Origin of the sequence: Streptomyces sp. NPDC051913 (genome assembly GCF_044593635.1) — a bacterium.
Lineage (GTDB): Bacteria > Actinomycetota > Actinomycetes > Streptomycetales > Streptomycetaceae > Streptomyces.
The window spans coordinates 345,219-402,889 of record NZ_JBIUCI010000002.1 but is presented as its reverse complement, the minus strand read 5'-3'; the positions used below and the strand labels follow the sequence as shown (position 1 = coordinate 402,889).

The following is a 57,671-nucleotide window of genomic DNA, read 5'->3' as shown; positions in this document are numbered from 1 at the left end:
CCGCGCCGATCTGGCCGCGCTGCGGACGCCGGACCGCGCGGTGTGGGACGCGGTGGCCGAGGCTCCCGTACGACGCCGACTCGCGCTGCGGGCCGCGCAGTTCGACCGCGCGGAGGGCGACCTCGCCCTGCTGCGGCATCTTCTGCGGCACGAGGCGCGGTCGTCGATGAGGGACGAACTGCGCCTCGCCGCCGTGCTGGTGGGGCATTACGGCCGTGCCGAGGACCTGCCGCTGCTGGACGAGGTGCGGCGGACGGACTTCGACACGGCGTGCGGACTGAGCGAGCTTCCCGGCCCCGCCGCCGACCCGGCCGAACTTCGCCGGTGGGCCCGGGAGACGGACGCCCTGCTGTTCGGCGCGGACCCCGCCGACGAGCCGCTGTACACCTGGACCGACCTGGCCGTGGACCAGGGCCTGACGAACCTCGCCCGGTGCGCGCTGATCCGCCGGTTCGACGCCATCGAGCTGGACCAGGGCCTCCTGCGGCAGGACGGCGACCCCACTCGGCTGGACACCGCCGAACTGTCGTCCCTGGTCGACGACTTCGAGCGGATCGGCGAGCCGGGACAGGCGCTGCGCGTCCAGCGCCTGCACACGGCGCTCCAGGAGGCGGCGTGCGACCGGGTCTCGGCCCGGCTCACCCAGGCCCGTCTGGAGCGGGAGGCGGGGCTCCTCCCCTCGGCCGACCGCACGCTGGCCGCGCTCCGGGGCACCCTGGCCGAACCGGGCGACGACTCGCTGGGCTTCTGGCGCGGCACGAGCCTTGGCCGGTACATCGCCGAGGAGCACTTCGAGCTCGCCCTCGCCCTGGCCGACGCCGGCTCCGGCGAGGAGGCCCGCGCGGTGGTGGGCGCCGCCGAGGCGATACGCGGCGAGCTCGCGGAGTTCCCCGCGAGGGGCGTCCGGGAGCTCGCAGAGCGGGCCGCCGGACGGGTGCGCGGGCTCAGCTGACCAGGGGCAGCGGCGGCCGCGGTGCCGGGGAGCGGTCCGGCAGGAAGCCGTGGGCGCGCCGCGCCAGGAAGTCGGCCTGGTAGCGGTCGACCGTCCGATGCCAGTGCAGGATGCCCGCCATCCAGTGCTGGAGGTCGAGGACGTACTTCCGCATGACCTCGCGTGCCTCGGCACGGAGGCCGAAGTCCTCGTACACGACGGGCAGTTCGTGGGCGGCGACATGCTGGAACTGGCGCATGCGCTGGGTGGTGAGGTCGTGGACGACCCCGAGGGCGGCCGGGTAGTCGATGCCGAAGAAGTTCTGCACGACGAGGATCGAGTTGTGGATCTCGCCCTCGTACTCGATCTCCTTCTGGTACGAGAAGATGTCGTTGAGCAGGCACGCGTAGTCGACGGCGGCGTTCTCCAGCAAGCGGACGGGGCCGCTGCGGTAGACCTCGGGCGGGACGGCGGGGCCGTGGCCGTTGCGGCACAGGTTCAGGGTGAGGTCGGAGCCGAAGGTGGCGCGGCGCATCTCCAGATAGTCGACCGGGTCGGGGACGCGGTGCTGGATCCGGTTGGAGAGTTCCCAGAGCCAGCTCTCGGTCATCACGTTCACCGCGTTCTTCAGGGAGCACCGCGCGTCGTGGGTCATCTCCGCCGTGGTGCGGGTCCACAGGTCGACGAGGCCGCGCTCCATGCCGTTGGCCGGGGCGGGGATCTCCTCGCCGTCGACGGGCATGCAGTCCGCGAGCCGCCGGGTGGCCGCGCGGGCGGCGGCGAGGTCGCGGCGGTGGCCGAAGACCAGGGGGTAGTAGTCGTCGGCGTACGTCCCCCAGGCCAGCCACCGGGCGCTGAGGTCGAGGTCCTCGGGGGTCGCGTCCGGGTCGAGGCCGGCGGCGCAGAGCGCGAGGTCGGCGGCGGCGAGGCGGTCCTCGTCCCAGACGCCTTCCTGGAGCATGCCCATGCCGTGCATCCAGGCGGTGAGTCGGGGGCGGGCGGCGTTCAGATGGGGGCTCAGCTCGACCTGGAAGGGCATGTGGAAGTCGGGCAGCAGGGACGGACCGACCTTCTGGTACGGCACATGCGTGTAGGCGCGCAGGCGTTCGGCGGCGGCCGAGGCGAGCAGGGCGCCGACGTCGGCGGCGGAGGTGCCGGGGCCGGTGAGTCCCTGCCAGGGCGAGGTCGGGCGGGCGCCCTCGTTCATGTAGCGGCTGGAGCGCAGATGCCATTCGTGGCCACCGGACTGCCAGTCCTGAAGTCCCTTGGCGTAGGCGGCGACCGCGGCGGCCTCGGGCGCGGTGAGACCTTTCTCCAGGGCGAGGGCGGGCACCTCGGTCAGGGCGGTGTGCTCGAACTGGTGGAGGCGGGAGGTCAGGACGTCGTTGACGGTGTCGGCGGCCTCCTGTGTCGTACAGCCGAAGAAGGTCTCCAGGACCAGCACGCCGTTGCTGTTCTCGCCCTCGTCCTCGACCTCGCGCTGGTAGGAGAACAGGTCGTTGCGCAGGTGCACGGCGTCGGAGAACGTCTCCATGAGGACCCTCAGCGGCCTCGACCCCGCGACGCGGGCGGGGACTTCGGCGCTCGCGTACTCCACGAGCCCCGCCGACCAGGGCGCGCCGCCGACCTTGCGGCGCATCTCGATGTACTCGACGGGGTTGGCGACCCGGCCCTCGTCGATGTTGGACAGCTCCCACAGGGACTCGTTGAGGAGGTGCTCGGTGGCCACCGCGAAGCGGCGCCGCCAGTCCGCCGACATGGCGGGCACGGTCCGCGTCCACAGATCGGCGAGCCCCGCCTCGACGGGGTTGCGCGGCTCGGGCATCGGGGCCTGGGGGTCCATCGGCATGAACAGCGGCAGCCGGTCCAGATGGGCCTTGCCGGCGGCGCGGTCCGGGGTGCGTTTGAACATGTCCAGGAAGTGGTCGTCGAAGAAGAAGACCCACACGTACCAGTCGGTGATCAGGGAGAGGGCGGGACCGTCGCAGTCGGGGTGGGTGTAGGCGCAGAGCAGTCCGTAGTCGTGCGCGTCGAGGTCGGACTGCTCCCAGATCCCGGACCCCTCCAGCATGCCCATCTCGCGCGCCCACGCCGTGGAGTGGGCCCGGGCCTCGTCGAGATGCGGGTTCAGCCGCGCGGGATACGGCATGTAGAAGTGCGGGAGTTCGAAGGGCTGCTGCGTCATGGCCCGGGCTCTACCCACGCCTTTCGGGGGACATCCGCCGCGCGGCACATGATCACACCATCGCGTGAATCAGGGGCGAACTCGACGATTTCCGGCGGCACTTGCTCTCGACCGAATCCGGCGGGACACGGGGGACCACGGGTCAGCCGCCCCGGACCGCCCGGCCCACCTCCGCCCGTAGCGCCACGAACTCCGGCAGTCCGCGGGTGCCGATCTGCTCCCGCTTGCCGGGGAGTTCGACCGGCAGGTCGAGGACGACGTGGGAGCCGGGGCCCGGGGACAGCACGACGACGCGGTCACCGAGGTAGACGCTCTCGTCGATGTCGTGGGTGACGAACACGATGGTCGTGCCGTCGGTGCGGTGGACCTCCAGGAGGAGGTCCTCCAGGTCCTCGCGGGTCTGGGCGTCCAGGGAGCCGAAGGGCTCGTCCATGAGCAGCAGCTCGGGGCGGCAGACCAGGGCGCGGGCGATGGCGACGCGCTGCTGCATTCCGCCGGAGAGCTGCCAGGGGTGGCGGCGGGCGGTGCCGTCGAGGCCCACGCGGTCCAGGATGCGCTCGGCCTCGGTTCGGCGCTCGGCGCGGCCGAGGCCCTGGCGGCGCAGCGGGAGGGCGACGTTGTCGCGGACCGTGAGCCAGGGGTAGAGGGAGCGGCCGTAGTCCTGGAAGACGACCGCGAGCCGGTCGGGGACGCCGGTGACGGGGGAGTCGTCGAGGGTGACCTCGCCCTCGCGGGCGGGCAGCAGTCCGGCGACGGTCCGCAGGAGGGTGGACTTGCCGCAGCCGGACGGGCCGACCACACACAGGAGTTGGCCGTCGGGGACGGTGAGGGTGAGGTCGTGGAGGACCGGGTGGTCGCCGTAGGACTGGCCTACCGCGTCGAGGTGGAGCGTCATACGGTCGCCCTTCCCTTGCCGACGAGGCGCTTCTCGACCGCCAGCAGGCCGGTGTTGAGCAGATGACCGAGGGCTCCGAGCAGGACCAGGGCGGCCCATACGGTGAGCAGGTCGGAGCGGGTCTGGGCGTCGGTGAGGGTGAAGCCGATGCCGTTGGCGGTGCCCGGCAGCAGTTCGGAGAACACCATGAGGATGAGGGAGAGGGACAGGCTCAGCCGCAGGCCCGCGAAGATGCGGGGCAGGGCGGACGGGAGGATCAGGAACAGGAGTCGCTCGGCGGGGCCCAGGCGGAGTACGGCGGCGACGTCGAGGCGCAGGGGGTCGGTGTCGCGGGCGCCCTCCGCGGTGTTGATCAGCACCGGCCAGACGGCGCTGAAGACGATCGACGCGATCTGCATGGGCGTACCGAAGTCGAAGACCACGACGAACACCGGGACCAGGGCGGGTGGTGGGACGGCCCGCGCGAACTGTAGAACGGGGTTGCAGACGGCGTACGCGCGCCGCGAGCGGCCGACGGCGACGCCGAGCGCGATCCCGGCGACGGAGGCGAGCGCGAACCCCGCGGTCATGCGGCCGAGGCTGGGCAGGATGTCGGCGACGGCGGCCTCGGTGAGGAACACATGCCGGACGGGGCCCGAGAACCACAGGTCGTACATGTGGTGTGCGATGCGTACGGGTGGCGGGAAGTAGACGCTCGCGTGCGCACGGGCGGCCATCTCCCAGACGGCCACGGCCAGAGCGAGGACGACCCAGCGGAGGAGGGCGTGCCGCAGGCCGGCGGGGATGCGCGCCTCCCGCGCCTCCCGCGCCTCCGGAAGCTTCCCCTGGCCGCTCACCACCCCGGCCCCTCCCATGCGCCGCTCACCACCCCGGCCCCTCCCATGCGCCGCTCACCTCCCCACCCCGGTCCCTCGCTCCCGCTCCCCCGCCGTCCACGGGAACAGCAGGCGCTCGCCCCGGATCAGCACCCCGTTGATGACGAGCCCCAGCACCCCCGCCCACACCACTCCCGCGAGGACGTCCCGGGTGCCGTCCGTGGCGAGGCCCGACCGGGCGATGAAGATGCCGAGGCCCTCGCCGAAGCCGGAGAGGATCTCGGTGGCGACGGCCAGGACGAGGGCGACCGCGGCGGAGATACGGATGCCGGCGGCGATGAAGGGGGCGGTGCCGGGCAGTTCGACCCGGAGCAGGACCGACAGGCGGCCGAAGCCGAAGGCGCGCAGGGTGTCCTTGGCGAGGGGATCGGTCTCGCCGAGGCCGTAGACGGTGTTGAAGAGGATCGGCCACACGGACGCGTAGGTGACGAGCGCGACCTCGGTCTCCGTGCCCGAGCCGAGCAACAGGGAGACCAGCGGGATCAGTGCCACGGACGGAAGGGGCCGCAGAAACTCCACGACCGCGCGGGCGGCGGCGTCGACGACCGGGACGCTGCCCAGCAGCAGACCCAGCGGGACGGCGAGGAGGACGGCCAGCAGCAGACCGAGCGCCCAGGCGCGCAGGGTGGCGCCGACGCCGCCCAGGAACGCGCTGTCGCCCGCCAACTCCGCTGCGCGGGCGAGGACTTCGGACGCCGGAGGGAGATAGCTGCGGCGGACGATCCCGGCCCGGCTCACCGCCTCGCACACCCCGAAGGCGAGCAGCACGCCGAGCGCCCCGAGCCCCAGCTCCTGTCGCCGCCTCACCTCACGTCTCCCGGGACCTCTCGCTCACTTCACCAGCAGGGAAGCCGGATCGATCGGCTCCTCCAGCATCCCCTGCTTCTTCATGAGGTCGGTGAGCCGGGCGATCTGGGTGGCGTCCATCGTCGGCGGGAAGACCGGCAGGTCGATCTTCTTCGCCTGCCGCGCGGTCACCTTGGTGTAGGTCGGCAGGATGTCCCGTACGGCGTCCGGGTCCTGGGCGGCGATCGCGACGGCGCCCCTGATGGCCCGTTGGAAGGCGGCGAGCGCCTCGGCGTGCCCGGTCGCGTAGCGTTCCGTGGTGATGTAGCCGCTGAGCGGGATGGACCGCACCGGCGCGGACGCCCCGTCCACCAGCACCCTCGCCCCCGACTCGTCCTGGATGGCGCTGTCGAACGGCTCGACCACGTGCACCGCGTCGACCTGCCCCTTGTCGAGGGCGGCACCCATCTGCGGGAAGGGGATCTGCCGGTAGACGGGCTTGCCGGCGCCCTGTTCCGCGACGATCTCGTTGAAGGTCAGCGACTGGACGTTGTTGAGGACGTTGACGGCGAGCTTGCGGCCGGTGAGGTCGGCCACGGACTTGATGTCCGAGTCCTTGGGGACGAGCACGTCCATCATGTGCGGCGCGGCCCGGATCGCCTCGGCGACGATGCGGATGTCGAGGGTGCCCTTCTCCTGGGCCTGGAAGTAGGTGACGTAGTTGGCGCTCGCCACCATGTCGATCTGCCCCTTGGAGAGGGCGGGGAGCGCCTGGAGGCTCTGCTGGATCTGCTGGATGCGGACGTCGAGCCCTTCCTTCTCGAACAGGCCGCGGTCCTGGGCGATATAGAGCATGGCGCAGTCGACCAGGGGCAGCGCGGCCACGGTGACCTTCGTCCGGCCGCCGTCCGCCGCTCCGGAGTCGTCGTCGCCGCAGGCCGTCAGCGTCAGCGCGAGTGACACCGCCAGCGCCGCCGCCGTACCTCTTCCCGCACACCACCGACGTAACGCCATGGCCGCATGATGAGCCTCCGCTTGGCATGATCACTACATACATGCCAGCCGAATCGACGTTCTTGGAAAAACACGAGGCGTCGGTCACCGTGGTCGCATGACCCCTACGGCGCCCATGGCCCCGCCGGTTCCCGATGTGTTCGACCCTCGCCGGTACGCGACCGCGGTGCCGTACGACGACTACCGCGTCCTGCGCGACCACCATCCGGTGGCCTGGCAGGAGGAGGCCGGGGTGCTGGGCTGGCCCGCCGGTCCCGGGTTCTGGGCGGTGACCCGGCACACGGACGTGGTGCGGGTACTCAGGGACGCGGCGACGTACTCCTCGCATCTCGGCGCGACCCAGATCCGTGATCCCGACCCGGCCGACCTGCCGTTCGTCCGGCGCATGATGCTCAATCAGGACCCGCCCGCACAGGGGAGGTTGCGGCGGCTGGTCAGCCGGGCGTTCACCCCGGGGCGCGTCGCACGGTTCACCGAGGTCGTCGAGGAACGGGCCCGTACACTGTTCGCCGACGCGCTCGCGACGGCCCGCGCCGCGGACGGCACCGTCGACCTCGTCGCCGCGGTCACCGACGACTACGCCCTGCTCAACCTGGCCGACCTGCTCGGTGTCCCGGAGCAGGACCGCGGGCTGCTGCTGCACTGGACGCGGCGGGTCATCGGCTACCAGGACCCCGACGAGGCCGGCACCCCGGCGCTGGACGGGGCGGGCAAGCCGCTCGACCCCCGCTCCCCCGCCATGCTCCAGGACATGTTCGCGTACGCCCGTCAACTGGCCGCGCACAAGCGCCGCCACCCCGCCGACGACGTCATGACCACCCTGGCCCACGATTCCGAACTCGCCGACGTGGAACTGGAGATGTTCTTCTTCCTACTCACCGTCGCGGGCAACGACACCGTGCGGAGCGCTGCACCGGGCGGGCTGCTGGCACTGGCGGAGCACCCACGGTGGTACGAGCGACTTCGCACCGGCGGTGTCGAACTCGCCACGGCCGTCGATGAGTTGCTGCGGTGGCACCCGCCCGTGCTCACCTTCCGCCGGACCGCCGTGCGGGACACCGAGCTGGCGGGGCGGCGGATCGGGGCCGGGGACAAGGTGGTCGTCTTCCATGCCTCCGCCAACCGGGACGAGCGGGTCTTCGCCGCCCCGGACCGGCTGGATCTGTCCCGTGCCCCGAACCCGCACGTGTCCTTCGGCGACGGCCCGCACGTCTGCCTGGGCGCGCACTTCGCCCGGCTTCAGCTGCGGACGCTGTACGCGGAGGCGATGCGCGCGCTGCCGGTCCTGCGGACGGCGGGTCCGGCCGGGCGACTGGTGTCGAACTTCATCAACGGGCTCAAGTCCCTTCCCACGCAGGTCACTTGAGCGGCGTCACCGCTGCCGCACCTGGATGAGCGCGTGCGTCCCGCCGGTGCGCCAGCGCTGCCCCTCCGCCGCCACCAGGGCGGCCTCCGTGGCGGGCGAGAGGCCGGTGATGACATCGGACTTCAGGGTGCGCAGGGCCGCCACCGGGCCGGGGAAGTAGGCGGTGACGTCGGCGAAGGGCGTGGTCGGCGGCCAGCTCCGGTCGCCCACCAGGCGGCGGTAGTTGAGGTCGCCCTTGAGAACGGTCAGCGTGGCGTCGGCGAATTCGCCGCGCAGGTCGTCGGGCAGGTCCTCGTAGGGCAGCGGGGCGCAGGAGAAGGGGTGGGCGCGGACGGTGAGGCGGCCGTCGGCCATCGCCGACCACAATGTCCGTCCGTGGTCGGCCGCGGCGCCCCGGGAGCGGGTCAGCCGGCGCAGGGCGTCGACCACGTCGGCGGTCGTGGCGTCGGAGACGTAGTACGGGTAGGGCTTGACGTGCAGGACGGCCCGGCGGATCCGGCCGTGGGCGAGGAGATGGGCGATCAGGAGCAGGTCGGGGACGAGTTCACGGCCGGCGTTGTCGGCGACGAGGCACAGGGTGTCCGCGCCGTCGAGGAGCGATCGGAGGGCGGCGCTGTCGTCGGCGACCAGGCCGGGGACGGCGGCGCGGGCCTCGGCGTGCTCGTCCGAGAGCCGGAAGCCGAGGTCGGCGCGGTTGCCCCACAGCGAGCCGTGCAGCAGGGCCGCGGCCTGTTCGTCGGCCGGCCGGTCCGCGAGGTCGTCGAGGGCGGCCAGTTCCTCGTCGGTCTCCGGGGCGTCGAGTTCGGCGAGCTTGAAGGGGCGGAAGGGGTCCACGCCCTGCCAGGGGCCGGGGCCGAAGTAGCCGACCGCGTCGAGGAGCCGGCGGTAGAACCAGCTCTCGGACCACAGCCAGGGGATGTCGAACCAGGACCGCCCGATGTGCTCGTCCGCTCCCCAGGCCGCCCAGCGATCGCGGTCCGGCGCGTCGGCGGGCAGTGGCTCGATGACACCCTTGGCGCAGTTCTCCGCGAGGGCGTCGAGGGCGCGGTGCTGGTCCGGTCCGTAGGGGAAGGCCTCGCGCACCTGCCGCACGATCGCGGGGTGCCGTTCGGCGAGCACGCTGTACGGGAACGAGCCGGGTTCGTCGCTGCGGAGCACGGGCGGGGTGTGGGGCATGCGCGCCACCGTACCGCCCGGGTCAGGGGATTCTGATCTCCCGCTCCAGCTGGGTGGCGAGGCTCAGATAGCGGGCGCGGCGGGGTACCGGCACCAGACCGCGGATCAGGATGTGCCACATCTCGGCCAGTCGGCGCGGCTGTCGGGTGACGGGTTCCAGGGAGTGGCCGACGACACGGGTGCCGACGAGGGAGCAGACAAGGGAGTGAGCTGCGGCTTCGACATCGATGTCCGGGTGGAGGTCGGCGTCCGTGACCGCGCCGAAGAGTTTGCGGGTGGTGATGTCCAGCCATTCCTCGAAGGGATGGGACAGCGGCGGCGGCACCGGGAGACCCTCGGTGGCGAGGCGGAGGCCGGCCCTGGGGACCGGGCCCTCGACGGTGAGCCGGGCGATCCCGAACGTGGTGCGGATCAGGGCCTCCAGATGGGAGAGGCCACGGCCGTCCATCTCGGCGGCCAGTCGGCGCAGGGTTCTGGACTGGAGTTCCATGATGGCGTGCGCGAGGTCCTGCTTCGCCGCGAAGTGGAAGTAGAGGGCGCCCTTGGTGACTTGGGCGTGCTCGACGATGTCGCTCAGGCTGGTCGACTCGTAACCGTGCCGGTCGAACAGATCCGCGGCGGCCGCGATGATCGCCGCTCGGGTCTGCTCGGCGCGTAACTGCCTAGCCATCGATGGGACTCTCCTGGGGGCGAGAAAGCAGGACCCGAAAAGAACAGGCCATGCCGTTTGTTTCTTACTCCCCGTACACGATATCTCACGGTCCGGCGGCTATTCGAGGGCACCCCAACTCCCTTCAGTCTTCAGACCTCCCACAACTTATTCACTACTCGTGTGTATGGCGCAATGGGTCTTGAAGAAAACCGGTCGCTCAGTACAGGAAAATGCAACAAAAAAAGCGGGCCGGCCGGTGCCCCATCCGCACCGGTCGGCCCGCCCGTCCCACGGGATCCGCTGTGACTCAGAAAGTCAGCTTCCAGCTGTTGAGCGTGCCCGTGTCCTGGGCCGCGGTGTCCTGGACGCGCAGCTTCCAGGTGCCGTTGGCCGTCTCGCTCGAAGCGTCCACGGTGTAGGTGGTGTTGACGTTGTCCGCGGAGTCCGAGGAACTGGCGGACTTCAGGGCGTAGACCGTGCCGTCCGGGGCGACGAGGCTGATCACCAGGTCACCGCGGTAGGTGTGCGTGATGTCCACGGCGACCTTGAGGGCCGAAGGGGCGTTGCCGGTACGACCGCTGACCGCGATGGAGGACTCGATCGCCGAGCCGTTGTCCGGGACGGCGACGGCGGAGGTGCTGGAGTACGTCGTCCCCGTGGTCGTACCGCCCCCGCTGACGGCGGCCACCGTCTTCGCGGCGTCCGCGAGACCGGCGCCGCAGCCGCCCGAGCAAGCGCCCGGCAGGGCACGGGCGTTGGTCTTGATGGCCGACTCGATCTGGGCCGGGGTCAGCGAGGAGTTGGCCGACTTCAGCAGCGCGGCGAGGCCCGCGATGTGCGGGGTGGCCATGCTGGTGCCCTGGTAGTACGCGTAGTTCTCGGTCGACGCCGTCTTGGTGCCGGAGTTCAGCGTGGACAGGATGCCGTTGGCGGTGCCGGTACTGGTCTGGCCGCCGGGCGCCGAGATGTCCACCAGGGAGCCGTAGTTGGAGTAGGAGGCCTTCGCGCCGGTGCGGCTGGTGGCGGCCACGGATATGACGTTGTTGCAGTTGCCCGGCGAGTGGTTCGCGACGTTGTCGTTGTCGTTGCCCGCGGCGACGGCGATCGTGGTGCCGCGGTTGACGGCGGCGGTGATGGCGCTCTGGGTCGCGGAGGTGCAGGCACCGTCGCCGCCCAGGCTCATGTTGATGACCTTGGCGACGTTGGTGTTGGCGGGCACACCGGAGACGGTGCCGCCGGACGCCCAGGTGATGGCGTCGATGATGTCGGAGTCGTAGCCGCCGCACTTGCCGAGCACCCGCACCGGGGAGATCTTCGCGCCGTAGGCGATGCCCGCGATGCCCTTGCCGTTGTTGGTGACCGCGGCGATGGTGCCGGCCACGTGGGTGCCGTGCCAGGAGGAGTTGGACGCCGGGATGCCGGAACCGCACTCGTTCGCGGCGTAGTAGTCGCCCGGGTCGGCCGGGTTGCTGTCGCGGCCGTCGCCGTCCACCGAGACGGCGGTGTCGGAGATGAAGTCGTAGCCGCCGACGATGTTCGCGGCGAGGTCGGTGTGAGCGACATAGCCGGTGTCGATGACGGCGACGGTCACGCCGGAGCCGGTCGCGGTGGACCAGGCACCGGGGACGTTCATGCCGGCCGTGGCCTCGAACAGGTCCCACTGCTTGGCGTACTCGGTGTCGTTCGGGTCGGCCTGCGGTGTGTTCAGGCGGTCCGGTACGACATAGGCGACCTGCGGGTCGGCCTTGTACGCGGCGACGACGTCGGCGACGTCCGCGCGGGACGCGTCGGCGCCCAGGTCGACCAGGGCGGCACCGGTGCCGAGGCGGCGCTGGAAGTCGACGTCCTCACCGGCGCCCTTGCCCTTGGCGGCGGCGTCCGCCTCGGCGGCCGCGTTCGACTTCGCCTCGGTGGCGCCGGACTTGTAGCCGACGATGAGCCGCTCGGCGGTGACGCCGGGGGCGGCCTCCGTCTGGGCCGCGGGCACGGCGGCTGCCTTCGGGGCGGCGGCCTCCTGGGCCGTGGCCACCGTGGCGGTGGCCGCCGTGAACAGCGCGGCCGAGACCGCGGCGACGGAGATCATCTTCCGTCGGAGGGAGGGCGAGGTACGCAAGGGCTTTGCCTTTCGTGGCCGTACTCCGGGCAGCGCGGAGCAGCGGGGGGTTCGCTTCGTCGGTGAAGCGGCGGGGGGTTGGTCGAAAAGCGGCGCGAGCCGGCCGAGCGCCAGCGGACCAGGGAGGGGGTTACCTGTGGGTCGGCTGTGGCCTGAACGATAGGCAAAGGGAAGGTCATGTGAATACAGGGGAAACCCTCGATCCGGCCGGAAACCCACCCTCGCTGTCCGGGAATTGGGGGGTCGATGCACCCTTTTACGGCCGATGTCCCCCGCCCGTCCGGCCGATGTCCCGCGGTGAACGCGCCGGGCTCGTTTTCCGTACTGCACGGGAGCAAACCGTTCCCGCGTCGGCCGAGGAGACGTTCCGGATGTCCCGGATGACCGCACACCGCATGGCCGCCCTGGCGGTCGCAGCACCGCTCCTGACCACCGTCTGGGCGGCCGCCCCGGCACAGGCGCACGGCGCGCCGACCGATCCGGTGAGCCGGGTGTACGCCTGCTCCCCCGAGGGCGGCGACCGGGCGCGGACCTCGGCCTGCCGGGCGGCCGTGGCCGCCAATGGCGCGCCCTTCACCGCCTGGGACAACCTGCGGATCGCGAACGTGAACGGGCGTGACCGCCAGACCGTCCGCGACGGCGAGCTGTGCAGCGGCGGCCTGCCCGCCTACAAGGGCCTCGATCTGGCCCGCGCCGACTGGCCCTCGACGCATCTGACGCCGGGCGCGACGCTGAGGATGACGTACGCCTCGACGATCCCGCACACCGGCAGCTTCAAGCTCTATCTGACCAAGCCCGGCTACGACCCGACGAAGCCGCTCACCTGGTCCGACCTGCCCGAGCGGCCGTTCGCCACGGTCAAGGACCCGGCGCTGACGAACGGCGCCTACCGCTTCAGCGCGACGCTCCCCTCGGACCGTACGGGCCGCCATGTCCTGTACACGATCTGGCAGAACACCAGCACACCGGACACGTACTACTCGTGCTCGGACGTGGTGTTCCCGGCGGCGAAGGGCAGGGCCGGGCAGACCGCCGAGCCGGCGTCCCCGCCCCCGCCTTCGGCCTCGGTTTCCGTTTCCGCAGCGGCCTCGGGGGCCGCCAAAGCCCGTACGACGCCGAGCACGACCCCGAGCACAGCGCCGAGCGCTGAGCCCCGTACGACGGCCCCGCGCACCGACACCACACCGGTGGCGGCCACCGACACCACCGGCTCCGGCCCCTCGGCCCCCATGGTGGCGGGCGGCGCCGCCGCGGTGCTGGTCCTCACCGGGGGCGCCGCTCTGTCGCTGCGCCTGCGGCGGAGGTGAGCGGATCCGGTCTCCCGGCGGGGGGCCGACGGCCGCGGAAGACAGGTGTGCGCCGACGACCGGTGGGGACACACCGGTCGTCGGCGCACTCAGGCGAACACAGACGAACTCAGGCCGTGGTCACGTCAGTTGGTGTAGACCGCCGCGCCGTCGGAGGTCGCCACCGGGGCGTACTTCGCGGTCCAGTAGCCGCTGCTCGGGCAGAGCGAGGAGCCGGAGCTCCTGGTGAACTGCTGGTTGGTGAACTGGATGCTGTTGTCGGCGTTGGCGGCCGTGCCGGCGAGGCTGCCGTTCGTCGCCTGGTAGACACAGGTGACGCTGCCCAGCAGGGTCCTGAGCACGACGGTGGTCTGGATGGGCCCCGCGCTTCCCGGGGTCACGGCGACGGTGCCGTCGGAGGCCACGGTGGTGGTGTACGCCAGGTTGTTGACCGTGACGCTGGTGACGCCGGTCACGCCGATGTTGTTCGAGGTGCAGTTGCTGAAGGTGTGTCCGGTGAGCGTCTCGGAGGCGCTGCCGGGAGCGGCCGGGTTGCTGTCGACCGTCGCGGTGAACTGCGAGGTGGTGCAGGTGATACCCGTGGTGCCGGTCGCGCTGGAGTAGAGGGTCGCGGTGGTGCCGCTGGCCAGGGAGGCGGAGACCGCGGTGCCGGTGGCGACGGCGTCGCCGCCCGCGGAACCGGTGGTGAGGACGTTGTCGGCGGCCGACGCGGGGCTGACGGCCGACAGGGCGAAGCCGGCGACGGCGGCGGTGAGGGTGAGCAGGGAACGAGTACGCATGCGGGATGCCTCTTTCCGAGGTGAGGGGGGTTGGGGGGGTAGGGGGTACGGGGGTAGGGGGAATCAGAGGTTCGGGTGAGGGTGAGGGTGAGGGTGAGCGTGGGGGGTGGGGGACGCGGCGCGGCGTCCGCCGGCGCCGGTCCGTGACGCCTTCTCCGTACGTCACGGACCGACGACGGCAGCCGTCCGGTGACCGGCCGGGGACCGTGGGGTGATCCCCGGCCGGGTCGTCGGGCGGGAAGCGGCGACCCGGCACGGATTAGGGGGGAAGTGACCGTGCGGGTGCCAGAGGGGAGGAGAGGGGCACAGGTGTGCCCGGTGACGGACAGGACGTCCGGGAGGCGCGGGCAGTGCCGCGCAGCGGATCCGGCGCCACGGATCCGGGTCGAGCCAGGGCAAGTTGTAGACCTGAGGGTCCGTCAACGTCAAGGCACGGAGAGGCAGTTGACGCACAGTCAAATAGCTTTGCCGGAAACCGACCACGGCTTGACCCACAGCCAGGGCACAACCGACACCCTTTTTTCACAACTCCCTTGACCCTTAAATGTAACCACCGGTAACTTCCTCGGCGGCTACTGCGGAGTACGAGAAAGCCCTTGCGTCCGCCGGGAGTTGCGAGGAGCCGCACGCCGCCTGCGCTGTCCGCGCCAGGACAACGTGCCATTTGATGCCAGACCGCACTGTCTATGCCCTGGGAGCACACATGGCCTCGTCTTCGGACGCCACTTCGGCCGCCGACAACACACCGGAGAACCCGGAAAGCGGTTCCTCGCCGGACCCCGCCAGACGCGGGCGGGTCCGGGCACGCCGGGCCGCCGTGATGGCCGTGCCGGCCACCCTGGTCGCCGCCACGCTGGCGGTGCTGACCGCGGAGGGCGCGCTGGGCGTGCAGTTCGCGATCTCCGGCATGCCGTTCACGGTCACCGCGAAGGAGCTGAACGGCACCGGCTTCGAGCAGTTCGGCGGCCTCGACAACATGGCGGAGGGCAGCCCGAACGCGGGTGACACCGGGGGCCAGGTGCTGGTGGTCACCTCCGCGATCAAGAACGCGACGCTGGACAGCCTCTGCCAGAGCGTCGACCTCGGCGGGACCAACCTGCTCATCAAGGCGGGCAGCGGGTCGCAGAAGGTGTCGGCGACCAACCTCACCACCGACTCCACCGAGCTGTCGGGCGACGCCGACTTCAACAACATCGAGATCGGCAACGACGCCAGCACGCTCACCAAGGCCGGGGTCAAGGGTCCGATCGGTGTCTTCAGCCAGCAGGCCGACACCGTGCACATCGCGAACCTGCGGCAGACGAACTACGCGACCACGGCCGCGGTGTTCAAGCTGCCGGGGCTCAAGCTCAGCTTCAGCGACTCGGGTTGCTGATGTCGGACACGAACACCCCTCGTCGGGGAGTGCGGTCGGCCTTCCGCAAGTGGCGGGCCGACCGTCCGTTCTGGGGCGGGCTGCTGCTCACCCTGGGCGGGGCGGAGATCCTGCTCACCGAGAAGGCGTCGCTGAAGGTCGTCCTGCACATCGGGATGCAGGGCCTGGCCGGCTATCTCCTGCCGGGGCTGATGGTGGTCCTGGGGCTGCTGATCCTGTTCAACCCCACCCAGCGGCTCTTCTACTCGATCACCGGCGTCCTGCTCGCCCTGGGCACCTGGCTGACCTCGAACCTCGGCGGGTTCTTCATCGGCCTCCTCCTCGGCGTCGTGGGCAGCTGCCTCGCCTTCGGCTGGCTCCCGGACCAGGAACCGAGGATCAGCCGCAGAAAGCGCCGCAGGGCGGCTCGCGCCGCGAAGGCCGCCATGGCGGGCCTGAGTCCGGAGGCCGGGGAACCGGCGTGACGACGAGGCCGGAAGGGCTTCTTAGAGACCTTCCGGCGAGGTCTCCGGCGGAGCCTCCGGCGGGCTCCGCGGCGGGGACTGCGGGAGTCGGCCCGGCGATGGCTGGGGCGACCTGGTTCGGCCCTGTCATGGACAGCGGGCGAGCATCCGCCGACAGGTGACGGGCGCGGGTCCGTCGGCATGTAACGGGCGTGGGTCCGGTGGCATGTAACGGGCGTGGGCCCCGTGGCAGGCAGCAGGCGCGAGCCCGACGGCAGGCGGCAGGCGGCAGGCGACGTCCCGACCAGGGGCGGCAGGCAGCAGGCGCGAGCCCGGCGAGGGGCGGAGCCGTCCGACGAGGGAAGCCGGAACGTGTTGGCCAACACTCGTGGGCACACACCCGTTGGCACGGAGTTCGTCTGCGCCGGGCCACCCGTCACCCGATGGCAGTCCGAAGCCTGGGCCCCACCACGCGCGGGATTCCGGCGCCACGAGGACATTCGGTATGCGCGGATGCGCACCCCTGCCGAGCCCCACCCCGTCATCTCACCGGCCGCTCCACGCGCCCCTCCCCGTCGCCCGGCCATCCCACCCCACCCCCACCCCACCCCCACCCACCCGTTTCCGGCCAGAGCCCCCGTGCGCTCTCGCGCGTCCCGCTTCCGGGCCCCTAGCGTGAGCGTCACGTGTCGCCCCGCTCGGGAATGGTCGGAGCGGGCGTGCCGTGTTGTCCGGAGGCCGTGGGACAGGGGGAGTTCGATGGAGTTCAAGGATCCGGTGGTGATCGACGCGACCGGGCGGGACATCCATGGTGAAGCCGCGCGGATCAGGGAGCGCGGCCCCGTCGCGCCCGTCGAGTTGCCGCACGGCGTGCCTGCCTGGGCGGTCAGCAGCCCCGCGCTGCTGCGGCGGCTGCTCGCCGATCCGAGGGTGTCGAAGGACGCCCGGCGGCACTGGCCGCGCTGGATCGAGGGCGAGGTCTCGCCGGACTGGCCGCTGTTCACCTGGGTCGCCGTGCAGAACATGTTCACGGCCTACGGCGACGACCACAAACGTCTGCGCAGCCTCGTGGCGAAGGCGTTCACCGCACGCCGTACCGTCGCGCTGCGGCCCCGGGTCGAGGCCATCACCGGCGCGCTGCTGGACCGTGTCGCCACGGCCGGCGCGGACGGTCAAGTGGTCGATCTGCGCGAGGAGTTCTGCTACCCGCTGCCCATCCAGGTCATCGGGGAGCTGCTCGGCCTCCCGGAGGAACAGGGGCCGGAGCTAAGGGCCGTCGTGGACGGCGTCTTCCACACCTCGGCCGACCCCGCCGAAGTCGCCGACACCTACGCCCGGTTCTACGCGGCCATGCATCAACTCGTCGCCACGAAGCAGGCGTCGCCCGGCGACGATCTCACCTCCGCGCTGATCGGCGCCCACGAGGACGACGGCTCCCACCTCAGCGAGCAGGAGCTGCTCGACACGCTCGTGCTGATGATCAGCGCCGGTCACGAGACCACCGTCAACCTGCTCGACAACGCGGTCCACGCCCTGCTCACCCACCCCGACCAGCTCGCCCAGGTGCGCGCCGGGCGGGCCTCCTGGGACGACGTGATCGAAGAGACCCTGCGTGTCGAGGCGCCGGTGGCGAGCCTGCCGCTGCGCTATGCCGTGACGGACCTGGACCTGGGTGAGCTGGGCGGCCCCGAGGGCGCCGTGATCCACGCGGGCGAGGCGATCCTCGCCGCGTACGCCGCCGCGGGACGCGACCCGCAGCACCACGGTGCCGACGCGGACGTCTTCGACGTCACCCGGGCCGGCAAGGACCATCTCGCCTTCGGGTACGGCGCCCACCACTGCCTGGGCGCCCCGCTGGGGCGGCTGGAGGCCCGCGTCGCGCTGCCCGCGCTCTTCGACCGCTTTCCGGGACTGACGCTCGCCGCGGCGCCCGGAGATCTGGCGCCCGTGGACTCGTTCATCTCCCACGGGCACGTCTCCCTGCCGGTCCGCCTGAGCTGACCGGTCCCGCCGGCCGCCTGAGCCGACCGGTGTCAGCCCGCGGCGACGGGCGGCTCCACCGGCGTCTCGGGCGTCGCCGCCGTCTGCCGTACCGGCTCCGGAGCCGCGGGGTCGTCCTTCATCGCCTGCGCCTCGCTCTTGAGGATGCGCATGGACCTGCCGAGCGCCCGCGCGGTGTCGGGCAGCTTCTTCGAGCCGAACAGCACGATCACGACGATCGCCACTATCAGCAGGTGCCAGGGTTCCAGTCCGTTACGGAGCACGGCCCCGCCCTCCCTCTCGCCAGGCTTCTCAACTCGCTCTTACGTCGGTCGCGCACACTTGCCGCGGCGACCGCCCGTCGGATGACGGTTGCTGTCGTGCGCAACTGTACAACCGGGACTTAGGCGACAATTCCCAGCAATTTGCAAAAAGGGCGCGGATGACGATCACCAGTACAGGGAGGCCGGCGCCCTCGCGGCACCGGCAGGAGCGGCCGGGCGGACGTCGCCGGGCAGGCCGGCGCCGGGGGCACCGGATACGCGTCGCGCTGGTCGTCTGTCTCTCGGTACTGGTCCTCGCGACCGCCGGCGCGGGCTGGCTGTATCTGAAGCTGGACGGAAACATCAGCACCTTCGACTCGGGCGGGGTCTCCGACGACCGGCCCCGGGCGGGCTCCTCGAAGGGTGAGAACGTCCTGCTCATCGGCTCCGACGCGCGCAATGACGGCAACGCGGCGCTCGGCGGCGGGAACAAGGACGACATAGGGCGCTCGGACACCACGCTCCTGCTGCACGTCTACGCCGACCACCGGCACGCGCTCGCGGTCTCCGTCCCCCGCGACACCCTGGTCACGATCCCGCCCTGCAAGCTGCCCGACGGCAGCTGGACGAAGACACAGACCGACACGATGTTCAACGCCGCCTACTCGGTGGGCGAGACCGCCAAGGGCAACCCGGCCTGCACCCAGAACACCGTCGAGCACCTCACCGGTCTGCGGGTGGACCACACGGTCGTCGTCGACTTCAAGGGCTTCGCCCGGCTCACCGAGGTGGTGGGCGGGGTGAAGGTGTGTCTGCCGCAGGACGTCCACGAGAACGATCTCAACCCGCACCGCACCACCCCGGGCAAGCTGCTGTTCAGGAAGGGGGTGCAGACCGTCTCCGGGCAGCGGGCCCTGGACTACGTACGCATCCGGCACGGCATCGGCGACGGCTCCGACATCGGCCGCATCAAGCGCCAACAGGCTTTTGTGGCCAGCCTGTTGAAGGAGGTGAAGAGCAAGGGTCTCACCCCGTCCCACCTGCTGCCGCTGGCCGACGCGGCGACGAAGTCCCTCACCGTCGACACCGGTCTGGGCTCCGCCGACAAGCTCATCTCCTTCGCGATGTCCCTCAAGGACGTCGACCTGCACAACACCAAGTTCGTCACCCTCCCTTGGCGGTACGAGGGTTCGCGCGTCGCGATCGTCGAACCGGACGCCGACGCCCTGTGGGCGGCCCTGAAGGCCGACCGCACCATCGACGGCAAGAGCGCCACGGGGAAGAAGAGCCCGACGGCCTCCCCCACTCCCGTGTCCGGCAGCGGCATCGACGTCGGCGTCTACAACGGCACCACGGTCACCGGCCTCGCCGCCCGTGCCGCCGCCACGCTCACCTCCGACGGCTTCACCGTCACGGGTACGGCGACCGCGAGCAGCCAGGACCATTCCACGACGCTCGTCGAGTACGGCCCGGGCGAGGAGTCCGGGGCCCGGACAGTGGCCGCGGCCTTTCCGGGCGCCACGCTGGAGTCCGTCACGGGCGCCGGGATCAACGTCGTACTCGGGCAGTCCTACGCGAGCACCCCCACCGCTTCCCCGACGGCCGTCCCCAGCACGGTCGCGGACGGCGCCCGGTCGGCGGACGACAACCCCTGCTCCAACCTGTCCTACGGCTGAGATCGGTGGCGACCATCACGATGCGGCACCGAGAAGTCACTACAAGCGGCTGATCACTTGACTACCGGCGGTCACACACGGTTGGCTCCGGACCAGTGAAAGTTCAACGGGTCGAGGCACACCCGCGTTTCGGCCTCGCTTTCGCGTTCCACCTGCTCGGCCGCACAGTGAGGTGCCGCACCCTCATGATCACCACTCCCCCACCCCAGGCATCTTCCAGATCCGCCGGATCCGTGCGCGTCGCCCTCGCGACCGCGGGCGTCCTCCTGCTGCTCACCGGCTGTTCCGGTTCCGCCGCCTCCGACGACGCGCGCCTCGACCCGGGTGCCGCCGCGGCGAAGGCGTCGATGAAGGTCGCGCTCATCACTCATGGCGGGGAGGGCGACGCCTTCTGGGAGCTGGTGCGCAAGGGGGCGGAGGCCGCCGCCGCGAAGGACGGCGTCGACCTGACGTACGTGAGCGACTCCGACCCGCTGCGGCAGGCGCAGTTGGTGCGGGACGCGATCGGGGACCGGGTCGACGGGATCGCGGTGACGCTGGCCAAGCCGAACGCGATGAAGGCACCGGTCGCCGAGGCCAGGGCGGCGGGCATTCCCGTGGTCGGGCTCAACTCCGGTATCGACGCCTGGAAGGCGCAGGGGCTGCTCCAGTACTTCGGCCAGGACGAGACCGTCGCGGGCGCCGCCGTCGGGGACCGGCTGGACGGTCTCAAGGCCAAGCACGCGCTGTGCGTCATCCACGAGCGGGGCAATGTCGCCCTGGAGGCACGCTGTGCCGGGGTGAAGAAGACGTTCGGCGGCGAGACCGAGAACCTGTACGTGGAGGGCACCGACACCAAGGCCGTGGACGCCGTCCTCACGGCCCGGCTGCGGCAGGACCCCGGCATCGACGAAGTCGTCACGATGGGCGCGCAGTTCGCGCTGGACGCGGTCGACTCGGTGAAGTCGGCGGGCAGTCGGGCCCGGGTCGCGACGTTCGACCTGAGCAAGGAACTCACCCGCGCCGTTCAGCACGGCGACGTGCAGTTCGCGGTCGATCAACAGCCCTATCTCCAGGGCTATCTCGCGGTCGACTCGCTGTGGCTGTACCGGACCAACGGCAATGTCAGCGGCGGCGGGGTGGCACCCGTACTGACCGGTCCCGCCTTCGTGACCCGGGGCAATGTCGCGGCCGTGGCGAAGTTCGCCGCCGCCGGAACCCGCTGAGGCGCCCCCTGCCTCCGCTCGCACTCCCCACCTCCCCCTCCCTGCTGATCGCCCAAGGACGACCATGTCTGAACGGACAGGCCCCCGGCGCCGGCGCCGTCTCGGCTCCATACGGCTCTCCCTGATCCTGCTGGCGCTGGTGCCCAGCGTCACCCTCGCCGCCATGTGGGGTGTGACGACGACCCAGATGTTCTCCGAGGGCCTCACGCTGCGCTCGCAGACGGAGCTGAGCCGGTCGACCGGCGCCATGGGCACCGAGGCCACCCTCGCCCTCCAGGGCGAACGCGCCCTGTCCGCCGCCTGGTTGGCGAGGGTGCCCGGTTCGCGGACCGCCCTGGAGCGGCAGCGCGCCGAGACGGACCGGGCGGTCGCGAAGCTCGTCGGCCGGTCCGAGGAGATCCAGCGGGCGCCCGACCGGGTCGCGGAGCGGCTGTACTCGGTGGTCGCCTCGCTCGGCAGCCTGGAGTACTACCGCGACCAGGTGGACGACCCCGCCGACATCCCCGCCGAACAGCTCCTCGACCAGTACACGTCGATCGTCGACGGCCAGATCCACGCCTTCCAGGAGCTCTCCCAGGTCGACGACGGCGACCTCACCTCGCAGGCCGAGCCCCTCGTCGCCCTCGAACACGCGGCGGAGCTGACCTCCCAGGAGGACGCGCAGCTCACCCTGGTCTGGCCGGACGGGCATCTGGACGAGAAGGCCTGGACGCAGTTCGTGCAGCTGGTCAACACCCGCCGCTGGCTGGTCGAGGACCAGATCGTGCCGGCACTGACCGGCGAGGCGAAGGCGGAGACCGAGCGGATCCTGGCGAGCAAGGAGTGGCAGACCCTGCTCTCCGTCGAGGACCAGGTGCTCGCCGCCCGCCCCACCGACGGCACCGGCCGGGTCGCGCTGCCGGACGCGCGAAAGCGCTGGACGGCCGCGATGGACAAGGTGTCCGCCCGCTACTCGGTCCTCATCCAGCAGCAGACCTCGGGCCTGCTCACCCGCAGCGCCGACAAGGCCGACGACCTGCTGCTGACCGCCGCCTCGCTGAGTGCCGGCGGGCTGGTCGCGCTGCTGCTGTGCGTGGGCATGTCCTGGCGGATCACCCGTTCCCTGTCCCGGCGGCTGCGCGGTCTCAGGGTCGCCACCCTCAGCCTCGCCCACGAGCGGCTGCCCGACGTGGTCGCCCGCCTCGACCGGGGCGAGAAGGTCGACGTGGACCGGGCCGCGCCCGAGCTGGACTACGGCGCCGACGAACTCGGCGCGGTGGCACGGGCGTTCAACACCGCGCAGCGCACGGCCGTGGAGACCGCCGTGGAACTCGCGGACACCCGGCGCGGGTTCCAGAAGGTCATCCTCGGCATCGCCCGGCAGAGCCAGAACCTGGTCAACCTCCAGCTGAGCCGCCTGGACACCCTCGAACGCCGGCACCAGGACCCCGACATCCTCGCGGGCCTGTACGAACTCGACTCCACAGCGAGCCAGTTGCGACGGTACGAGGAGAATCTCGTCATCATCAGCGGCGGCCGGCCCCGACGTAGCTGGACCCAGCCCGTCGCGCTGATCGACATCCTGCGCAGTGCGGTCGGGGAGGTCGCCGAGTACCAGCGGGTGGAGGTGCACACCGACGAGGAGCTGTCGCTGGCGCCGCCCGCCGTCGCCGACGTGATCCATCTGCTGGCCGAACTCATCGAGAACGCCACGCTGTACTCCCCGGCGCCGAGTCCGGTCGGGGTGCGGGCCGCGGTCGTCGCCAAGGGCCTGGCCGTCGAGGTCGAGGACCGCGGCCTCGGTCTGTCGGAGGAGGACTACGCCTCGTTCAACGCCCAGTTGGCCGAGGCCCCCAAGTTCGACGTGGTGGCCCTCGCCGACGATCTGAGGCTCGGCATGTTCGTGATCGCCCAGCTCGCCGACCGGCACGGCATCACGGTGACGCTGCGCCCGTCGCCGTACGGCGGGACGACGGCGATCGTGCTGATCCCGCACGAGGTGCTGGTGCGGGAGGAGGAGGCGGGTCCCGCCGAGGAGGAGCCCGAGACGACCTCGCCCACCGCACCGCGTACGACTCCGGCCCTGACGCCTCGTACGACTCAGTCCCCGGCACCTCGTACGACCGCGGCCCCCGCACCTCGTACGGCATCGACCACGGAGTCCCGTAGAGCCGAACCCGCCGCGGCCACCGCACCCTCTCCCCTGCCCCGGCGCGTCCCCCAGACCAGTCTGGCCGCGGAACTGCGCGACGGGGCACCGGCGGTCGTCGACGACGACCCCGACGGCTTCACCGCGGAGCTCGCCGCCTCGTCGCTCGCCGGGTTCCAGCGCGGCACGCGCCAGGCCCGGGACGAGGAACCGGCCTCCCCCCTCACTCCCCACACCGACCGCTCATGAAGGACATCGCCATGACACGCCCCACCCCCGCCACGCACACCGCGCTGGACCAGTTGCTGACCGGACTCGTGGACCGGGTCGCGGACGTGACCCAGGCCGTGGTGCTCTCCGAGGACGGGCTGGTGGTCAGCAAGTCCACCGGGTTCCTGCGGGACGACGCCGAGCGGCTCGCGGCGACCGCGTCCGGGCTGATGAGTCTCAGCAAGGGCGTCAGCATGGACTTCCGGGGCGGGCCGGTGCGTCAGGCGCTCATCGAGATGGCCAACAGCTTCCTGATCCTGACCTCGGCCGGGCCCGGCGCCCATCTCGTGGTGCTGACGGGGCCGAACGCCGACGTCGGCGTGGTGGCGTACCAGATGAACATGCTGGTGAAGAAGATCGGCGAGCACCTCAGCGCGGCACCGCGGACCGGCCTCGGGCCGACCGGCGCGTGAGGTGAGCGAAAGCGACGCGGCGGCGGGCCGGCTGGTCCGGCCCTTCGCGCTGACCGGCGGACGGACCCGGCCCAGCCGCGCCTGCTTCACCCTCATCGCCATGGTGACGGCGGTGGACCCGCCGCCGGAGCGGGCACCCAGGCCGCAGCCCGAGCAGGCGCGCATCCTGCGCCGGTGCGCCCGCCCGGTCGCGGTCGCGGAGCTGGCGGCGCTGCTCGACCTGCCGGTGAGCGTGGTCGTCATCATGCTCTGCGATCTGCTGGAGGCGGACCTGATCACCGTCCATCCGCCGACCCCCGTCTCGCCCCGCACCCTGGACCTGGACCTGCTGCAGAAAGTGAGGGACGGCCTTGGCCGGCTCTGAAGCGCATGGCGCCGAGACCCCCGTGGCGCCGGACGCCGTCAAGATCCTGATCGCCGGAGGGTTCGGCGTCGGCAAGACCACGATGGTCGGGTCGGTGAGCGAGATCGTGCCGCTGCGCACGGAGGAGCCGCTGACGGTGGCCGGGCTCGGGATCGACGATCTGGTCGGCATCGAGCGGAAGAAGGCCACCACGGTGGCCCTGGACTTCGGCCGGATCACCGTCAACGACCGGCTGGTGCTGTATCTGTTCGGCACCCCGGGGCAGCAGCGGTTCTGGTTCATGTGGAACGACCTGGCCGTGGGCGCGCTCGGCGCGGTGGTGCTGATCGACGTGCGGCGCCCGGAGTCGAGCTTCGCCGCCGTCGACTTCTTCGAGCGGCGCGGGATCCCCTTCGTGGTGGGTGTCAACGGCTTCGACGGGCAGCACCCGTATCCGCCCGAGGAGATCCGGGACGCCCTCGCCCTGCCGGAGGGGGTGCCGGTGGTGCTGTGCGACGCGCGGGAGCGGGAGTCGTCGCGGGATGTGCTGATCGCCCTGCTGGATCTGCTGATCGCGTCGGCGGTCGGGGACACAGCGTCCTCATAGGTCGTCGGCGGAAATCCGCCATCCGTGCCGGAGTGATTGACGGGCAACTCGCGTCCCTCTACTTTCCATTCGCCTCATCGAACCGAGTTCGATATCTCGACCATCTGGAGAGCTCCATGCCCGCAGAGCCGCCCCCCGCTCCTCTCCCCTCCGGCCCCCGTCTCTCCCGCCGCCGCCTCCTCGGCATGGCGGCAGCCGCGCCGCTCGCCGCGACCGGTGCGCTGGCGCTCGGCGCCGGGACCGCGCACGCCGCCGACTCGGCGTACGTCATGGGGTACTTCACCGAGTCCCCGGACATGCTGGCCGCCAACTACGGTCTCCACCTGGCCGTCAGCACCGACGGTCTGCAGTGGACCCCGCTCAACCAGAACGCCCCCGTGGCCACCCCGACCGCCGGCTCGGGCGGACTGCGCGACCCGTTCATCCTGCGCAAGCAGGACGGCACGTTCGTGGTGCTCGCCACCGACCTGTACGGCACCGACTGGACGTACGTCAGCCAGTACATCCATGTCTGGGACTCCACCGACCTGCGCACCTTCACCGGCTACCGGCGCGTCAAGCTGCACGACATGAACACCCACAGCTGGGCGCCGGAGGCGTTCTGGGACGCGGGGCGGGGGCAGTACGCGGTCATCTACTCGGCCGTCAACTCCAGCGGCCACAACGTCATCATGGTGAACTACACCAGCGACTTCGTGACCGCGGGCAGCCCCCAGGTCTTCTTCGACCCGGGCTACGACGTCATCGACGGCGACATGGCGGTCGGCGTGGGCGGCTACAACTACCTGTACTTCAAGAAGAACTCCACGCTGGTGGGCGCCCGTTCGACCTCACTGAACCCGGGCAGCTTCACCGAGTTCAGCACGGCGGTCTCGCACGGCGGCACCGAGGCGCCGACGCTGGTCAAGTCCCTGACGTCGAGCACCACTTGGTACCTGTGGGGTGACACCTGGTCCCCCAACGGGGTCTTCTACGCCTGGCAGACCAGCAGTCTGGCCGCCGGCACCTGGACCGCCCTCGACCAGAAGCTCTACACCCAGCCGCTCAACTCCAAGCACCTGACGATCCACCCGATCACCTCGACCGAGTACAGCAACCTGATCGCCAAGTGGGGCACGCCGGCCTGGAACCGGCTCAAGTCCTACAACTACCCGGACCGTTACGTCCGGCACTCCAACTACGCCGGCCGGATCGACGCCTACGCCTTCGACCCGTACCCGGACTCCCAGTGGAAGCTGGTGCCGGGCCTCGCCGACTCGTCCGGGGTGTCCTTCCAGTCGGTGAACTACCCGAGCCGGTATCTGCGGCACTACAACTACGCGTTGCAGCTGGACGCCAGCGACGGCACGTCGGCCTTCGCCGCCGACGCGACCTTCTACCGGACCGCCGGCCTCGCCAACTCCTCGTGGTCGTCGTTCCGTTCGTACAACAACCCGACCCGCTACATCCGGCACTCCAACTACCTGCTGCGCATCGACCCGATCTCCACCAGCACCGAGCAGCAGGACGCGACGTTCTACGTCGGCTACTGAGCATCCCCCCACGGCAGCACCGCGGCCGCTGACGCGAGGTACGCGTCAGCGGCCGGGTGTCGTCGCGTGCGTCAGGAGGTCAGGCCGGCCGTCTTCAGCCAGGCCTTCGCGACGTCCAGCGGGTCCTTGTTGTCCAGCTGGACCTGGGAGTCCAGGTCCAGGAGGGTCTTGGTGTCCAGCTTCGCCGAGACCGCGTTGAGGGCGTCCACGCCCTCCTGGGAGAGCCCGCTCTTGTAGACCAGCGGGGTCACGTTCGCGAACCCGAAGAGGTTCTCCGGGTCCTGGAGGGCGACGAACTTCTCCTTGGTGATGTTCGGGTCCGTGGTGAAGATGTCCGCGGCCTGCACGGTGTTCTTCTTGAGCGCCGCCACGGTCAGCGGACCGCCCGCGTCGAGCGCCTTGAAGGACTTGAACTTCAGGCCGTACACCGACTCCAGGCCCTTGAGGCCCTGCTGCCGGGTCTGGAACTCGGGCGAGCCGCCGATCACCAGGTCCGGCGCCGCGTCCTTGAGGTCCGCGAGGGTGGACTCGCCGGTGAGGCTGTACTTCTTGGCGGTCTCCGCGTTGATGCTGACGGAGTCCTTGTCCTCGGCGGGCGAGGACTCCAGCAGCGTGAGCTTGCTGTCGAGCTTGGTCTTGACGGTCGCGTTGACCTCGTCGGCCGACTTCTGCTCCGCCTTCGCGTCCAGGTACGCCAGCAGCGAGCCGTTGTACTCGGGCAGGACGGTGATGGAGCCGTTCTTCAGCAGCCCGTACGTCACCTCGCGGGAGCCGACGTTGGGCTTGTAGGTGACCTTGATGCCCTTGGCCTTCAGGGCCTCGCCGTAGATGTCGGCGAGCAGGATGCTCTCGGCGAAGTTGTTGGAGCCGACGACGACGGTGTCGCCGCTCGCCGCCTTGCCGGTGTCCTCGGCCAGAGGGTCTGAACCGTCGTCGGAGCCACATCCGGCCAGCAGGGCCGCCGCGGCGGCGAGCGCGATGGCCATCGCGCCGGGATGCTTCCGGAGGGACCTGCTGCGTGGGGCGTTGGGAGTCACGATTGCCGTTCCGGGCTGTGTGGGCTGATGGGCACAGGCAGTTGGTGCGGGACAAACACGTGTACTGATCCAATCCAGCCAGTTCTTGATCAGTCAAGAGCAGCCTGGTCACCAATTGGCGTCGATGCATTGCCCGTTGTGAACACCGAGTAAATCAACCCGCAAGGCGGCACGCCCAGCTTGTAATGGATTCTTGACTTACGGTTACATGATCCACATCCCTGAGAGGCGATAGTCTCCGCCCGGAAGCGATCAGAATCGGACATGAAGGAGGCCTGTTGTCCATACGGGATGCCGCCGACCGCTGGACGTTCAGGCGCAAGCTCAACCTCCTGGTCGGTGTGCCACTGACCGTGGTCGCGATCCTGCTCGCCTACCTCATCAGCGACCAGGTCGGCCGGTCCTCCGAGGCGGCGGACGCGGCCCGGCTCGTCCGTGACAGCACCGAGGTCGCGACGCTGGTGGACCGCCTGGAGGCCGAGCACCAGCAGGCCATCCTGCTCTCGGTGCGGCACGAGTCCACCAACGACGGCGGCACGCCCTCGCAGGCCGCCTACCGCGACGCCCAGCTCGCCGTGGACCAGCAGGTCAAGAAGGTCGGCAGGACCTTCGGCGACCGGCTGCCGGCCGAAGAGGCCCAGGCACTCAAGGAGATCAGCGGCCTGGAGAGCCTGCGCGACACCGTCGAGCAGGCCTATCTGCCCGCCGACAACATCGACCCGGCCTACACCAGCGCCGCCAAGGGCGTCATCGACGGCCTCGGCCTGGACCGCAACTCCGCGCTCTCGGCCACCTTCACCGGCAACCTCCTCGACTCGCTGCTGCGCGCCGACGCCGCCCACAGCGCCTTCGAGACCGGCGTCTTCTCCGCGACGACCGGCGACTCCAACGCGCTCATCGAGTTCATCGGCGCCGTCGGCTCCCACGACGAGTACACCCACCAGACCGACCGGTTCGCCCGGTTCGCCACCGAGGAGCAGACCGAGCAGCTCGCGGGGATCGCGCACAACAGCGCCCAGGGCGTCATCGACCGGCAGTACGCCGAACTCCAGATCGACCCGAGCTCCCTCCAGGCCGACTCGCCCGCCGCGGTGCGCGCGGCCTTCCAGAAGGCGCTCGACTCCTACCCGTCGTACCGCAAGCAGGCGAGCATCCGGCTCGGTATCACCGCGAGCCTCATCGACCAGATCGCCGACCGCGCCGACCGCGCCTCCGACGAGGCCCTGCGCAACGCGGTCCTGCTGCTGGGCCTCGCCCTGCTCGGGTTCGTGCTGTGGTTCGCGTTCTCGGTGGCGGTGCGGCGCTCCGTGGTCCGCCCGGTGCAGGCGCTGACCGGCGCCGCCCAGCAGGTCGCCGAGGTCGCCGAGCGCGAGCTGGCCCGGGTGGCGGACGACGACGGCGAGGACGAGGGGCCGCCGCGGCTGGGCGCGATGCCGGTCACCGCGCGCGACGAGATCGGCGAGCTCGCCGAGGCCTTCAACCATGTGCAGACCACCGCGGTCGCCCTGCTCCAGCGCCAGGTGCTCAGCCGCCGCAACGTCGCCGAGATGTTCGGCAACGTCGGCCGCCGGGTCAGCAATCTGACCTCCCGGCAGCTGGCGCTGATCGATGCCGTGGAGCGCGGCGAGACCGACCCCGAACTGCTCGAACGCCTCTACAGCATCGACCACATCGCGGTCCGCCTGCGCCGCAACGCCGACAGCCTGATGCTGCTCGCCGGCATCCGCGAGACCGGCCTCGGCTCCGGCCCGGCCGCGCTCACCAACGTCGTCCGGGCCGCGCTGGGACAGATCGAGGGCTTCCGGCGCGTGCAGTTGCAGGCCCGCAGCGAGGTCCTGGTCGAACCGGACGTCATCGGCGACCTGACCCTGATGGTGGCCGAACTCGTCGAGAACGCGGTGTCGTTCTCGCCCGAGGGCAGCCCGGTCGAGGTGACCGTGCAGAACGCGGCCGACGGCGCGGTGATCGTGGTCGCCGACCACGGCCTGGGCATGAGCGCCGAGCGGCTCGCCGAGGAGAACGCCCGATTGGTGCGCCGCGAACGCCTCGACCTCGTGCCCACCAAGGTGCTCGGTCTGTTCGTGGTCGGCACGCTGGCCCGGCGCTGGGAGATCTCCGTCGCCCTGACCCGCACCGCGGGCGGCGGTGTCACGGCCGAGGTGACCCTGCCGTCTTCGCTGCTGCTGCCGGCGGCCGTCGTGGAGGCGCCGACGCCGACGACCCCGGCCGCCGAGCACACCGACGCCGGCCCGCGGCCGGCGGCCGACGACCCCACCGGGCCGCTCCCGCGCCGGATCCCCCGCCGGGAGACCGCCGAGCAGGCCGTCCTCGTCCCCCAGGCCCGCAGCGGCGAACCGACCGCCGCGCCGACCCCCGACTCCCCCGGCACCTCCCGTCCGCTGCGCCGCCGCGTCCGCGGTGCCACGCTCCACGCCACCACCCCCGGCCCGGCTGCCCAGCCGGTCGTACGCCAGCAAGCCCGTCCCGCCGACGCGGAGGCCGTCCGCTCCGCCCTCGACGAGTTCGAGGCCGCCGTGGAGCGCGCCCACCGCGACACCGGCGGCGACACGGGATCCACCCCTTACCCGACCCCCCGCAAGCAAGACCAGAACCACCTCCCGGAAGGAGCGGAGCAGTGAGTGAGCCGACCCCGGCCGAACTGCAGGCCGCCGCAGCCGACTTCACCTGGCTGTTGAATCGTTTCGCCACCGAGACCGCGGGCGTCGTCGACGCCATAGCCGTCTCCTCGGACGGGCTGCTCATCGCGGTCTCCGAACTGCGTGAGCACGCCGACTCCGAGCGCCTCGCCGCGATCGTCTCCGGCATCACCAGCCTGGCGGCGGGCGCCTCCGGCAACTACGGTCTCGGCGGCCTCAACAAGGTCATCATCGACCTGGAGGGCGGCCATGTCCTGGTCTCCGCGATCGGCAGCGGCGCCGTCCTCGGCGTGGTCACCGACAAGGAGGCCAAGCTCGGCAACATCGCCTACGAGATGACGGTGTTCGCCAACCGGGCGGGTACCGCGCTCAGCCCTCAGCTGGTGCTCGCGCTGAAGAACAGCGTCGGCTCCCCGTCGGCCCTCTGACCCGGACCAGGACGGACACGCCATGGCGGACGGCTCCATACCCCCGGGATCCGACCCGGTCGGTCCCGCCCCCGCCGTGCGACCGTTCCTGGTCACCGCCGGCCGGGTCGCGGCAGGGCCGTCCGGCCGGACCATGCCCGTCGAGACCCAGGTGGTGGCCACCGTCGAGGGGCTCGGCGCGCTCGACGGGCTCTCCTTCGAGCAGCACGACATCGTCGCCGCCTGCCGGCGGCCGCAGTCCATCGCGGAACTCGCGGCCCGGCTGCGGCTGCATCTCAACGTGGTCCGGGTCCTCGCCGAGGACCTGCGCGAAGAGGGGCGGCTGACGGTGCACGTGCCCGACGCCGACGCCACGCACGACGCTTCCGTCCTGCGCAGACTGATCGATGGCCTGCGCGCCATCCCCGACTCCGGAAAGGTACTCCGTGACAACGGCGACAACGGCTGAACCGGTCGGCGTACGACCGCCGCTGCCGGTCAAGATGGTGATCGCGGGCGGCTTCGGCGTCGGCAAGACCACCGCCGTCGGCTCCATCTCCGAGATCGAGCCGCTGACCACCGAGGCCGCCATCACCGAGGTCGCGGCGGGGGTGGACGACCTCTCGCTCACCCCGCACAAGACCACGACCACGGTCGCGATGGACTTCGGCTGCATCACCATCGACCCGACCCTGAAGCTGTATCTGTTCGGCACACCCGGGCAGGAGCGGTTCGGGTTCATGTGGGACGACATCGTCGAGGGCGCGGTCGGCGGTCTGGTCATCGTCGACACCCGCCGCCTCGACGACTGCTACGCCGCCGTCGACTACTTCGAGCACAAGCGGATCCCGTTCGCGGTCGCCGCCAACGCCTTCGACGGAAAGGTCGAGCACACCCTCGACGAGGTCCGCTGGGCGCTCGACGTCGCCGACCACGTGCCCGTCGTCGTCTTCGACGCACGGGAGACCGGCTCGGTGCGGGACGCGCTGCTCGTCGTACTGGAACTGGCGCTGGCCCGCACCGAAGCATGAGTCACGGGCTCACCGGCTCACCGCGGTCTCCCGGTCCAGGCGCGACAGCTTCTCGGGGTTGCGCACGGCGTAGAGGCCGGTGATCAGGCCGTCGTCGACGCGCACCGCCAGGACGCTGTGCAGGGCACCGTCCTGGCGGAGGGTGAGCGCGGGGTAGCCGTTGATCCGGGTCGGCGCGATCGACAGCAGGCCCTTGACCCGGCCCAGCACCTCGGCCACCCGCTCGGCGCCGACGATGGGCGCCGGCGCGGCCTGCACGACTCCGCCGCCGTCGGTGAGCAGGACGACGTCCGGCGCGATCATGTCGAGGAGCCCCTGGAGGTCGCCCGTCTCGACGGCCCCGCGGAACGCCTCCAGGACGCCCCGGGTCTCGGCCGGGGAGACGACCTCGCGCGGCCGGCGTGCGGCGACACGGGCCCGGGCGCGGTGCGCGATCTGCCGGACGGCGGCGGGATTCTTCTCGACGGCCTCGGCGATGTCGTCGTATCCCAGAGCGAACACCTCGCGCAGCACGAACACCGCCCGCTCGGTCGGCGTCAGGGTCTCCAGGACCAGCAGCATCGCCATCGAGACGCTGTCGGCGAGCTCGACGTCCTCGGCGACGTCGGGCGCGGTGAGCAGGGGTTCGGGCAGCCAGGGGCCGACGTAGGTCTCCTTGCGGCGGCGCAGGGTGCGCAGCCTGGTCAGGGCCTGGCGGGTGGTCGTACGGACCAGGTAGGCGCGCGGCTCACGGACCGTCGCGTGGTCCACGTCCGCCCAGCGCAGCCACGTCTCCTGGAGGACGTCCTCGGCGTCGGCGGCGGAGCCGAGCATCTCGTAGGCGACGGTGAAGAGCAGGTTCCGATGGGCGACGAAGGCATCAGTGGCGTCCTGTGTGTCCATACCCACTGGACGCCGCCCTCGGCGCACCTGTGACAACCGCCGCCAGTGGCCTGCGTCACAACTCCCCGCTGTCACACGGTCCGTGCGGCCGGCATCTCGTGTTCGTCAAGCCGATGCGACCGTGAGGACGACGTCATGGAACCCCGCTTCAACCTGTTCGACAGCCCGACCGCCGCGAAGATCGCCAAGCGCTTCTACAACGTCTCGCTCGCCCTGGAGGAGTCCAGCCTGCCCAAGAGCCTGCGCGAGCTGGTGGAGCTGCGGGTCGGCCAGATCAACGGCTGCGGCTTCTGCGTGGACATCCACATGAAGGAGGCGGCTGCCGCGGGAGAGAGCGTGCTGCGCCTCGGTCTCGTCTCCGCCTGGCGGCACAGCACCGTGTTCACGGAGGCCGAACGGGCCGCGCTGGCGCTCGCCGAGGAGGGCACGCGGCTGGCCGACTCGGCCCAGGGCGTCACGGACGAGACCTGGGCCGAGGTGCGCAAGTACTTCGACGACGACGAGGTGGGCGCGCTGGTCTGCCTGGTGTCGCTGATCAACGCGGCCACCCGGATGAACGTCATCGTGCACCAGCAGGGCGGGGACTACGAGCCCGGCATGTTCGCCAACCTGTCGAACTGACCTGCGGCGGCGCGGCGTTCAGGCGCTGCGCCGCACCCCCGCCGACACCGCGACCCGCCCCACCGCCCAGAACACGGCGAGTGTGGCCAGCGCCATCCCGGCGACGAGCGTGGCACCGCCCACGACCTTCTCGTAGTCGCGCTGGTAGAGCCCGTCGATGATGAACCGGCCGAGCCCACCGAGCCCGACGTACGCGGCGATCGTGGCCGTCGAGACGATCTGGATGGCCCCCGACCGGATCCCGCTGAGCACCAGCGGGAGCGCGGCGGGCAGTTCGACCTGGAACAGCACCCCGGCCTCGCTCATGCCCATGCCCCGCGCCGCGTCCACCGGCGAGGGATCGACGGAACGCATCGCCTCGTACGTCGTGACGAGGATCGGCGGCACGGCTAGGACGACGAGCGGGACCATGACGTTGATCAGGCCGAACCCGTACAGCAGGGTCAGCAGCACGAGCAGACCGAAGGTGGGCAGCGCCCGCCACGCGGTGGCGACGAGGGAGAGGGCGTTGCCGCCGCGGCCGTAGTGGCCGGTGACCAGGCCGACCGGCAGGCCGATCAGGACGGCGAGGCCCAGGGCCTCCAGGGTGTAGCCGAGGTGTTCGGCGAGCCGGGTGGGGATGCCGTCGTAGCCGTGCCAGTGCGCGCCGTCGCTGAAGAACGCGTCGATGAAGTGGAACAAGTTCACCAGACTTCCTTCGTCATCGTCCTCGAACTCGCCTTCGCACTCGTCTTCGTACGCGTCACCCGGCGCGGCATCCACGGCGTCAGCACCAGTCGTACGACGACCAGGGCGCCGTCGGCGAGGAGTGCGAGCAGCGCCATGCTGAGTACGGCGTTCACGGCGAGCTCGGGCCGGTTGTAGATGTTGGCGTCGTTGATGAGATTGCCGAGGGCGCCCTGGTTGCCGATGATGCTGCCGATGCTGACCAGGCTGATGCTGGACACGGTGGCGACCCGCAGGCCCGCGATGATGGCGGGCACCGCGATCGGCAACTGGACCTGGACGTAACGGCGTACGGGTCCGAAGCCCATGGCGGTCGCGGCGGCGAGGGTCTCCTGCGGGACCGAGCGGACACCGTCGACGATCGCCGGGACCAGCACGACGAGGCTGTAGACGGTGAGCGGGATCATCACCGTCAGCTCGGTCTGCCCGGTGTAGTCGATGAGCAGGACGAAGAAGGCCAGTGAGGGGATGGCGTAGAGGATGGTCGTCACCCACAGCACGGGCGGGTACAACCAGCGGAAGCGGACACAGAGTTGGGCCAACGGGAGCGAGATCAGCAGCCCGGCGAGGACGGGGAGCAGGGCCTCGCGCAGATGCAGGCCGACCAGGCCCAGCCAGCTGTGCTGGAGGTCGCTCGGGATGTCGAAGAGGCGGTCCCAGTTCATCCGGTGACCTTCGCGTCCGCGTCCGTACGGCCCTCGGCGTGGGCGCCCCTGATCGCCCGGGCGATCGTCTGCTGGGACACCACGCCGGTCACCTTTCCGTCCGTGTCCACGGCCACCGCCCATCCGGTGGGCGAGAGCACCGCGCAGTCCAGCGCGGCCCGCAACGAGTCGGTACCGGCGACGAACGGGCGTCCGTAAGGCAGCAGTTGGCCGTCCGCAGCGGCGAGGTCCGCCGGCTTGGTCCAGCCGAGCGGCCTGCCGTCGGCGTCCGTCACCAGGAGGAACTCGGCGTCGGTGTCCGCTCCCTCGGTGCCGCCGCCCGCCGTGACGACGGGTGCCATGGTCAGTTCCAGCCCGGTGGACGGGAAGAAGGAGAGGCGCCGGACACCCCGGTCCGCGCCCAGGAAGTCCTCCACGAACTCGTCCGCCGGGTGCGTGAGCAGCTCGGCGGGCGGCGCGAACTGGGCGAGCTTGCCGCCGGTGCGCAGTACGGCGACCATGGTGCCGAGTTTGACGGCCTCGTCGATGTCATGGGTGACGAAGACGATGGTCTTGCCCAACTCCTCCTGGATGCGGAGCAGTTCGTCCTGGAGCCCCTTGCGCACGACGGGGTCGACGGCGGAGAACGGCTCGTCCATGAGGAGGACGGGCGGGTCGGCGGCGAGCGCCCGGGCGACGCCGACGCGCTGCTGCTGACCGCCGGAGAGCTGGTACGGGTACCGCTTGGCGAGCGAGCCGTCGAGCCCGACCCGGTCCATGAGCTCCCGGGCGCGCTCGCGGGCCTTGTCCTTCTTCCAGCCGAGCAGCCGGGGCACGGTCGCGATGTTGTCGACGATGGTGCGGTGCTGGAAGAGGCCGGCGTTCTGGATGACGTATCCCATGGACCGGCGCAGGGTGTTGACCGGCTGCTGCCGGCTGTCCTGGCCGTCGATGAGGATGGTGCCCTCGCTGGGCTCGATCATCCGGTTGATCATGCGCAGGGTGGTGGTCTTGCCGCAGCCCGAGGGTCCCACGAGGACGGTGATGGCACGGTCGGGTATCTCCAGCGAGAGCCGGTCGACCGCCACCGTGCCGTCCGGGTAGCGCTTGGTGACTGAATCTATCCGTATCAAAACGCCGAATACCCTTCGGGTCTGGCATGAGTTGCCCGTTTTCGGCCCCAGCGGGACCGGTCGTTCCGGTGAGTCTAGACCCGTCATGTTTCGGACCTGCGAAGACGCCGTGCTCGCTGTGCGTGATCTGTGAGTCCGCTGATTCTCACTCTTCCCTCAGGACCGGCTCAGCGTTCCCCCAGACATGGCCCGGATCGTCACCGCCATGACGACCCTCGCCCCACCGCCGGCCCGAGAGCGCGGATACCGCGCCGCTCCCCCGGCCCGCAGCGACCGCCTGCGCCGTGTGTTCACCGGCGCGCCCGACGACCCCCGCTGGGCCCGCCCCGCCCTCTGGGCGGTCCTGGTCCTGGCGACGGCCCTGTACGCCTGGAACCTGTCCTCCGTCACCGGCAACTCCTTCTACGACGCGGCCGTCTACTCCGGCACGAAGAGCTGGAAGGCGTTCTTCTTCGGGGCGTTGGACGCGGGCAGCTTCATCACGGTGGACAAGCCCCCCTTCGCCCTGTGGGTGATGGGCCTGTCGGCCCGTGTCCTCGGTTACGGCACCTGGCAGTTGGCGTTGCCGATGGTGGCCGTGGGGGTGGGCTCGGTGGCGCTGCTGTACCGCATGGTCAAGCGGGACTTCGGTGTGGTGGCGGCGACGATCGCCGCGCTGGCTCTCACCCTGACCCCCATCACGGTGGCCATCAACCGCGACACCAACCCGGACCCGATCCTCGTCTTCCTGATGCTGCTGGGTGCGGCGGCCCTGCTGAAGGCCGTGCGCACGGGCCGGTTGATGCCGCTGGTCTGGTCCGGCCTGGCGATCGGGTTCGCGTTCAACACGAAGATGATGCAGGCGTACGTGGTGCTGCCGGCGTTCTTCCTGGTGTACGTGTGGGCGGCGCGGGGTTCGTTGGGCCGCCGGATCCGCAACCTGGCGGTCGGCACGGTGGCGTTGGTGGTGTCGAGCGCGTGGTGGATGGTGGTCGTGGACCTGATCCCGGCCTCTTCGCGTCCCTACATCGGCGGCTCGACCGACAACACGGTGTGGGACCTGGTCATCGGCTACAACGGCTTCGGCCGGATCTTCGGGGCGAGTTCGTCGGTGGGCTCGCAGGGCAACGGGGCGAGCTTCGGCGGCGAGGCGGGCCTGTACCGGCTGTTCAACACCATCATGGGCGGTCAGATCTCGTGGCTGATCCCGTTCGCGCTGGTGGCTCTGGTGGGCGGCCTGGTGCTGCGCGGTCGCGCGCCACGTACGGACGCGAAGCGGGCGGCGGTGCTGCTGTGGGGCGGCTGGTTCGTCCTCCACTACCTGACCTTCGCCCTGGCGGAGGGCACCTTCCACCCGTACTACGTCACGGCGATGGCACCGGGCATCGCGGCGCTGGCCGGGATCGGGAGCGTGATGCTCTACCGGGCGTTCGTGGAGGGTTCGGCGGCGAAGTGGGCGTGGGTGCTGCCGTCGGCCATCGCGGCGAGCACGGTCTGGTCGGTCGTCCTGCTCCAGCGGGTGTCGGGCTCCGGGACGCTGTACACCGTGGCGGAGGTGGTGGCGGGCGTCGCGGGTGCGGCGGCGGTGCTGGGCCTGCTGCTGGGCCGCTTCACGAGGCGGCAGCGGTTGACGGGCTTCGCGGCGCTGGCCGCGGTCGTCGCCCTGCTGGCGGGTCCCGCCGCGTACTCGGTGTCGGCGGCGACGACCGCGAGCACCAACGGCACGAATCCGACGGCGGGTCCGAGCACCGGCGGCGGGATGGGTGGCGGGGGCGGTATGGGCGGCGGGGGCGGTGAGCGGCCGAGCGGAGAGGCTCCTGGCGGTACGACCGGCTCCTCCCGTCCCGAAGGCGGCGGCACGACCACCGATGGCGGCGGGATGGGCGGCGGAGGCACCCAGGTCTCGTCGGCGATGATCACGTACCTGAAGAAGAACCAGGACGGCGCCACCTGGCTGGTCGCGGTCGCCACCGACCAGACGGCCTCCTCGATCATCCTGGAGTCCGGCGAGCCGGTCATCTCCATGGGCGGCTGGTCCGGCAGCGACGACGCGATGACCCTCACCAAGCTGAAGAGCCTGGTGAAGGCGGGCAAGCTCCACTACATCGTGATCAGCGACAGCGGCCAGGGTTCGTCGAACTCCGAGATCTCGACGTGGGTGAAGAAGAACGGCACGGCGGTGTCGGACTACAGCGGGCTGTATCGGCTGGATGCTTCCGACGTCAGCTGATTCATCGAACGAACCGGGGGCGGACCGCGACCTGCGGTCCGCCCCCGGCGTTTTCCAGTAGTGTCACGCCACCGGACGGGCATCGACGGCGAGTGAGGTCAGGTGCGGCACTTCTTCTTCAGTTACGCGCGCTCCGATCTCGTGGACGTGTATCTGGACCGGTTCTACACAGACCTCTGCCGCGAACTGTCCACCCGGGGCGGCCTTCCCCTCGACTCGGTCGGCTTCATCGACCGGAACCAGCCGAGCGGCGCGTTATGGGCCACCGCGCTGGGCGAGGCCCTGGCGGAGTGCCTGGTCTTCGTACCGGTCTACTCACCGCACTACTTCGCCAGCCAGGTGAGCGGCCAGGAGTGGTCCGCCTTCTCCACCCGGGTGGCGGCCCACCACAAGGCGACCGGTCACCGGCCGAACAGCATCGTTCCGGTGTGGTGGCTGCCCCCGCGTGGGGAGCTCCCGGCGGTCGCGGACGAACTTCAGGACTCCCGGGACCTGTTCGGCCAGGAGTACAAGCAGTTCGGGCTCAGGACCCTCCTCCGTCGGCGCGACTACAGGAGCCAGTACCTCGACTTCCTGGAGCGGTACGCCGAGATGATCCTGGAGGCGGCGGCGACTCCACCGGACCCTCACCCGGTCCCCGACCTGCTCGCCCTGCCCAACGCCTTCGCCCCGGCCGAGCGGCCCGGACCGGTCAACGGGCGGATCCCCGCGGCGCGTGCCGGAAGAGGTGCCCGAAAGGTGGTGTTCGTCGTGGCGGTCGGCCGACGGGACGACATGCTGAACGTGGCGCACGCCGAACTCGACGCGTATGGCGAGGAGTTGGTGGACTGGCGGCCGTACCACCCGGCCCACTCGGGAAGCATCGTCGTACGTGCCCAGGGCGTGGCCTTCACCCGGGAGATGGAGTCACAGGTGGTGCCCGCCGACGACTCGCTGTTCACGCTCCTCGACGAACCGGCCGAGCGCCAGTGCCTGGTCGTGCTGATCGTCGATCCCCGGTCGGTCGAACTGGCCTCGTTCCAGCAGCTGTTCTCCCGCCTCGACCGGACCCGCTCACGCAACTCCGTCGTCCTGGTGCCCTCAGACCTGGACGAGCTGCGCGAGGGACCGCAGGGCGGTCACCTCTACAACCGGCTCTATGCCAGTCTGGGCAACTGGATGGAGGCGGGCGGCGGTGCCTTCCGGGGCGACCTGCCGTCGATGGAGGACTTCGAGCGGGTCCTCGGGCAGGTGCTCATCGAGATCCAGGGACGCATCATGCGCATGGCCGAGGTCGTACGCCGCGTCAACGAGGCCGGGCCGCAGTTCCGGCCGGTGCTCACCGGACCCGGAGGGCTGGGACGTTGAGGGCGCGGATCGTCACCTTCTACTCGTACAAGGGCGGCACCGGGCGCACCATGGCCCTGGCCAACGCGGCCTGGATCCTGGCCTCCCGGGGCAAGCGGGTCCTGGTCGTGGACTGGGACCTCGAAGCGCCGGGCCTGCACCGCTACTTCCACCCCTTCCTCCCCGACAGCGAACTGCGCTCCTCGCCCGGGATCATGGACCTGGTATGGGAGTTCGCGACCGCTGCCACGGACCCGGCCACCCCGGACGAGCCCGACTGGCACGAGCCGCTCGCCGCGATCCAGCCCTACGCCATGTCCGTGGAGCACGACTTCGCCGCACCGGGATCCATCGACCTCGTCCCCGCGGGCCGCCAGGACCATCTGTACTCGACGCTCGTCACCACCTTCGACTGGAACAACTTCTACGAGCGGCTCGGCGGCGGCGGCTTCATCGAGGCCCTCAAGCGCAGCATGCGGGAGCACTACGACTACGTCCTGATCGACAGCCGTACGGGGCTCAGCGACACCGCGGGCATCTGCACCGTCCAGCTCCCGGACATCCTGGTGAACTGCTTCACCCTGAGCAACCAGGCCATCGACGGCGCGGAGGCGGTGGCGGCGTCGGTGCATCGGCAGCGGGCGGGCAACCAGCTGCGGATGTTCCCGGTGCCGATGCGGGTCGACGACGGGGAGGCCGAACGGCTGGAACAGGGGCGTCGTTACGCGCGGGCCAGGTTCGGGCGCTATCTGTCCCATGTGCCGGACCCCGAGGCCTACTGGGGTGCCGTCGAGGTGCCGTACCAGCCCAGTTACGCCTACGAGGAGATCCTCGCGACGATCCGGGACGAGCCCCTGCGCCCCGCCAGCATGCTCGCGTCCTCGGAGCGCCTGGTCGCGTACCTCAGCGACCGGGAGGTCACTCAGGTCAGGCCGCTGGAGGAACAGGAACGCCGGGGCCTGCTGAGGCAGTTCATGCGCAACGTACCCCTGGAACCGGCGGCACCGGCACCGAGCGACCCCGAGCGGCCGGGCAGGCGCGTGTTCGTCACCTACGCCTACGACTCCCCCGACCACTTCGAGGCCGTACGCGAACTGTGGTTCCTGCTGCGCGCCCATGGCGTCGACGCCCGGCTGGACCTGCCGCCCGGCCAGCGCCAGGACGACTGGCCGCGCTGGCAACGGGAGCAACTTCTGAGCGCGGACTTGGTGTTGCCGGTGTCCTCGCCGAGCTACCGCAGCCTGCCGGACGACGAGGCAACTCAGCTCCGGGACGTGTACTACGCCTATCCGGACCGCTTCCTGCCCGTCACCTTGCCGGACGGCTCCCCGGACGCTCTGCCCGGGTTCCTGGTGCCGCCGCCCCGGCGGGCGCAGGCCGCCGCGCTGACGGCCGAGGGGGTGGGGGCGGTGGCCGAGCTGATCAACCGGCGTACGGCGACCGAGAAGTCCGTGCTGGTGCTCGCTCCGATGGACGAGGAGCCACATCGGGGGCCGTCGACCGTGGACCCCGACCTCGTCCAGGCGGTCGAAGTGCTGGCTCTGGCGGTGCGGCGGAACCTGCTTTGGGAGCTGGCACGACGCGACATCGACGATCGCAGCCCGCTCCCGCTCCGATGGTCCCTCAGCCGCAGAATGGTGTCTCGTTCCGATCCCGGCCGCATGCTCATGACCTCCGGCGACCTGCTGAGGGATCCGCAGAGTCTCTTCGCATCCGTACCGGAGAGGCGACTCGTTCTGCTCGGACCGGGCGGCTCGGGCAAGACGACAGCCGCCTACCGACTGGCGGCCACCCTGCTGGAGACACGGGCTCCGGACGAACGCTTCTCGGTACCGGTGCTGCTGTCGCTGGTTTCATGGGACCCTCGCGACCGGACGCTCGCCGACTGGATCATGGACCGCTTGCGCAGGGAACACCCCGAGCTCTCGGCCGAGCTCCGCGGGGACACCCTGATCTGGTTGGTACACGGGGGCTGGATCCTTCCCTTCCTCGACGGCCTGGACGAACTTCCGCCCGAGACCCGCGCCTTGGCGATCGAGGCGTTGAACCACTCTTCGGGGACGCCGTACGTGCTGACCTCACGCACCGACGAATACGAGGACGTCATCCGCCAGGACGGCCGCCCGTTGCGAGGAGCCACGGTCCTGGAGCTCGAACCACTGCGAACGGCCGATGCCTTCCGCTATCTCCAACAAGACCTTCTACCGGGCGACAGGCGGTGGAATCCGGTCTTCGACTTCCTCCAAGACCGGCCCTCCCACCCCTTGGCCAAGGTCCTGAGCACGCCCTTCATGCTCCGTATGGCCCGAGAGGTCTACCGGGACCCCTCGACCAACCCCTTGGGTCTGCTGGAGTTCACCGACCGCGACCGCCTTCGACTCCATCTGCTCGACGGCTTCATTCCCGCCGTCTACCGCGCCATCGATCCCAACCTCACGCCACCCGCCAAGGCCAGACGCTGGCTGACGTTCCTGGCGGGACACATGAACCGGCTCCAGACGCGGGACCTCGCCTGGTGGGAGCTGCACCGGGTGTACGGCTCCCTGGCGTTGAGGCTCCGCCTCGGGAGCGCCGCTGTCGTCCTCACCGCTCCGATGGTGTCCTTGGCCCTCTCCCTCAAGGCGGACTCTCGCGCCTTCTTCCTCACCGTCGCCGGAGTGTTCGTGGCCCTGGTCGTCCTTGCCACCAGACGATCACCGCAGCCCCGTGTGCTGTCCCTGCCGCGTCGCAGACGTTCCCGGCGGTCGACCGACGCCTTCAGCCCGAGGCAGAGCCTGCGGCTGGACTTCCGCTCAGCGATGCTCCCACCGGCCCTCGTCGGTGTGGCCACCATGTCCGCCTTCGCACCGACGACCTGGAATCCTCTCGTGTGGCTCTCCGCCTGCCTCTTCACGGCCGTCCCCGCGTCGGCCTTGATGCTGCGCGGCAGGGCGTCCCCCCGCTATTACGTCGTCGTCGGCTGGTTGGCGCTGACCGGGCGGGGGCCGAGGCGCCTGATGAGGTTCCTGGAGGAGGCTCACGCCCTCGGGGTGCTGCGCCGCAGCGGCCCCGTCTACCAGTTCCGTCACGCGGCCCTTCAGGAGGTGCTGACCGTTCCGGAAAGGCCGGAGGACCGGTAGGGCTCAGGAACGGCTCTCGGCCTCCGCCGTGGGAAACCCCGCCGTCCGCACCACCTTGCGCTCCGCATCCACCGCGAACACCTCCACCCCCGGCAAGGAGGCGGCCCACTCCACGCCCTCCGCCCCCATCGCGAACGCAGCCGTAGCCACCGAGTCCGCCTCCGTCAACGACGAAGCGACCACCGTCAGACTCAGCAACCCCGTAGCCGGACGCCCCGTGCGCCCGTCGATGATGTGATCCCCGCGCTCATAACGCGCGGACGTCGCCACCGCCCCGTCCGTCAGCGACAGCACCGTGCACAGCTTGTCGGCGTGTTCGGGGTGCCGTACGCCCACGCGCCACGGCCCGCCGGCGGCGACCACGTCACCGCCGGCGTTCAGGACGAAGCGCCGCGCGCCCGCGGCCGTCAGCAGCTCCGCCGCGCGCTGTACCGACCAGCCCTTCACCACCGCGCAGGGATCGAGGCCCCGGCCCGGCAGACGGACGTCGAACGCTCCGCCCGTCGCCGTCCGGTAGTGCTCGCACAGGTCGAGGACCAGGCGGAGGTCTTCGCTGACCTCCGACTCCGCCAGCTCGCCGCGGCCCAGCCGGGATACCTCACTGTCCGGCCTGAACGGGCTGAAGCGGGCGTCGACCTCGTGCAGCCAGGCGAAGACGGCGTCGCCCACCTTCTCGAAGTCGCCCTCGTCGTCGACGCGCAACGACACCGGGAAGCCCATGACGTGCTCGACCCTGTGCATGATCAGCCCTTCGCGTCGATCGCGGCCTGGAGGGACTCCTTGTAGGCCTCGCTCGTGATCGTCGCACCGGACACCGTGTCGATGTCCGCGCTCTGCGCCTCCAACGTCTCCGCCACCAGCTTCGGCACCGCCGCCGTGGTCTGCGGATGGTTCGGCTGCTGGAGCATCTTCACGGCCGTGATCTTGTCGCCCTCGAAGGTCACCTGGACCTGGACGGGGCCCTTCTCGGTGTTCAGCGCGGAGCCGTCGATCGTCCGGGAGGCGGATGCCGCGGAGGCACTCGCCGACGGGGACGGAGAAGATGCCGACGCCGACTTCGCGTTCTTGTCGATCGCCGCCTGCAACGACTCCTTGTACGCCTCGCTCGTGATCGTCGCGCCCGACACCGTGTCGATGTCCGCGCTCTGCGCCTCCAACGTCTCCGCCACCAGCTTCGGCACCGCCGCCGTGGTCTGCGGATGGTTCGGCTGCTGGAGGAGCTTGACGGCCGTGATCTTCTCGCCGTCGAAGGTCACCTGGACCTCCACCGGCCCCTTCTCCGTGTTCACGGTGGTGCCCTTGACGACCGTGCCGGAGGACGACCCTCCGGACGAGGACGACGCGGACGGGGCCGGCGCCGCCTCCGTCGTCGTACCGCCGCCTATCGAGGGTTCGTAGCGCCAGACGGGGACCAGGCCGGCGATGCTGAGGACGACTACAGGTATGGCTCGCTTCACGATCTCTTCCTCATCCAGCCAGGCTGAAGCGCTCGAAGTGGGTCTGCGCCTTGGGCACGTTCAGCTCGCGCAGACTGCGCAGCACCGCGTTCATCATGGGTGGCGGCCCGCACAGGAAGACGTCGCGGTCGGCGATGTCCGGGACCAGGCGCAGCAGCTCGCCCGGCGCCAGCTTGTCGGGGGTCACCGGGCCGCTCACCAGGTAGAGCTCGGCCCCCTTGGCGGCCGCCAGCTCGCGCAGCTCGTCGTGGAGGACGGCGTCCCGCTCGGCCGCTACGCGGTAGATGACGATCGCGTGGCCTTGCAGTTCCTCCAGGAGCGCGCGGATGGGGGTGACGCCGACGCCGCCGGCGATCAGGACCGACTCCGGGCGGGTGCGGTGCAGCGCGGTGAAGGCGCCGTAGGGGCCCTCGGCGAAGACACGGGTGCCGGGCTTGAGGTGGCGCAGGGCGGCGCTGCCGGCGCCGGCGGCCTTCGCGGTGAGGCGGAGGGTGCGGCCGTCGGGAGCGGCCGACAGGGAGAAGGGGTTCGCCTGCCACCAGCGGTCCTTGGTCAGGAACCGCCAGAGGAAGAACTGGCCGGCGCGGGCGGGCAGCTTGTCCAGGTCACGGCCGGTGATGTAGATCGAGACGACGGTGTCGGACTCGGGGACGACCGCCTCGACCCGGAACTGGTGGCGCAGGTTCCGCCACAGCGGCAGCACCGCGCGGCCGAGGACGACCGCGCCGAGGGCGACGGTCCACACGCCGTACCAGTAGGTCCTGGCGACGGAGGACGAGGCGAAGGTCGTACCGGCCGCGATCTGGTGGGTGATGGCGAGCACCACGGCGACGTACGTGTAGAAGTGGATGAAGTGCCACGTCTCGTACGCCAGCCGGCGCCGGGCCCAGCGGCCCGAGACGGCACCGACGACGATGATGATCCCCAGCGCGACGACCGCGCGGAGCACGCCCTCGGTGGTCTCGGCGAGGTCCACGACGGTGCCGATCGGGCCCATGTCGGTGCCCTCGGCGTAGCCGAAGGCGATGAAGACGGCGTGCGCGAGGAGCGCCCACAGGATGCTGAAGCCGGTCCAGCGGTGCCAGGAGGTGAGCCGGTCCATGCCGATGCGGCGGTCGAGCCAGGGCAGCCGGGCCACCAGCAGCAGCTGGAAGGCCATGAAGAGGGCGCCGTAGAGGCCGAAGAGACGGCCGAGCACGATCAGCGCGTTGGAGGCGAAGCCGGCCTGGGCGAAGAAGACGGTCACCACGGCCACGTTCGCGGCGATCAGGCCGTACAGGCCCGTGCGGGCCACCACTTTGGGCCGTATCGCCGTGGGGGGCGCGGTGGGCGGTTTGACGGTCGTCGTCACGGAACGGAGCTCCTTGATCGGGGCCTGGGACTAGAGCTTCGCTTGAGCGACCTGTCGAAAAGCTGTCGTACAACTTTCAAGTGGTTATCGATGTGGCCTCGGGGAGGATACGGCTCTGGTCTGTGGGGCCACGTGCCGCACTATGAACGGGTGGAAAAAGTACGACTCCTCGTCGTGGACGACGACCCGCCGATCGCCGACCTGGTCGCGACGGTCGCCCGCTACGAGGGCTGGGAGGCGGTGACCGCGAACTCCGGCGAGGAGGCGCTGAGCCGTGCCGCGGAGTTCCACCCGGACATCGTGGTGCTCGACCTGATGCTGCCCGACCTCGACGGTTTCGGGGTCCTGGACCGGCTGCGGCGCTCGGGCACGATGGTGCCGGTGGTGTTCCTGACCGCCCGGGACGCGGTCGCCGACCGGGTCGCGGGGCTGACCAGGGGCGGGGACGACTACCTGGTGAAGCCGTTCGCGGTGGAGGAGCTGATGGCCCGGCTGCGGACGGTGCTGCGGCGCGCGGCGGGCCCCGGCTTCCAGCGCTCGGTGCTGCGGGTCGCGGACCTGACGATGGACGAGGACACCCGCGAGGTGCGGCGCGGCGGGAAGCTGCTCACGCTCACCCCGACCGAGTACGAGGTGCTGCGCTACCTGATGCGCAAGTCGCCGACCGTGCTGACCAAGGCGCAGATCCTCGACCATGTGTGGGAGTACGGCTTCGGAGGCCGTTCCAACGTCGTCGAGCTGGTCGTCAGCCGACTGCGCCGCAAGCTCGACGAGACCGGTGACGATCCGCTGATCCAGACCGTGCGCGGCTTCGGGTACGTGATCCGGCAGGCCTCGGAGTGATCGGGCGGCTGCGCTCGGCGTACCGGCGGATGCGGCTCGGGACCCGGCTCGCGCTGGGGCTCGGCGCGCTGGCCCTGGTCGTCTTCGGCGTCGTGGGCACGGTCCTGACGACGTACATGCGCGACTACCTGTCGAACCAGCTGAACGAACAGCTGTCGATCGCCCAGGTCGCCCAGTCCAAGAGCATCGCGGAGTCCGGCAGCCTCGCGGGCAAGAAGTACTGGCGCTGGTACTACGCCGTGTACGACGTGAAGGACGGCGCCCCGGTGCTGCGCACGCCCGAGGACCCCACCGACCTGCCGAAGGACGTCGACGAGTTCACGGCGGTGGCCGAGGTCAAGACCGCCGCCGCCGGCGGCACGGACGTGACCCGTACCGAGCATCTGGCGGGCGCGGGCGAGTACCGGCTGCGCGCCTGCGAGGTCGAACCCGGGGTGATCCTGGTCAGCGCGGCGCCCATGGACGACATCGACGACACCGTGGGCCAGCTGATCACGGTCCAGGTCATCGCCTTCGGCCTCGCCCTGCTGGCCCTGGTCCTGTTCGGCCGCAAGGTGCTGCGGCGCGGCCTCAAACCCCTGAGCGACATGGCGTCCACGGCGCACGGCATCGCCTCGCACGATCTGACGGAGTCGGCGGCCCGGCTGCCGCTGCGCGCCGACCGCAAGGGCGGCGGCCCGGAGGTCGAGGAGCTGCGGACCGCGTTCAACACGATGCTGGAGCACATCGACCGCTCGCTGGCGGTGCGTTCGGAGGCGGAGCAGCGGCTGCGCCGTTTCGTCGCCGACGCCTCGCACGAACTGCGCACGCCGTTGATGTCGGTACGGGGCTACGCGGACCTCTTCCAGTACGCCGCCGCCAACGCCCCCGAGGAACGGGACAAGCACCTGGCCCGGCTCCGCGCCGAGGCGGCCCGCATGGGCGTCCTCCTCGACGACCTGCTGCTGCTCGCGCGCCTGGACGCGGCCGAGGTGGAGACCCCGCTGCGGCCGGCCGACACGGATCTGGTGACGCTGGTCCACGACGCGGCGGACGCGTTCCGCGCGGCCCACCCGGACCGGCCCCTGACGCTGACGGACGGCCCGGACTCGGTATCCCTACGGGTCGACCCCCACCGCATCCGCCAGGTCCTGGACAACCTCCTCACCAACGCGGCCATCCACACCCCGGCCGGAACGCCGGTGTGCCTGACGGTGTCCATGGCCGCCGGGCGGGCACGGGTAGAGGTCATGGACTCGGGCCCGGGCATCCCGCCCGCCGACCGCGAGCGCGTCTTCGACCGCTTCTACCGCGTCGACAAGGCCCGCAGCCGAGACCGCGGCGGCAGCGGCCTGGGCCTGGCCGTGGCCCGCTCACTGGTACGGGCACACGGCGGCACGGTGGAGGTGAGCAGCGAACCGGGCAGAACGGTCTTCACGGTGACGCTGCCGCTGGGCGGACCGGTGCCGGTGCCGCCGGGCGGATCGACGGTGGAGCGGGCCGCGGGGTGAGCCGGCACCACCGAGGAGAGGCTGGGCTGCCGCTGGGCGGGCTGTGCGGTGATCACCGTCGTAACCGTGAAGCTGCCGCGCGGTGAATCACCGGCGTCACTGTGCCCCTGCCGCGCAGTACATCACCGGCGCCGCGGTGCGCCTGCCGCGCGGTGAGTCGCCGCCCTCAGCATGACGCTGCCACTGGGGCCGGCCGACGGTCGAGCCGGCTGCGGGGTGAGTCGCCACCGCCTACGAGGCGCTGCCGCTGGCGGACCGTACGGTGAGTCGCCATCGTGACGGACCCTGCCGCGCGGTGCGTCGCCGGCCTCAGCATGATGGTGGCGCTGGGGCGGGCCGGCCGCTGAATGCGCCGGGGCGGCAGCCTTTCGGCAGGGGCATCTCCGTCCAGATGATCTTGCCTTCCGGGGTGTAGCGGGTGCCCCAGCGTTCGGTGAGCTGGGCGACCAGGAAGAGGCCGCGGCCGCCCTCGTCCTCGTTCTTCGCGCGGCGCAGTCGCGGGGAGGTGCTGCTGCCGTCGAAGACCTCGCAGATGAGGGCCCGGTCGCGGAGCAGGCGGAGTTGGACGGGGCCGGTCGCGTGCCGGATCGCGTTGGTGACCAGTTCGCTGGCGACCAGTTCGGCGGTGAAGGAGAGGTCCTCCAGGCCCCACGCGGCGAGTTGCTCCGTGACGACGGCGCGGTAGCGGGAGACGGCCGACGGGTCGCTCGGCACGTCCCACTGGGCGACCCGGTCGGAGTCCAGGGCGTGGGTGCGGGCGACCAGCAGGGCCACGTCGTCGCTCGGCCGGGCCGGCAGCAGCGCGTCCAGGACCGCCTCACAGGTCTCCTCCGGCGGGCGCCCGGCGCCCCCCAGGACGGTGCGGAGCTGCTCCAGACCGGCGTCGATGTCACGGTGCCGGTCCTCGACCAACCCGTCGGTGTAGAGGACGAGTTGGCTGCCCTCGGCCAGCTCCAGCTCGACCGTCTCGAAGGGCATCCCGCCGAGCCCGAGGGGCGGCCCGGACGGCAGGTCGACGAAGGTCACCGTGCCGTCGGGGTCGACGACCGCGGGCAGCGGGTGCCCGGCGCGGGTGAGGGTGCAGCGCCGGGACACCGGGTCGTAGACGGCGTACAGACAGGTCGCCCCGACGATCCCGGAGTCGGGACTGTTCTCCGCCGCCCAGCCCTCACCGCGGTCGAGACGGCCGACGAGATCGTCGAGGTGGGTGAGGAGGTCCTCGGGCGACAGATCGAGCGCGCAGAAGTTGTGGACGGCGGTGCGCAGCCGCCCCATGGTCGCGGCGGCGTGCAGCCCGTGGCCGACGACGTCCCCGACGACCAGCGCGACACGGGCCCCGGACAGCGGGATGACGTCGAACCAGTCCCCACCGACCCCGGCCTGGGCGGGCAGATAGCGGCAGGCCACGTCGACGGCGCTCTGCTCGGAGCGGCCTCGCGGCAGCAGGCTGCGCTGCAAGGCGAGCGCGGTGTTGTGCTCGCGGGTGTAGCGGCGGGCGTTGTCGATGCAGATGGCGGCCCGGCCGGCGAGTTCCTGGGCGAGGGCGAGGTCGTCGTCCTCGAACGGCGCGGTCTTGTCGGCGCGGTGGAAGCCGACGACGCCGAGCGTGGCGCCGCGGGCCCGCAGCGGCACGGTGATCAGCGAGTGGACGCCGGCCCCGAGGACCCGGTCACCGCGCGCCGGGTCCTGGGCGAACCACCCGCCGCCCGCGGCCGGCACGGGCTCCAGCACGGACTGCCGGGCATCCAGACTGCGGGCCTGCGGGGTCGACGCGACGTACCGCACGGTGTCCCCGACGGCGTGCAGCCGCGATTCCTCGTGTACGGCGCCCAGGGCGACCCGCCGCAGCGGGGTGTCGGCGCCGAGCGGCCCCGGCTCCTCGCCCCGCAGCACCGTGTCCGGCAGATCGACGGCGACGAAGTCGGCGAACCGGGGGACGGTGACCTCGGTGAGTTCCTCGGCGGTGCGGGTGACATCGAGGGTGGTGCCGATCCGCACCCCGGCGTCATGCAGCAACTCGAGCCGCCTCCGCGCCAGCACGGCGAGCCGCCCGACGCCGGGCTCGCCGACGAGGAGAAGGCGAGCGTCGGCGAGCAGCGGCGTGCGGTCGGACGACGAAGTGCCTTCACCACCGGAACTCCGCTCCCCGTCCCCACCCGCCCGTACGACGGTGCGCAGGGTGCCACCACGTGGCGCGGCGGACGGTGCAGCGATCGGGGGCGGGGGTGATGCCGAGGGCGGGGTCGCGGCCGCCGCCGGGGTCAGTGTCGTGGCCGGGGTCGGTGCCGAGGTCGGGGTCGGAGCCGGGGTCGGGGTCGGGGTCGGAGCCGGTGCCGAGGCCGGGGTCGGGGTCGGGGTCGGGGTCGGGGTCAGTGTCGCTGCCGGGATCGGAACCGGTGCCGCAGTCGCGGCCGACGCCGGAGCCAACGTCGCGGCCGATACGGGGGCCGCAGTAGGCGCCGCAGTCTCGGACGGCACCGGGGCCAATGCCGAGGCCGGGGTCGGAGCCGGAGCCATGGCCGAGGCCGGGGCCGTGGCCGGGGCCAGGGCCGGGGCCGAGGCCGGTGCCGAGGCCGGGGTCGGAGCCGGTGCCGAGGCCGAGGCCGGGGCCGGGGCCGGGGCCGGGGCCGGGGCCGAGGCCGGTGCCGAGGCCGATGCCGAGGCCGAGGCCGATGCCGAGGCCGGGGTCGGAGCCGGGGTCAGTGTCGCTGCCGGGATCGGAACCGGCACCGGGGTCAATGCCGTGGTCGAGGTCGGAGCCGCGGCCGACGCCGGGGTCGTAGTCGGCGTCGGCGCCCGCGTCGGCGCCGGCGTCCCAGTCGCGGTCGGCGCCGAGGTCAGTGTCGCGGCCGGCGTCGGGGAGGAGGTCGGTGCCGGCCCGGCCGACGGCGCCACGGGTAGCGCCTGGACCGACACCGGACGCGTGGTGACCGTGACCTGGCGCAGCCGCGGGCTGCCGAGGATGCGGGCCTCGACGACGACGCCCGTCTCGCCCGCCGCGCCCTGGACCTGACGGCGCAACAGGGTGGCGGTGCGGCCGCCGGAGAGGGTGACCTCGTCGAGGGTGCGGTGCGGCGAGGCGAGGAGTTCCTCGGCCTTCTCGCGCAGGACGGCCCGGTCGACGCGGCTCAACTCGTCGCCGTAGGTGTCGGCGCCCTGCGCGGGCTGCCGCCACTCCGCCGAGGCGCCGACGGCCCGCCGGTACGCGGCGAGCAGCGCCCGCTCCCGCTCGGTTGCCTGCTCCAGCAGCCGGGCCTCGATGGCGCGCGCGGCCTCGCGGACCAGCCGCAGCATCGCGGGATCGCCCTCGTCGCGCAGACAGGTGAGGTCGAGGACGGCTTCGATGCGTCCGCTGAGCGGGTTGCGGACGGGCGCGCCGGCGCAGGCGAAGGGCTGGAGGCAGTCGGCGAAGTGCTCCCGGCCGACGACGTAGACGGGGCCGCGTTCGGCGAGCGCGGTGCCGACGCCGTTGGTGCCGACGACCCGTTCGGACGCGTCGAACCCGGGGGCGAACCGCACCTCGTCGAGCCGGTCGCACAGCCGTCGCCCGCCGCCGAGCCGCTGGATCATCCGGCCGAGTCCGTCGCACACGGCGATGGTCGTGCCGGCGTCGGTGAGCGAGACGGCCAGGTCGGCGAGGACCGGGTCGGCGGCGTGCAGGAACGCGTCGTCGAGGGTGAGGTCGGGAGCGTAGGGCACCAGCAGCTGGTCCGGTTCGAGCCCCGCGGAGCGGCACCGCTTCCAGGAGTCCAGGACCGAGTCCCGGACGTCCGCGTCGACCCGCGCACCGGCCAGGAATCGTTCGTGGGCGTCGACGAGCCCACCGATGTCGTCCCAGGAGACGGACAACAGAATCACTTCCCTCACCCGGAGGTGGGCCAGGTGGCGTGCCTCCGTTCGGCTCGCCCCCGGCGGAGTCCTCCCAGCCATTTCACGGTAGACCCTTTGTGACGCCGATCACAACAAAGTCCTGGGATGCCTCGGGGGGTATCTTTCGCCCCCACGTTCGACACCTCATACCCGCGTTCGACCGAAGCCCTTTCCCCGCCCTCGAACGGGTGGCCGCCGCAACGGACCGGACGTCAGCCCCGCCCCGGCCGCCCGGAGCTGCGCCGCACGACGAGCTCGACGGGAATCATCGACTCGTCCTCCTTCTCGGCCTCGGCGCGCCCGTCGATCCGGTCGAGCAGCAGCCGCAGCAACCGGGTGCCGATCTCCGCGAAGTCCGTCCGTACGGTGGTCAGCGGGGGCAGGAAGTGGGCGGCCTCGGGGATGTCGTCGTAGCCGACGACGCTGGTGTCGTCGGGGACCCGGCGGCCCGCCTCATGGAGGGCGTGCAGCAGCCCGAGGGCCATCTGGTCGTTGGAGGCGAACACGGCGGTGACGTCCGTGCGCCGGGCCAGCTCCCGGCCCAGTTCGTAGCCGGAGTCGGCGCTCCAGTCACCGGCGAGCGGCGGGGGGATCTCGGCGCCGGCCGCCTTGAGGGTGTCCTGCCAGCTGGCCACCCGCTGGTCGGCGGAGGTCCAGCCGGCCGGCCCCGCGATGTGCCACACGGTGGCGTGCCCGAGGGTCAGCAGATGCTCGGTGGCCTTGTGGGCGCCGCCCCGGGAGTCGGCGGTGGCGAGGGGCGTGCCGCCCCTGATCTCGTTCTCCATGACGACCAGCGGGGTGGCGAGCCGGGTGTCGGCGAGCGCCTGCCCCACCCGGTGCTGCGGGGCGATGGCGATCACCCCGTCGGCACCCTCGGCGGACAGCCGCTGCACGGCCTCGGCGACGGTGGCGTGGTCGGCGGTGTCGTCGAGGGCGATGGAGCTGAGCAGGTAACCGGCTTCCTGGGCGGCGGTGTTGATGGCGGTGAGGATGCTGGCGGGCCCGTAGCGGGCGGCGTCGAAGGAGATCACCCCGACCATCCGGGTCCGCCCACTGGCCAGCGACCGCGCGCTGGCACTGGGCCGGTACCCGAGCACCCGCATCGCCTCCCGCACCGCCTCCCGGGTCTCGTCCCGCACAGCGGGATGCTCGTTGAGCACCCGGGAAACGGTCTGCTTGGACACCCCGGCCATCCGAGCCACGTCATCCATGACAGGCCGGGCCCCCGCGAAGTTACGTCGACTGCGCCCCTTGGGGGCGGGAGAGTCGGCGGACCGAGGGCTCATCGGAGGTGTCTTCCTCAGTGAAAGGACGGGGATCGCCCCCAGCATACGGCTGCGCAACGCCGCTTCAGGGGCGCGGGGCTGTGCCGATATGCGGCTCCGCCGCGGGGCGCGACCAGCCACATGGAACCCGCACCCGACACCTCACCGCACAGCCCAACGGCGAATGGTCACCAACTCCACCCGCTCGACAACGGCCTCACCTCGACTCCCCTCAGCCACATACACACCCGCGGTGTCATCCCCGCTGAGCACCCGCAACCTCAACTCCCCCGCGGGAAGCCGATCGAGCCCGATGTCCCACACCCGCCCCGAAAAGAACTGATCGGCGACAAGGACGTCCCCCACATACGCCCGCCCCACATCCCCGGCCCAGTGAATCCGCAGCAAGGCCCCACCCGGCACCTCGTCCGGCAGCGAGACGGCGTACTCCGCGGCCACCGTCTCGAACCACTTGTCCTCCGGCACACTCGCCCGCCCCATGACCCCGGTCACCGGCTCGGGCGCGGGCCCGGCGGCCCGAACAAGGCGGACGGAAGCGTCCCCGACCGCGCGCCGCTCTCCCAGCACGAACCGCGTGAACACCCCGTCCCGCACCCCACCGGTCATCGGTGAGGGAAACACGGCGTACGACGGCCGCTCGACGGCACTGTGCACCCGCATCCCGTCCCCGTCGAAGACGACCCCACCGTCCGCGAGCACCAACCGCTCGGCGCCCCACAGCACGCCTCGATAGGCGGTACGAGCCGTAGCCGCGTCCAGCACCAGCAGCCCCACCCGCTCCCCGCCCGCGGTCTCCGCCTCGACGAGCGCGTCCGTCCCGGCCCGCACCCCGGTGACCAGTGCGCGGCCGTCCACGTACGAGACCTCCCCGGACGGAGCCGAAACAGCGGCCGCGCCCACCAGGGCAACCTCCGGAGCGATCCCCTCAACCGCGGCGAGCACCAGCACCGTTCGGCCGTCGTCCTCCACCGTGCAGACCGGCTGAGCGGTCGCCCACTCCACCCGCACCCCGCCCACGTCCAGCCGCAGCGGCCAGCAGAACGAGGCCCCGGACGGCACGGTCACCGGCTCGGACGGGAAGCTCAACTCCCCGTCCTCGAAGGCGACACCGAACGAAGTCCCCGGGTGATCCGGCAACGGCTCGTGCGGCTGATGGTTGTTGACGAACAGGAACCCCGACGAACCGTCACCGCGCATCGCCCACCGCAGCGTCTCCCGGTCCCCCTGTCCCCGCGGCCGTTCGGCCGGCAGCACGCTCGCCATCGGTGCGATCAGATGACCGAAGTCCGCCAACAGCAGGTGCTGGAGCCGGAGTTCGTCGTAGACCGGCCGGTACTGCCCGTACTCGCCGAGCGGGGCCTGGAAGTCGTACGTCAGCACGGGCAGGTCGTTGGGATATCCCGTGGCATGGGACTCCTGAAGGGGCGTCGACTCCCCTACCGGATTGGTCCCGCCGTGGAACATGTAGTAGCCCTGCCACACCGATCCGCACCCGATCTTGGTGAGCCCGAGCGCGGCGATGTCAGCCGCTTCCACGCGTGGGCGCCGGTGGTAGGAGGCCGCCATCCCGCCGCCCAACTCGCAGGTGGCCCAGGGGAATCGGTCGGCGAAGGCGTCCGGGGCGCTGCCCCGGACGGCGGTCACGGGGCGCAGGTCCGCGCCGATGCCCTCGTCGTCGCGCTGGTGGGTGAAGAAGAAGTGCTTGCGGCAGGTGTCGGGCCAGCCGCCGTCGGCCTCGGTCCAGAAGGTCTCGGTGTAGCCGCCGTACAGGGGCAGCAGTTCATCGGGCGGGAGCTGGACTCCGCCCCAGGCGGTCGACGTCCACAGGGGTGCGCTGAGGCCGGCTTCCTGGGCCATGCGCTTCAGGGTGAGCAGATGGCCGGGCTGGTCGTAGAGCTCGTTCTCGATCTGGATCGCCACGATCGGGCCGCCGTGGGCGCGGTCGAGGCCGTGGAGTTGTCCGGCGATCGCCGCGTACCAGGGGCGGACCAGCTCCAGATAGGCCGGGTCGTCGGTGCGCGGGACGCAGTCGTGGGCCAGGACCCAGTCGGGCAGGCCGCCGTTGCGGACCTCAGCGTGCACCCAGGGTCCGATCCGCGGGATGAAGTCCAGGCCGTGGCGGGCGCAGAGTTCGGCGAAGCGGCGCAGGTCGCGGTCGCCGTCGAAGCGGATGCGGCCCTGGGTCTCCTCGTGGTGGATCCAGATGAGGTAGCTCGCGACGACCGTCACTCCGGCCGCCTTCATCTTCAGCAGTTCCTCCTCCCACTCGGCGGCCGGGTAGCGGCTGAGGTGGAACTCGCCGGAGACCGGGAACCAGGGGCGGCCGCCGCGGGTGAGGTAGCGGCTGGTGACCTCGATCGGGTCGGGGACACCCGGTGCGTCGGTGAAGGGCAGATGGCCGGTGAGCGGGGGTGGGGGAGGCGCGGGGACGCGCAGGCGGTGGTGGGCCATCAGGGGTTCACCGGTCCGAGGTCGGGGGTGTCGGTCAGCTGGGCGCGAGTGGCGGTGGTGGCGTGCAGTTCGAGCAGGATCAGCTCGTTGCCGCCGGCGCGCAGGACGGGGCCGGGGACGTACAGGGTGTGCTGGGGGCCGCGGTTCCAGTAGCGGCCCAGGTGGAAGCCGTTGATCCAGGCCTGGCCCTTGGTCCAGCCGGGCAGGGACAGGAAGGTGTCGGCGGGTGCGGCGACCTCGAAGGTGCCCCGGTGGAAGGCCGGTTCGAAGGCGATGGCCGCGTCGGACGGTGCGAACGGCACGGCGGCGAGGTCGTCGAGGGCCAGCGGGTGGCAGTCCCAGCCGTGCAGGGCGGCGCCGTTGAGGGTGACGGGGCCGAGCAGGCCCTTGGGGGTGCCGATGCGGGGGCCGTAGTTGACGCCGCCCATGTTCTCGACGAGCACCTCCAGGGTGGCGCCGGCGCGGGGCACATGGACCGTGAGGGTCTCGTCGTGGCGTTCGCGTTCGAGGACGCCGACGGGGGCGCCGTCCACGAAGACCTGGGCGCGGTCGCCGACGCCGCCGGTGAAGTGCAGCAGGCCGGGGCCGGCCGTGTGGAGGACGGTGCGGTAGAGGGCGTATCCGGAGGCGAGGCCGAGTTCGTCCATCATCGCCGGGGACTCGGTGCGCAGGGGTGCGGCGAGGGTGGCGGCGTGCGGGAGGAGCGGGGCGCGCTGGTCCAACTCCACGGTGAGCGGCGCGAGTTTGCGGGAGGGGGCCGGGACGGGCTCGTCCGGTACGGGGACGTGGCGGGCGATGACCTCACGGAAGGCGTGGTACTTGGGGCCGGGGTCGCCGGACTCGCTGAGCGGGGCGTCGTAGTCGTAGGACGTGACGGTGGGCTCGTAGGTGTGGTGGTGGTTGGCGCCGTTGCGGAAGCCGAAGTTGGTGCCGCCGTGGAACATGTAGATGTTGACGGAGGCGCCCGCGGACAGCAGCCGGTCCAGGTCGGCGGCGGCGTCGGCGGCGCTGCGGGTGTGGTGCGGGCCGCCCCAGTGGTCGAACCAGCCGACCCAGAACTCCGCGCACATCAGCGGGCCTTCGGGCCGGTGGGTGCGCAGTTCGGCGAGGGCTGAGTCGATCTTTCCGCCGAAGGTGCCGGTGGCGAGGACGCCGGGCAGGCTGCCGGCGGTGAGGTGCTCCTGGTTGACCTGGTCGCAGGTGAAGAGGAGTTCCTCGACGCCCCGGTCGCGGAAGCCCTGTTCGAGGTGCTTGAGGTAGGCCGTGTCGTCGCCGTAGGCGCCGTACTCGTTCTCCACCTGGACGGCGATGACCGCGCCGCCGCGTGCCGCCATGTGCGGGAGCAGCGGGGGCAGCAGCTGATCGAGGTAGCGGTCGATGGCGGCGGTGAAGCGGGGGTCGGAGCTGCGCAGCGCGATGTCGGTGTCCGAGGTGAGCCAGCCGGGCAGGCCGCCGCCGTCCCACTCGGCGCAGATGAACGGGCCGGGGCGGAGCAGGACATTGAGGCCCTCCTCGCGGGCGAGGGCCAGATAGCGGGGCAGGTCGAGGATGCCGTCGAGGACCAACTCGCCCTCGGGGTCCGGCTGGTGGGCGTTCCAGGGGACGTACGTCTCGACGGTGTTCAGGCCCATCAGGCGGGCCTTGCGCAACCGGTCGGCCCACTGGTCGGGGTGGACGCGGAAGTAGTGCATGGCGCCGGAGACGATGCGGAACGGCTCGCCGTGCAGCAGGAATCCGTCGGACGTGGTCGTGAGTGCGGACATGCGGGGCTTCCCTTCAGTGCGCGTGGGTTCGGGTACTGCGGATGAGCCAGAGGGTCGCGGCCAGGCACAGCGCCGAGACACCCCCGAGAAGCAGCGGTACGGCCTCCACGCCGGACCACTCGATGGCCTTGCCGAGCGCCGGCCCGGCCACCACTCCGCCGACCATGGAGGCGGCGATGACCAGGGCTCCGGCGCGCCGGGCGCGCGGGGCGGCCCGGTGCAGCCAGGGCAGGCCGGTGGGGAAGATCGGCGCGATGAAGAGGCCCACGCCGGCGTAGGCGTAGGGCGCCAACTCATCCATGGAGGCGAGGAGCAGACAGACCGTCATGCCGGCGCAGGAGACGGTGATGATGGCCTGGGGCGAGTAGCGCAGGGCGATCGGGGCGACCAGGAACCGGCCCACGGTCATCATCAGCCAGTACACGGAGGTGGCGGTGGCGGCGACCCCGGCGCCGTAGCCGACGGTCTCCAGATGGGTGGGCTCCCAGCCTCCGACACCCGCCTCGATGCCGACGTGCAGGACGTAGAGGGCGACGAACACGCCGAGCACGGAGGCGAGGCTGCGGCCGAGGGCGCCGCCGGTGTCGTACGCCCCCTCGGACGGCTGCGGTGCCCGGTCCCGTACGCCCTTCAGGCACCACAGCAGGGGCAGGTTGGCCAGCGCGAATCCGGCGAACACGGCCGGGTAGTGCGCGGCGCCGACCGTGCCGATGAGGGCCGGGCCGAGGATCGCGCCGATGCCGAAGTGGGCGTTGAGGATGTTCAGCATGGCGGTGGAGCGGTGGCCGAAGCCGACGGCGAACAGCTGGTTGAGGCCGTAGTCGATGCCGCCGAAGCCGAGCCCGGCCAGCAGGGCGGCGGCGAGGGCGACGGGCCAGTTCGGCGCGAGCGCGAAGAGCGCGGCACCGGCCGCCATGAGGAGGTACGCGCCGCCGAGGAGCCGCCGGTTGCCGACCCGGCCGTAGAGCCGGTCGCACAGCAGCACCCCGCCCACCCCGCCGACGAAGTGGGCGCTCAGCCCGAGCCCCGCACCGGACGGGGACAGCCCGAACTC

At 71.3% G+C, this 57,671-nt stretch carries 46 protein-coding genes (2 of these 46 cut by a window edge); 23 read left to right on the top strand and 23 right to left on the bottom strand.

All coding sequences use genetic code 11. From position 1 onward, the window contains the following. On the top strand, positions 1 to 952 hold the 3' portion of the coding sequence (locus ACIHIX_RS07070) for a hypothetical protein (RefSeq protein ID WP_399950928.1). Its footprint begins 533 nt before the window's first position; the window shows 952 of its 1,485 coding nt (coding positions 534–1,485); its start codon lies off the left edge, out of view; the stop codon is at positions 950 to 952. Here the strand turns inward: ACIHIX_RS07070 and cyc2 are convergent. The 5 genes from cyc2 to ACIHIX_RS07045 all read right to left on the bottom strand — a co-directional run bounded on the left by cyc2 (position 945) and on the right by ACIHIX_RS07045 (position 6,686). Beyond that, positions 945 to 3,116: a germacradienol/geosmin synthase Cyc2 gene (gene cyc2 / locus ACIHIX_RS07065; protein WP_399950925.1), complete on the bottom strand. Its 2,172-nt coding sequence runs from the start codon at positions 3,114 to 3,116 to the stop codon at positions 945 to 947. The two genes, ACIHIX_RS07070 and cyc2, sit on opposite strands and share 8 nt — an antisense overlap. 142 nt (positions 3,117 to 3,258) lie before the next feature. Then, positions 3,259 to 4,011, bottom strand: coding sequence for an ABC transporter ATP-binding protein (locus tag ACIHIX_RS07060; RefSeq protein ID WP_399950922.1), 753 nt, complete (start codon positions 4,009 to 4,011; stop codon positions 3,259 to 3,261). After that, the gene (locus ACIHIX_RS07055) at positions 4,008 to 4,847 is read right to left on the bottom strand and encodes an ABC transporter permease (RefSeq protein WP_399950919.1); all 840 of its coding nucleotides are present in this window, start codon (positions 4,845 to 4,847) and stop codon (positions 4,008 to 4,010) included. Before ACIHIX_RS07055 ends, ACIHIX_RS07060 begins: the two co-directional genes overlap by 4 nt. 54 nt (positions 4,848 to 4,901) lie before the next feature. Continuing rightward, positions 4,902 to 5,693, bottom strand: coding sequence for an ABC transporter permease (locus tag ACIHIX_RS07050; RefSeq protein ID WP_399950916.1), 792 nt, complete (start codon positions 5,691 to 5,693; stop codon positions 4,902 to 4,904). 24 nt (positions 5,694 to 5,717) lie between these two features. Next, positions 5,718 to 6,686 carry an ABC transporter substrate-binding protein gene (locus tag ACIHIX_RS07045; RefSeq protein WP_399950913.1) on the bottom strand — a complete coding sequence of 323 codons (969 nt, stop codon included), beginning with the start codon at positions 6,684 to 6,686 and terminating at the stop codon, positions 5,718 to 5,720. A gap of 97 nt (positions 6,687 to 6,783) precedes the next feature. On the opposite strand from ACIHIX_RS07045, the gene ACIHIX_RS07040 reads away from it, so the two are divergent. Continuing rightward, positions 6,784 to 8,052: a cytochrome P450 gene (locus ACIHIX_RS07040; RefSeq protein ID WP_399950910.1), complete on the top strand. Its 1,269-nt coding sequence runs from the start codon at positions 6,784 to 6,786 to the stop codon at positions 8,050 to 8,052. A gap of 6 nt (positions 8,053 to 8,058) precedes the next feature. Here the strand turns inward: ACIHIX_RS07040 and ACIHIX_RS07035 are convergent, their stop codons facing one another. The 3 genes from ACIHIX_RS07035 to ACIHIX_RS07025 form a co-directional block, all read right to left on the bottom strand. Then, a complete protein-coding gene (locus ACIHIX_RS07035) occupies positions 8,059 to 9,228 on the bottom strand; it encodes a damage-control phosphatase ARMT1 family protein (RefSeq protein ID WP_399950908.1) in 1,170 nt (389 codons plus the stop codon). Positions 9,229 to 9,250: 22 nt separating this feature from the next. After that, on the bottom strand, positions 9,251 to 9,898 hold the full coding sequence (locus ACIHIX_RS07030) for a ScbR family autoregulator-binding transcription factor (RefSeq protein WP_399950905.1): 648 nt from the start codon (positions 9,896 to 9,898) through the stop codon (positions 9,251 to 9,253). Between the two features lie 289 nt (positions 9,899 to 10,187). Next, a complete protein-coding gene (locus ACIHIX_RS07025) occupies positions 10,188 to 11,993 on the bottom strand; it encodes a S8 family peptidase (protein WP_399950902.1) in 1,806 nt (601 codons plus the stop codon). 371 nt (positions 11,994 to 12,364) lie between these two features. Here ACIHIX_RS07025 and ACIHIX_RS07020 point away from each other — a divergent pair, with 371 nt between their 5' ends. Continuing rightward, complete coding sequence (locus ACIHIX_RS07020) at positions 12,365 to 13,300, top strand: lytic polysaccharide monooxygenase (protein ID WP_399950899.1); 936 nt, start codon at positions 12,365 to 12,367, stop codon at positions 13,298 to 13,300. Between the two features lie 125 nt (positions 13,301 to 13,425). On the opposite strand, the gene ACIHIX_RS07015 is transcribed toward ACIHIX_RS07020, so the two are convergent. Beyond that, positions 13,426 to 14,079, bottom strand: a complete 654-nt coding sequence (locus ACIHIX_RS07015) for a Tat pathway signal sequence domain protein (protein ID WP_399950896.1) — start codon at positions 14,077 to 14,079, stop codon at positions 13,426 to 13,428. Positions 14,080 to 14,782: 703 nt separating this feature from the next. Between ACIHIX_RS07015 and ACIHIX_RS07010 the strand changes: the two genes are divergently transcribed. The 3 genes from ACIHIX_RS07010 (at position 14,783) to ACIHIX_RS07000 (ending at position 17,898) form a co-directional block, all read left to right on the top strand. Next, positions 14,783 to 15,454, top strand: coding sequence for a DUF6230 family protein (locus ACIHIX_RS07010; protein ID WP_399950893.1), 672 nt, complete (start codon positions 14,783 to 14,785; stop codon positions 15,452 to 15,454). Beyond that, positions 15,454 to 15,918 carry a DUF6114 domain-containing protein gene (locus tag ACIHIX_RS07005; RefSeq protein WP_399950890.1) on the top strand — a complete coding sequence of 155 codons (465 nt, stop codon included), beginning with the start codon at positions 15,454 to 15,456 and terminating at the stop codon, positions 15,916 to 15,918. Before ACIHIX_RS07010 ends, ACIHIX_RS07005 begins: the two co-directional genes overlap by 1 nt. Before the next feature lie 738 nt (positions 15,919 to 16,656). Continuing rightward, a complete protein-coding gene (locus tag ACIHIX_RS07000; protein ID WP_399950887.1) occupies positions 16,657 to 17,898 on the top strand; it encodes a cytochrome P450 in 1,242 nt (413 codons plus the stop codon). A gap of 32 nt (positions 17,899 to 17,930) precedes the next feature. Here the strand turns inward: ACIHIX_RS07000 and tatA are convergent, their stop codons facing one another. Next, positions 17,931 to 18,161, bottom strand: coding sequence for a Sec-independent protein translocase subunit TatA (gene tatA / locus ACIHIX_RS06995; RefSeq protein ID WP_399950884.1), 231 nt, complete (start codon positions 18,159 to 18,161; stop codon positions 17,931 to 17,933). Positions 18,162 to 18,319: 158 nt separating this feature from the next. Here tatA and ACIHIX_RS06990 point away from each other — a divergent pair, with 158 nt between their 5' ends. The 7 genes from ACIHIX_RS06990 (at position 18,320) to ACIHIX_RS06960 (ending at position 26,314) form a co-directional block, all read left to right on the top strand. Then, a complete protein-coding gene (locus ACIHIX_RS06990) occupies positions 18,320 to 19,816 on the top strand; it encodes an LCP family protein (protein WP_399950881.1) in 1,497 nt (498 codons plus the stop codon). 185 nt (positions 19,817 to 20,001) lie between these two features. Next, entirely contained in the window at positions 20,002 to 21,021 is a 1,020-nt protein-coding gene (locus ACIHIX_RS06985) for a substrate-binding domain-containing protein (protein WP_399950878.1), read from the top strand. A gap of 64 nt (positions 21,022 to 21,085) precedes the next feature. Next, entirely contained in the window at positions 21,086 to 23,398 is a 2,313-nt protein-coding gene (locus ACIHIX_RS06980) for a nitrate- and nitrite sensing domain-containing protein (RefSeq protein ID WP_399950875.1), read from the top strand. Between the two features lie 11 nt (positions 23,399 to 23,409). Then, entirely contained in the window at positions 23,410 to 23,832 is a 423-nt protein-coding gene (locus tag ACIHIX_RS06975) for a roadblock/LC7 domain-containing protein (protein ID WP_399950872.1), read from the top strand. A 1-nt stretch (position 23,833) separates the two neighbouring features. Further along, complete coding sequence (locus ACIHIX_RS06970; protein ID WP_399950869.1) at positions 23,834 to 24,196, top strand: DUF742 domain-containing protein; 363 nt, start codon at positions 23,834 to 23,836, stop codon at positions 24,194 to 24,196. After that, complete coding sequence (locus tag ACIHIX_RS06965) at positions 24,183 to 24,782, top strand: GTP-binding protein (RefSeq protein WP_399950866.1); 600 nt, start codon at positions 24,183 to 24,185, stop codon at positions 24,780 to 24,782. The genes ACIHIX_RS06970 and ACIHIX_RS06965 overlap by 14 nt, the downstream gene beginning before the upstream one ends. Positions 24,783 to 24,898: 116 nt before the next feature. Then, positions 24,899 to 26,314, top strand: a complete 1,416-nt coding sequence (locus tag ACIHIX_RS06960) for a glycoside hydrolase family 43 protein (RefSeq protein ID WP_399950863.1) — start codon at positions 24,899 to 24,901, stop codon at positions 26,312 to 26,314. A 71-nt stretch (positions 26,315 to 26,385) separates the two neighbouring features. Here ACIHIX_RS06960 and ACIHIX_RS06955 read toward each other — a convergent pair whose 3' ends face one another. Further along, entirely contained in the window at positions 26,386 to 27,300 is a 915-nt protein-coding gene (locus ACIHIX_RS06955; protein WP_399950860.1) for an ABC transporter substrate-binding protein, read from the bottom strand. Between the two features lie 329 nt (positions 27,301 to 27,629). Between ACIHIX_RS06955 and ACIHIX_RS06950 the strand changes: the two genes are divergently transcribed. The 4 genes from ACIHIX_RS06950 to ACIHIX_RS06935 are packed head-to-tail and all read left to right on the top strand — an operon-like array spanning position 27,630 to position 31,446. Further along, a complete protein-coding gene (locus ACIHIX_RS06950; RefSeq protein WP_399950857.1) occupies positions 27,630 to 29,990 on the top strand; it encodes an ATP-binding protein in 2,361 nt (786 codons plus the stop codon). After that, positions 29,987 to 30,436 carry a roadblock/LC7 domain-containing protein gene (locus ACIHIX_RS06945; protein ID WP_399950854.1) on the top strand — a complete coding sequence of 150 codons (450 nt, stop codon included), beginning with the start codon at positions 29,987 to 29,989 and terminating at the stop codon, positions 30,434 to 30,436. The genes ACIHIX_RS06950 and ACIHIX_RS06945 overlap by 4 nt, the downstream gene beginning before the upstream one ends. Before the next feature lie 22 nt (positions 30,437 to 30,458). Beyond that, positions 30,459 to 30,884: a DUF742 domain-containing protein gene (locus ACIHIX_RS06940; RefSeq protein ID WP_399950851.1), complete on the top strand. Its 426-nt coding sequence runs from the start codon at positions 30,459 to 30,461 to the stop codon at positions 30,882 to 30,884. A gap of 34 nt (positions 30,885 to 30,918) precedes the next feature. Then, on the top strand, positions 30,919 to 31,446 hold the full coding sequence (locus tag ACIHIX_RS06935) for a GTP-binding protein (RefSeq protein WP_399951937.1): 528 nt from the start codon (positions 30,919 to 30,921) through the stop codon (positions 31,444 to 31,446). 9 nt (positions 31,447 to 31,455) lie between these two features. Here ACIHIX_RS06935 and ACIHIX_RS06930 read toward each other — a convergent pair whose 3' ends face one another. Next, positions 31,456 to 32,328, bottom strand: coding sequence for an RNA polymerase sigma-70 factor (locus ACIHIX_RS06930; protein ID WP_399950849.1), 873 nt, complete (start codon positions 32,326 to 32,328; stop codon positions 31,456 to 31,458). Positions 32,329 to 32,463: 135 nt separating this feature from the next. On the opposite strand from ACIHIX_RS06930, the gene ACIHIX_RS06925 reads away from it, so the two are divergent. Next, positions 32,464 to 32,949 carry a carboxymuconolactone decarboxylase family protein gene (locus ACIHIX_RS06925; protein ID WP_399950846.1) on the top strand — a complete coding sequence of 162 codons (486 nt, stop codon included), beginning with the start codon at positions 32,464 to 32,466 and terminating at the stop codon, positions 32,947 to 32,949. A gap of 18 nt (positions 32,950 to 32,967) precedes the next feature. Here ACIHIX_RS06925 and ACIHIX_RS06920 read toward each other — a convergent pair whose 3' ends face one another. From ACIHIX_RS06920 to ACIHIX_RS06910, 3 genes are read right to left on the bottom strand one after another with little or no spacing between them, the layout of a single operon-like run. After that, positions 32,968 to 33,636 carry an ABC transporter permease gene (locus ACIHIX_RS06920; RefSeq protein ID WP_399950843.1) on the bottom strand — a complete coding sequence of 223 codons (669 nt, stop codon included), beginning with the start codon at positions 33,634 to 33,636 and terminating at the stop codon, positions 32,968 to 32,970. Further along, on the bottom strand, positions 33,633 to 34,340 hold the full coding sequence (locus ACIHIX_RS06915; protein ID WP_399950840.1) for an ABC transporter permease: 708 nt from the start codon (positions 34,338 to 34,340) through the stop codon (positions 33,633 to 33,635). The genes ACIHIX_RS06920 and ACIHIX_RS06915 overlap by 4 nt, the downstream gene beginning before the upstream one ends. After that, positions 34,337 to 35,452 carry an ABC transporter ATP-binding protein gene (locus ACIHIX_RS06910; RefSeq protein ID WP_399950837.1) on the bottom strand — a complete coding sequence of 372 codons (1,116 nt, stop codon included), beginning with the start codon at positions 35,450 to 35,452 and terminating at the stop codon, positions 34,337 to 34,339. The genes ACIHIX_RS06915 and ACIHIX_RS06910 overlap by 4 nt, the downstream gene beginning before the upstream one ends. Positions 35,453 to 35,657: 205 nt before the next feature. On the opposite strand from ACIHIX_RS06910, the gene ACIHIX_RS06905 reads away from it, so the two are divergent. From ACIHIX_RS06905 to ACIHIX_RS06895, 3 genes are all read left to right on the top strand, one after another. Next, positions 35,658 to 37,661 (top strand): ArnT family glycosyltransferase, encoded by a 2,004-nt coding sequence (locus ACIHIX_RS06905; RefSeq protein ID WP_399951934.1) that lies wholly within the window; start codon positions 35,658 to 35,660, stop codon positions 37,659 to 37,661. A gap of 102 nt (positions 37,662 to 37,763) precedes the next feature. Continuing rightward, entirely contained in the window at positions 37,764 to 39,008 is a 1,245-nt protein-coding gene (locus ACIHIX_RS06900) for a TIR-like protein FxsC (RefSeq protein WP_399950834.1), read from the top strand. Beyond that, on the top strand, positions 39,005 to 42,106 hold the full coding sequence (locus ACIHIX_RS06895) for a KGGVGR-motif variant AAA ATPase (RefSeq protein ID WP_399950831.1): 3,102 nt from the start codon (positions 39,005 to 39,007) through the stop codon (positions 42,104 to 42,106). The genes ACIHIX_RS06900 and ACIHIX_RS06895 overlap by 4 nt, the downstream gene beginning before the upstream one ends. Positions 42,107 to 42,109: 3 nt before the next feature. Here the strand turns inward: ACIHIX_RS06895 and ACIHIX_RS06890 are convergent, their stop codons facing one another. Genes ACIHIX_RS06890 through ACIHIX_RS06880 form a run of 3 tightly spaced genes read right to left on the bottom strand, consistent with a single transcriptional unit; the run spans position 42,110 to position 44,914 of the window. Further along, positions 42,110 to 42,847, bottom strand: coding sequence for an FAD:protein FMN transferase (locus ACIHIX_RS06890; RefSeq protein ID WP_399950828.1), 738 nt, complete (start codon positions 42,845 to 42,847; stop codon positions 42,110 to 42,112). 2 nt (positions 42,848 to 42,849) lie between these two features. Then, positions 42,850 to 43,563 carry an FMN-binding protein gene (locus ACIHIX_RS06885; RefSeq protein ID WP_399950825.1) on the bottom strand — a complete coding sequence of 238 codons (714 nt, stop codon included), beginning with the start codon at positions 43,561 to 43,563 and terminating at the stop codon, positions 42,850 to 42,852. A gap of 10 nt (positions 43,564 to 43,573) precedes the next feature. Next, entirely contained in the window at positions 43,574 to 44,914 is a 1,341-nt protein-coding gene (locus ACIHIX_RS06880) for a ferric reductase-like transmembrane domain-containing protein (RefSeq protein WP_399950822.1), read from the bottom strand. Positions 44,915 to 45,004: 90 nt separating this feature from the next. Here ACIHIX_RS06880 and ACIHIX_RS06875 point away from each other — a divergent pair, with 90 nt between their 5' ends. Together ACIHIX_RS06875 and ACIHIX_RS06870 are read left to right on the top strand one after the other, a co-directional pair. Then, on the top strand, positions 45,005 to 45,757 hold the full coding sequence (locus tag ACIHIX_RS06875; RefSeq protein ID WP_399950820.1) for a response regulator transcription factor: 753 nt from the start codon (positions 45,005 to 45,007) through the stop codon (positions 45,755 to 45,757). Then, on the top strand, positions 45,754 to 47,247 hold the full coding sequence (locus ACIHIX_RS06870; protein ID WP_399950818.1) for a sensor histidine kinase: 1,494 nt from the start codon (positions 45,754 to 45,756) through the stop codon (positions 47,245 to 47,247). The genes ACIHIX_RS06875 and ACIHIX_RS06870 overlap by 4 nt, the downstream gene beginning before the upstream one ends. A gap of 309 nt (positions 47,248 to 47,556) precedes the next feature. On the opposite strand, the gene ACIHIX_RS06865 is transcribed toward ACIHIX_RS06870, so the two are convergent. The 5 genes from ACIHIX_RS06865 to ACIHIX_RS06845 all read right to left on the bottom strand — a co-directional run. Then, the gene (locus ACIHIX_RS06865) at positions 47,557 to 51,105 is read right to left on the bottom strand and encodes a SpoIIE family protein phosphatase (protein ID WP_399950815.1); all 3,549 of its coding nucleotides are present in this window, start codon (positions 51,103 to 51,105) and stop codon (positions 47,557 to 47,559) included. Positions 51,106 to 51,329: 224 nt separating this feature from the next. Next, complete coding sequence (locus tag ACIHIX_RS06860; RefSeq protein ID WP_399950812.1) at positions 51,330 to 52,403, bottom strand: LacI family DNA-binding transcriptional regulator; 1,074 nt, start codon at positions 52,401 to 52,403, stop codon at positions 51,330 to 51,332. A 141-nt stretch (positions 52,404 to 52,544) separates the two neighbouring features. Then, on the bottom strand, positions 52,545 to 54,854 hold the full coding sequence (locus ACIHIX_RS06855) for a beta-galactosidase (RefSeq protein ID WP_399950809.1): 2,310 nt from the start codon (positions 54,852 to 54,854) through the stop codon (positions 52,545 to 52,547). Then, positions 54,854 to 56,617: a beta-galactosidase family protein gene (locus ACIHIX_RS06850; protein ID WP_399950806.1), complete on the bottom strand. Its 1,764-nt coding sequence runs from the start codon at positions 56,615 to 56,617 to the stop codon at positions 54,854 to 54,856. Before ACIHIX_RS06850 ends, ACIHIX_RS06855 begins: the two co-directional genes overlap by 1 nt. 13 nt (positions 56,618 to 56,630) lie before the next feature. Next, positions 56,631 to 57,671: the 3' portion of an MFS transporter gene (locus ACIHIX_RS06845; RefSeq protein WP_399950803.1), read on the bottom strand. The gene runs 132 nt beyond the window's last position; 1,041 of the gene's 1,173 nt are visible here — the last part of the coding sequence; its start codon lies off the right edge, out of view; its stop codon occupies positions 56,631 to 56,633.

What these genes read in the sequence shown, in the direction of transcription:
- cyc2 (WP_399950925.1), bottom strand. Translation starts at nt 3,116, where the DNA reads ATGACGCAGCAGCCCTTCGAACTCCCGCACTTCTACATGCCGTATCCC.
- ACIHIX_RS07005 (WP_399950890.1), top strand. Translation starts at nt 15,454, where the DNA reads ATGTCGGACACGAACACCCCTCGTCGGGGAGTGCGGTCGGCCTTCCGC.
- ACIHIX_RS06935 (WP_399951937.1), top strand. Translation starts at nt 30,919, where the DNA reads ATGGTGATCGCGGGCGGCTTCGGCGTCGGCAAGACCACCGCCGTCGGC.
- ACIHIX_RS06860 (WP_399950812.1), bottom strand. Translation starts at nt 52,403, where the DNA reads ATGAGCCCTCGGTCCGCCGACTCTCCCGCCCCCAAGGGGCGCAGTCGA.
- ACIHIX_RS07030 (WP_399950905.1), bottom strand. Translation starts at nt 9,898, where the DNA reads ATGGCTAGGCAGTTACGCGCCGAGCAGACCCGAGCGGCGATCATCGCG.
- ACIHIX_RS06940 (WP_399950851.1), top strand. Translation starts at nt 30,459, where the DNA reads ATGGCGGACGGCTCCATACCCCCGGGATCCGACCCGGTCGGTCCCGCC.
- ACIHIX_RS07045 (WP_399950913.1), bottom strand. Translation starts at nt 6,686, where the DNA reads ATGGCGTTACGTCGGTGGTGTGCGGGAAGAGGTACGGCGGCGGCGCTG.
- ACIHIX_RS06930 (WP_399950849.1), bottom strand. Translation starts at nt 32,328, where the DNA reads ATGGACACACAGGACGCCACTGATGCCTTCGTCGCCCATCGGAACCTG.
- ACIHIX_RS06990 (WP_399950881.1), top strand. Translation starts at nt 18,320, where the DNA reads ATGACGATCACCAGTACAGGGAGGCCGGCGCCCTCGCGGCACCGGCAG.
- ACIHIX_RS06960 (WP_399950863.1), top strand. Translation starts at nt 24,899, where the DNA reads ATGCCCGCAGAGCCGCCCCCCGCTCCTCTCCCCTCCGGCCCCCGTCTC.
- ACIHIX_RS06875 (WP_399950820.1), top strand. Translation starts at nt 45,005, where the DNA reads ATGTGGCCTCGGGGAGGATACGGCTCTGGTCTGTGGGGCCACGTGCCG.
- ACIHIX_RS07020 (WP_399950899.1), top strand. Translation starts at nt 12,365, where the DNA reads ATGTCCCGGATGACCGCACACCGCATGGCCGCCCTGGCGGTCGCAGCA.
- ACIHIX_RS06980 (WP_399950875.1), top strand. Translation starts at nt 21,086, where the DNA reads ATGTCTGAACGGACAGGCCCCCGGCGCCGGCGCCGTCTCGGCTCCATA.
- ACIHIX_RS07035 (WP_399950908.1), bottom strand. Translation starts at nt 9,228, where the DNA reads ATGCCCCACACCCCGCCCGTGCTCCGCAGCGACGAACCCGGCTCGTTC.
- ACIHIX_RS06955 (WP_399950860.1), bottom strand. Translation starts at nt 27,300, where the DNA reads ATGGCCATCGCGCTCGCCGCCGCGGCGGCCCTGCTGGCCGGATGTGGC.
- ACIHIX_RS07040 (WP_399950910.1), top strand. Translation starts at nt 6,784, where the DNA reads ATGACCCCTACGGCGCCCATGGCCCCGCCGGTTCCCGATGTGTTCGAC.
- ACIHIX_RS06850 (WP_399950806.1), bottom strand. Translation starts at nt 56,617, where the DNA reads ATGTCCGCACTCACGACCACGTCCGACGGATTCCTGCTGCACGGCGAG.
- ACIHIX_RS06975 (WP_399950872.1), top strand. Translation starts at nt 23,410, where the DNA reads ATGACACGCCCCACCCCCGCCACGCACACCGCGCTGGACCAGTTGCTG.
- ACIHIX_RS07060 (WP_399950922.1), bottom strand. Translation starts at nt 4,011, where the DNA reads ATGACGCTCCACCTCGACGCGGTAGGCCAGTCCTACGGCGACCACCCG.
- ACIHIX_RS07000 (WP_399950887.1), top strand. Translation starts at nt 16,657, where the DNA reads ATGGAGTTCAAGGATCCGGTGGTGATCGACGCGACCGGGCGGGACATC.
- ACIHIX_RS06890 (WP_399950828.1), bottom strand. Translation starts at nt 42,847, where the DNA reads ATGCACAGGGTCGAGCACGTCATGGGCTTCCCGGTGTCGTTGCGCGTC.
- ACIHIX_RS07015 (WP_399950896.1), bottom strand. Translation starts at nt 14,079, where the DNA reads ATGCGTACTCGTTCCCTGCTCACCCTCACCGCCGCCGTCGCCGGCTTC.
- ACIHIX_RS06855 (WP_399950809.1), bottom strand. Translation starts at nt 54,854, where the DNA reads ATGGCCCACCACCGCCTGCGCGTCCCCGCGCCTCCCCCACCCCCGCTC.
- ACIHIX_RS06915 (WP_399950840.1), bottom strand. Translation starts at nt 34,340, where the DNA reads ATGAACTGGGACCGCCTCTTCGACATCCCGAGCGACCTCCAGCACAGC.
- ACIHIX_RS06905 (WP_399951934.1), top strand. Translation starts at nt 35,658, where the DNA reads ATGACGACCCTCGCCCCACCGCCGGCCCGAGAGCGCGGATACCGCGCC.
- ACIHIX_RS06925 (WP_399950846.1), top strand. Translation starts at nt 32,464, where the DNA reads ATGGAACCCCGCTTCAACCTGTTCGACAGCCCGACCGCCGCGAAGATC.
- ACIHIX_RS07010 (WP_399950893.1), top strand. Translation starts at nt 14,783, where the DNA reads ATGGCCTCGTCTTCGGACGCCACTTCGGCCGCCGACAACACACCGGAG.
- ACIHIX_RS06985 (WP_399950878.1), top strand. Translation starts at nt 20,002, where the DNA reads ATGATCACCACTCCCCCACCCCAGGCATCTTCCAGATCCGCCGGATCC.